This is a genomic window from Crenothrix sp., from assembly GCF_043729335.1.
Classification (GTDB): Bacteria; Pseudomonadota; Gammaproteobacteria; order Methylococcales; family Methylomonadaceae; genus Crenothrix.
This window is the reverse complement of the sequence record NZ_JAYTLQ010000001.1, coordinates 56,487-114,157: the sequence shown is the minus strand read 5'-3', so window position 1 is coordinate 114,157 and position 57,671 is coordinate 56,487. Positions and strand designations below refer to the sequence as shown.

Below are 57,671 nucleotides of genomic sequence, written 5' to 3'. Positions count from 1 at the left end.
TTGGTGAGGGCGCTGGATAGAATTTTAATTTTGCATGCTGATCACGAGCAAAATGCCTCGACATCAACAGTACGATTAGCCGGTTCCAGTGGTGCCAATCCGTTTGCCTGTATTACCGCAGGGATTGCCTGTCTTTGGGGTTCGGCGCACGGTGGTGCTAACGAAGCCGCACTTAACATGCTGAAGGAAATCGGCGATATTTCTCAAATACCCACCTATATCGCCAAGGCCAAGGATAAAAACGATAGTTTCAGGTTGATGGGTTTTGGCCATCGAGTCTATAAAAATTACGATCCCCGCGCCAAACTAATGCGTGAAACCTGTCATGAGGTACTGACTGAACTGGGCTTGCATGATGATCCGTTGTTTAAGCTGGCGCTGGAATTGGAGCGTATCGCGCTTGAAGATGATTATTTTATAGCCAAAAAGTTGTACCCGAATGTCGATTTTTATTCCGGTATCGTGCTGCATGCGTTGGGTATTCCGAGCAATATGTTTACCGCTATTTTTGCCATGGGACGTACCGTGGGCTGGATTTCACATTGGGATGAGATGATTTCTGATCCTGAACAAAAAATTGGCCGCCCAAGACAGCTTTATACTGGGCAGACACGGCGTGATGTGCCGGAGCGTTGGTAATTTAACCGCTCATTTGGCAGGAACACGTCATGAACCCTGAACCAGAAATAGCGATGACCCAAGAAGCCTATTTTCAGTTGGAGGCGGCTTCGGATGTCAGGTACGAATTCATTGGTGGCCAGATTTATGCGATGGGAGGATCGGCATTAAACCATAACCGAATTGCCATGAATGTGGCGGTTGGGTTTAGTAATCATTTAAGGGGGACATCTTGCGAAACGTTTTCGGCCGACATGAAAGTGCAGGTTGGTAATGATTATGTATATCCTGATGTAGTAGTGGATTGCCATGCTACCGGCAATCTGCTGGTTTCCCCAATCATTATTGTTGAAGTGTTGTCAAAATCCACCCGCAAAAAAGACACTACCCAAAAACTGATCCGTTATATTAACCTGCCGTCTTTGCAAGAGTATGTTTTGGTTGAGCAAGATATTGTTTCTGTACAAGTGTTCAGGCGAATAAAGGCTTGGCAACCGGACTATTACTATTTAGGCGATTCCGTCACCTTTGATGCCATCGGGGTTACCTTGACGGTAGACAGTATTTATGAGCGTGTGGACAATACTGAGCTGAATGAGTTTAGGCAATTGCAACAAGGTGTGGTCGTTAAAAGTTCTGAATAGCTATGTCTTTTGAGCTCACGTATCCCCGATAAGGCCTAAATTGCAGGGTGGCACAATAGGTGTTAATCCTATTGCGGCTTTGGCAGTGATTGTAAATAAAGTTAAGTTTCGCGTTACTGGTTATAACCATTGTAATAAGGTTGGTTTTGATTCCAGCCCCCTTGTTGCTGTTGTTGCCTTCTTTGCTGCTGATGATCCACTATAGCGCCAACGCCCGCACCGAGAGCACCACCTACCAAAGCCCCCATACCTGCATTACCCAGATCGTTGCCACCAAAAGCTGTACCCACTGCTGCACCTGCTACAGCGCCAATACCGCCGCCTATAACCGCTTTGTTCATACCATTTAGCCCAAAGTTTTGGCCATAATTGGGGGTGTTCGATGCACAAGCTGTTATCAGGGAGCTAGCAATAGCAATTAACAAGATTCTTTTTATCATTTTTATGCCTCAGGTATTACAGTTTAAGAGAGTAAAATTTATAAGCACTTTAATAATGCTTAGCATTAAGAAATTTACTTTTACGGTTAAACTGTAACAAAACAAAACTTAACCCAAGCTGAAGCAAAAAATAATTCTGACCTGTTTTTTAACATTACCCTAACGCCCCCGTTTAACACATGACCCTAAAAATCGCCCTAGCCCAAACCAATTTCTTGGTCGGCAATATTGCCGCTAATGTTGATAACATTATTGCTGTATCAAACCATGCCCGCGATACCTTGGGCGCAGACCTCATCGTCTTCCCTGAGCTTTGTATTACCGGCTATCCTGCCGAAGACTTATTGTTACGCAAAGATTTTATCGATAGCGCCAATAATGCCATCTATCAATTGGCAGAACGGATTAACGGGATTGCGGTGGTAGTGGGTTATCCAGAAAGGGCAGGGGATAAGCTTTATAACAGTGCGGCAGTGTTACAAGATGGCGTGATGTTGGCTAATTACCGCAAACAAGCCCTGCCTAATTACGGCGTGTTTGATGAGCAGCGTTATTTTGTCGCAGGTAACCAGCCGTGTGTATTTGAGTTTAATGGCCTGTTTATTGGTTTAACGCTGTGCGAAGATGTCTGGCAAAGTGGCATTATTGCTGCCAACAAGCAGGCCGGTGCCGAGCTATTGTTAACCCTGAATGCCTCGCCATTTCATTCCGGAAAAATCTACCAACGTGAAAAAATTATTGGCGAGCAAATTAAAGCCGTGGGAATTCCACTGGTCTATGTCAATCAGGTGGGTGGGCAAGATGAGCTGATATTTGATGGCGCATCGTTTGTTATGGATGAATATGGAGAAGTGGTTTTTAGAGCCGCCGAGTTTACCGAGCAAATCAGCGTGGTGGAGTTTGAAGGTAATCAGCCATTAAAAACTACGTTAGCAGCGCCGTATACCAAAATTTCCAGCGACTATAACGCCTTGGTGTTGGGAGTGAGGGATTATGTACGGAAAAACGGCTTCCAGGGCGCTATCTTAGGTTTGTCGGGTGGCGTGGATTCGGCGCTGGTATTGGCATTGGCAGTCGATGCCTTGGGTACAGACAAGGTGGAAGCCGTGTTAATGCCATCGCGTTATACCCAAGATATGAGCAACGAAGATGCGGTATTACAAGCGGATGCGCTAGGGGTTAAATACCATGTTATCCCTATAGAACCAGCGGTAACTGCGTTCACCGGCATGTTGGCAGAGGTGTTTGCGGGTAGCGGCCGTGATACCACTGAGGAAAATATTCAGGCGCGGTGTCGTGGGGTGATTTTAATGGCCATGTCCAACAAACAGGGAAAATTGTTACTAACTACAGGTAACAAAAGCGAGATGAGCGTGGGTTATGCAACTTTATACGGCGATATGGCCGGTGGTTTTGCGCCCATTAAAGACGTGCCCAAGTTGTTGGTGTATCAATTGTCACGCTACCGTAACAGCGTATCGCCGGTGATACCGGAGCGGGTGCTGGTGCGTCCGCCATCTGCCGAGTTAGCACCCGACCAAAAAGACGAGGATTCCTTGCCGCCGTATGACATGCTTGATCCGATACTGGAACGTTATGTGGAACTGGATCAATCGGCTGAAGAAATTATTGCCGCTGGCTTTAGAGCGGATCATGTTGCCAGGGCGATTAATTTGGTGGACAGGAATGAATATAAGCGCCGTCAATCACCGCCAGGGATCAGAATTACACCGAGAGCGTTTGGACGGGATCGGCGTTTTCCGATTACCTCGGGGTATCGGGGATTTGATCTTGGTTAAGTATCTTCAACGTATAGTAAGTTCAACCACCAAGTGTCGTCGTAATAAGCAAGTTTGCACCACTATTTTTTAGCTGCAACAATGGAACATGATGTTACCCAATATTGACAAAGCCATCATACCACCAGAAAAGTTACGTGATTATTTGTTATCGCCGTCGCATCCTGTAGGTAAATTTAAAGCGGCGTACTTTCGAACACTTGGATATACAAGTGACAACTGGGAGCGATTGGAAGCAGATATCAGGATTATTCTTGATAACGAGGCAACAGCAAAAGAACACACAAAATATGGCCAAAAATTTGAGGTTAGAGGCTATATATCATCACCATCTGACCGAACTGTTCTGCTCGTGACGGCATGGATGCTACTTAATGACGAGAATATTCCACGGTTTATTACGGCCTATCCAGGAGATTGAAAATGAATATAAAACTTTTTGATACAGTGATTCTGAAAGCAGATATTCCGAATAAAGGCTTATGTGTAGGTGATATGGGGGCAGTGGTAGAGCTGTACGAACCTGATGGCTTGGAAATAGAGTTTGTGACAGGTTCGGGCAAAACTCAAGCGCTTGTTACATTAAACATAGCGGATGTTCGTCTTATTACTCATACAGATATTCTTGCAGTACGGTCATTGAATGCTGCGTGAGATGTGAATAATTCATCTGCAAGCGCGTTATTGTGTAAGTAGGGGCAAAAATGATTAACTACGAAAAAGATTTTTACAGTTGGACGATTGAGCAAGCCGAATTATTACGCAATGGCCGATTTAAAGATTTGGATATCGCCAATTTAATTGAGGAAATAGAAACAATGGGACGCAGCGAAAAGCGAGAGCTTGAAAGCCGGTTGACTATTTTGCTATTGCATCTTTTAAAATGGCAATATCAAGAAGTAAGGCGCGGAAGAAGTTGGCAATTGTCGATTGATGAACAACGCATTCAATTCAGTAAGGCCTTAAAAGATAATCCAGGCTTAAAATCCGTCTTAAATGATCTGTTAATAGACGCTTATAAACTCGCCGTTATCAAAGCGGCTAAAGAAACCAAAATCAGCAAAAGTATTTTTCCTGAAAGTTGCCCGTGGGAATTAGCGCAGCTTATAGATGAAAGCTTTTATCCTGATTAAATTTTTGTATGCGTTCACCCCCCCCCTTTTTCAAAGAGGGGGACTGAATGAGCGCTCGTAGTGTAGTGCTAACAGGCAAGTTGATTTCGTGCTGTGAGTTCCCTCAAGTTTTATTTAGTCATTTTAACGGCCGTCTTGCCGTCTTGTGATTACATATTTGTCGATATGTGCCCTGTGCTGCGCCCCCAATCTTATCGACACTTAATGGTGTGATCGGTAAAAAATTGTCATAGAAACTTGACGATTTTTTGATATATTCCTGTGCGTATGTTTTTTTGCTTGTAATAACAGTGTGTTATTTATTGGCATGATTGCTGCTTTATTTATATTGTCCGAGGTTTTGAAAAGTCATTAGCTAAGCAATTTTTTAGGAAACTCTTTAGGGAACCAAAAAATAAGCCATGAAATTCAAAACCCTTAATTGGTTAATATGAATGGCAGGTACGCTATGACGACAATAACGCAAGAAAGCACTTATAAATTAAGACCCATTAGCGTGTCAGAGCTGGGTGTGACGCAATATTCGGGAGATATTAAAATTGATGCGTTGTTAGATACAGGAGCGAACTGGAATTTTGTTTTGCCTGCGCATAACACCTTATACTATAGCTTTAGTATCCAATCAGGAATATCCAGTTCCGCACCTGCGCCGTTAGGTAGTTTTAATGCAGCGCAGATGATTGCCGCCCGCAGCATAATGGATTACGCCGCCAAAATTACCGGTATCCATTTTGTTGAAACCACCAATGGCAATGCCGCTGATTTCCATTTTGCCACCAGCAATCTTCCTGGAAACTCGGTAGCCGGTTTATGCCAAGCTGCATACTCTTATTCGTATAACAATAATAATACCGTTGTTAGCTACCAAGCCGATGCGTATATTTATCTCGATAATGCAGAATTTGCCTACGAAAATAATAAACCCAATATTGGCACTGGAGGCTACGAAACCTTATTGCATGAAGTAGGGCATGGTTTGGGCTTAAAACATTCTTTTGAAGGCCTCTACACATTGCCTGCAACTCAGGACAATACTAAAAATACCCTCATGTCTTACTATGCACTGGGCGCTCCTAAAGCCACCTTTCAACCGTATGATTTAGCCGCGTTAAAATGGATGTATGGTGGCGATGGTCTGGCGGGTAAAGGTCATTATTTAGCAAATGCCGCTCCTACCGCAAATGCCCAAAAGATCAGTTTGCAAGAAGACCACGTTTACACCTTTAAGGTAGGTTCGTTTGGTTTTAGAGATAGCAATGCAGGTGATAGTTTGCAGGAAATACAAATTTCCAGTCTTCCTAAAAATGGCGTACTTAAGTTCAATAATATGCCTGTTAAAGATGGCCAAATCATTAACGCATCCACATTAAATCATGGCGATTTGACCTTTGTTCCCGCCGCAAACGCGCATGGCCATGATTACGCTAAATTTACTTTTAAAGTGAGCGATGGCATGGAATTTTCAAACGCAGCCTACAAAATGACGATTGCTGTTGCTTCGGTTAGTGATGATTTGAATCTTAAAGGCAGTGCCGCTAACGATAAACTTGTCGGCGATCTTATTGACGTTAACAGCAACGATAACTTGTCTGGCTTATCGGGTAATGATACGTTGCTGGGCTTAGGCGGTAACGATACTTTGTTGGGTGGTAAGGGTAATGACATTCTTGGTGGCGGTGAAGGCCGGGATATAGTGGTCGGCGGTTTGGGTAAAGATAGTTACGATTTGACTGAAACGGTCGCCGCTACTGATACCGTACGCATTGCCACTGGGGATAGCCCAGTTAATGGCTTTGACGAAGTGCATGCTTTCAAACTAGGTGCTGGCAGCGCATCTATTATCGGTGTTGATAAATTAGATTTGTTCAGTAAGCATATTGCAGCTGACGTGATGCAAGCAGATGGCAAAGATGCAGGTCTGATTCAAAGTCATCATGTTACTAATGGTTTGATTAGCTTTGATAACAGTGATAACTATACCGGCGCTATGGTCATTACTAAAGCTGATTTCAATAGTGTTGTTGATTACCTGCAAGCCAATATCACCAGTGCTGGGGATACCGTTGTATTTAATGCAGAAGACAACGCTTATGTTTTTCAAGAAAATGGCAGTCACGATACTTTGGTAGAATTGGTAGGTGATACTGTGAATGGATTGAGTGTTACAGGGACGGGTACTGGTGCAGTATGGTTGGTTTAGTGTGCGATTTTGCTTAATATCCTTTAGAACGCTTACAGAGACTAAATTAAAATATTGACAATATTTTTCAAAGTAATGGATAGTGTCGTCATCTACTTTTAATTTTCCAGGATATTGAGCCCGTGTTTGATGATGTTAAAAATGTTTTAAGTTCAGTTTTGCAATCTCCCGATACTATTGATCATTTGACGATGGACTCGCCATTGTTAGGCGCTATTCCTGAAATGGATTCTATGGCGGTTGTTTCTATATTGACTGCACTTGAAGAACACTACGGTTTTATTGTCGAAGATGATGAGATTGATGCCGCAGTTTTTGAGACGGTAGGCGCATTAGTGAGATTTGTTGAGCATAAGGTCGGCGCATTATCATAAATGCCGATTGATATACCAGCCGTTATGGTTTTGTAACGGCTGATCATAGGTTTTCATTAGGGTTATGGGACAATCAAGTTGCAAAATGGAGCGCAGGATGGTTTCAGCATCTCTCCATCCTGTTTATCGTATTTAGCTGGCGGGGTGTAAGGGCTATTTGATTGAAACCTGCTCCAGTTTGGCCAAGCCATCACTAGAAAATTCATTAAATTCTTCGCCTTGTTGTTCAATGAATAACGCGGCAATGCCTGCTTTATTGGCTGCTTTTATGCCTTCATCTTTGCCAAGGCACAATAAGGCTGTAGACCACGCATCTGCCAATGTTGGGTCGGTGTGCAGTACGGATACTGATACGGTGGTGTGGGTAACAGGTTTGCCGGTGCGCGCATCCAGAATGTGACTGTAACGTTTACCGTCAACATCAAAATAATGCCGATACGTGCCAGAAGTCATAATGGCTAGGGGTGTGGTGCGCTGGATGGTAATGATTTTATGCAAAGTGCGCTCACCCGATAATGGCTTTTCCAGGGCAATACGCCAAGGTTGCCCCTCCGGCTTTTGTCCGCGCGTCTGTAATTCGCCGCCTATTTCTACCATATAATCTTTAATGCCTTGTTGTTCCAATAAGCTGGTAATGCGGCTAACGCTATAACCTTGACCAATGGAAGACAAATCGACTTTTAAATCGGGATTGTGCTTGCGTAAATGATTGGCATCCAGATGTTCTAACTGCCCAAGGCCAACGTTGTTCATAGCCGCTTTAATCGTCGCCTCAGTCGGTGGAGATAATGCTTCTTTAGTGAAACCCCATAATTCGAATAACGGCTTAATGGTCAGGTCGTAACAGCCATTACTGGCAATACTCACCGCTCGAGCTTGTTCAATTAAACTGACAATTTCGGTATCTACGGTTTGGGGCTGGTCGCTGAGCATAGCGTTAAATTGCTCAATAGCGGAATCGGGCCTGTAATTGGATAATTGTTTGTCAATGCGAGCGAATTCAACTTCAATATTTTTAGCCGTCGCCTTCAGATCAATTTTTTTGGGGCTCCAAAAACTGATGTGATAAGTTGTGCCTTGAGCATTGCCACTTAATTTTTGGATGTCTTTGGACTTTACACAGCTAACGGTAGTTAGCATTAACACCACAAGGCCCAGTAAATTAAAGGAGTATTTATTAAAAATTGTCGTTTTCATGCCACTAAATCGTAGTTTAAGGGTTGCGTTAATTTTTGCGATAACGATTATCGCCTAAAAACTGCAAATAACGGTATTGTTTCAGCCGCTGTTGCGTTATGTAATTATGGATATGTCCGCGCTGTAAATGACAACGAAAGGCACCGGTTTAGGTGTCAAAAAAAACCACAAATAATGTGCTCTAGATGTTTACAGACAATCCGTAATTTTTACAGCTTGACAGATAAAACAGCGTTATGAGATGCTTAAAACATTGTGCATGTGTAAGTGATGTTGTGACTGTCATCTATTGCAATAGCAACTTTAGGTAATATTTTTTCAGGGTCAAATGCTTGTTTATTGCTACAGGTGCGGATACTTATCTGCCGGTCTGCGCTATGAGTCTGTAATGTTTGGCAATCTAAAATATCATTTCAGGGTTTTGTGATGCTAGATATGCACACGATGTGACGTTCTTCAGCCTGATAATGGTGTTAGAGCGGAGCATCCTTATACTGACAAGCCTTGAATTACCTTGTAATTGTTCTAAAAATCTAAATACGGTGTCTTACAGTGTAAGTCACTCACATCACTAAAGGTAGATATTGTTAATGATTAAAAACGATCGAATCCTGATTGTTGATGATGTGGTCGATAATATTCGTATTGCGATGAATATCCTCAAGGAAGATAACTACGATTTTTCATTTGCCAACAGTGGCACTGAAGCTCTGGAGTTGCTTAGAGACGAGCCGGAACAGTTTCAGTTGATATTGCTTGATATCATGATGCCGGGTATAGACGGTTTTGAAACGTGCCAGAAAATTAAGGCTAATTCTCATACCAAGGATATCCCAATTATTTTCTTAACAGCAAAAACCGATGTTGATTCTATATCAAAAGGTTTTATAAACGGTGCTGTTGATTATATTACCAAGCCTTTTTATGCAAATGAGTTGCTGGCGCGGGTAAAAACGCATATCGAACTTTACCAGGCTAAAGAGTTATTGAAATATCACAATATTTTGCTGAAGACTAAAGCAAAATATGAAAAACTCAGATTGTTGACCGAGTTAGAAGATAATCAGAAAGAAATGATTTATATTCTTACTGAGTTGATGGAATCAACATCCGATGAGACCGGTAAGCATATCAAACGCGTCTCGGAAATTGCAGCTTTGCTGGCAAAATACCATAAAAGCATGACCGATGATGATATTGAGATTTTGTATCATGCCGCGCCTATGCACGATATTGGCAAATTGACAGTGCCTGCTGAAATTTTGAATAAGCCGGGTCGCTATAGCGAAGAAGATTTTGAAATCATGAAAAAACATGCGGGCAATGGTTTTGAATTGCTGCGGTATTCTGATCGAAAATTAATAAAGGCGGCCGCTATTATTGCGCATGAGCATCATGAAAAATGGAACGGTAAAGGCTATCCTCGTGGTTTAAAAGGTGAAGATATTCATATTTATGGTCGTATTATTGCCTTGGCGGACGTGTTTGATGCATTAACGCATTCTCGGCGCTACAAGCAGGCTTGGCTTATGGATGATGTGGTGCAATACATTAAGGAACGTCGTGGAGCACAATTTGATCCTGATTTAGTTGATATTTTTATAGAACATCTAGATGAATTTATTACTATTGTTAATCCCTAATGAATATTTAATCAGCTATGATCAAAATATTGTTATTTTTTAGTCAGTTAATCGGTTAATTGACTACCTTGGTTTGAAGGTTACAGATATTTTGCTAAATCCGTCCTTGTCGCTGTTTTTTAAGCTTATTTTAATATTTCTTGTTGCTGCGGTGTTTGTTAGTCCGGTTTGCAGTGATGTTATAGCGTCGACTGATGGCCAAGCCCACACTGCATTACAGTGGCCTGTTAACAATGACACAAAAGAAGTTTCAGCGTTTTTCGATGATGAAAGCCAGCAACAAAATGATCCCACAAGCGATACGCCCCGTAAGCGCGCTGTAAAAATACCTGCCAAACGTAATTCTACAGAAGCGCGGATTAATCCGGATAAAAAACCGACTAAGCTCGAAGCCTATCTTAAAACGTGTAAGCCTTTATTGCGTTGTTTATTTGTGCCCCAAAGTATATTAGTCAATGCTTTAGGTAATGTAACGACTGAAATAAAGACGGCGTGGTTGCCGTATTATGAGACTAAAAAAATCCGCTATCCAGAGCTGAAAAAATTTGAAGTGACGGTTACTCACACATTAATTTCAGTGCAAAATATAGCCCAACAGTTTATTGATACGGTTATTAAAACGCATTATCTGATAAAGAAAAGCGTTTTAGCGCAGTTTATTTCTGTTAAGGAGTTGGCGGAAAAGGAGTTGCAATTACTCAGCAATGAGTTACGACATGAGCAACCCATGCTAGCCGCTATGTTTCAAAAATTGTTAAATGCCATACCTGAGACAAGAGATCTGCACAGCAAAAATGACATACTGAATAGACGCAATACCGCCGTGCCGTCTGTTATTGTGAGCAAGCGTGAAAAAAAATGGCTGGAACAGCATCCGGTCGTGCGTTTTGCAGGCGATCCTAACTGGTTGCCTTACGAGGCTTTTGATAATCAAGGTCATTATGTGGGTATCGTTGCCGAGCACCTGAAGTTGATTGGACAAATGTTAGGCATCAAAATCGTTATCGTACCGACACAATCTTGGCGGGAATCTTTAGAAAAATTGCAGAAGGGCGAAATTGATGTGTTGTCAAAAACGATTGATAACACCATGCCACAGTTGACCTTTACAGACTCTTATATTACTAGCCCTATTGTTATTGTAATGCGCTCGGATGCGGATTATGTAGACAGTATCGAGCAAATCAAACAGCTTAAATTAGCGGTTGTAAAAGATTACAGTAACGTATCGTATACTCCCGTAAAGTTTGAACGGGTTAATAATGTGCCGGATGGCTTAACTGCCGTCTCTACAGGCCAATATGATGCGTTGTTCTGTACGTTGGCCCAAGCCAGTTACGATATGGCTGAATTAGGCATTAACAATGTGCGTATTGTGGGTAAAACCGACTTTAAGACAGAGCTGGGTTTTGGCATGACCCAAGAGTTTGCGCCTTTGGTGCCTTTATTTAACCGGGCCCTGCATACCATTAGCCAAAGTGAAAAACAAAAAATCCGCGATGCCTGGGGTAAAGATAGATTTATCGAAAAAGTAAACTATGTATTAATCGCGCAAATTGTGGCGTGTTTTTTGGTGATTTTGGCACTTATTTTTTACTGGATACGCCGATTGACCAATGAAATTAGCCGCCGTAAAAAGAGCGAACAAGAAGTGGTGTTATTGAATGAACGTTTTGCTTTAGCTGCGGAAGCAATCTCTCTGGGGGTATGGGAGTTGAAGTGGGATGAACAGCCGTCCTTTATTTTTGACGATAAAATGTTTGATATTGTTGGGCTTGTTAAAAAACCCCAGGTTTTATTTGAAGAATGGTTAAGTAAAGTTCACCCGGATGATCATTCACTGGTCTATCAATCTATTGCAAAAATGCAAAAACAAGGTGGGCAAGACCATATTGAATATCGTATTGTGCAGGCAGATGGCGGCATCCGCACCATCTACAGTGGCGCCAGATTGGTAATGGACAATAACCAAGGCATTAGGATAACTGGCGTAAATTGGGATATTACCGAACGAAAAAAAATAGAGAGCGCTCTGGAAAAAGCCAAGGAGCAGGCAGAGCAAGCCAATCGGGCAAAGTCTGAATTTTTGTCCAGCATGAGCCATGAAATTCGTACGCCTATGAATGCCATTATTGGCTTTACTGAATTATTAAATGAACAAATTAAGGAGCATAAACTTAAGTCCTTTGTACAAACCATCCAATCGGCTGGGCTTAATTTATTAGCCTTGGTAAATGATATTCTCGACCTGTCCAAAATTGAAGCCGGGAAAATGAATATCGAGAAAAAACCCTGCAATCCGCATGCTTTATTTACCGATTTAGGTAATATTTTCATGATGGGCGTACGTGAAAAAAAGCTCGATTTTATTTTGGATATCGATCCTAGATTACCCGAAAATTTATTATTGGATGCTACCCGGTTACGGCAGATTTTTTTCAATCTGATTGCCAATGCCATTAAATTTACCGAGTCGGGATATGTGCGCGTTAAAGTGAGCTGTGACAATCAACGCAGTGACCAGCTTGATTTTTGCGTAACGGTGGAAGATACCGGTGTGGGTATATCAGACGATCAGCAATGCGTTATTTTTCAGGAGTTTGAGCAGTCTCAAGGCCAGGATGTGCGTAAATATGGTGGCACTGGGTTAGGTTTATCAATCAGTAAAGCCTTGACGGAAATGATGGGCGGCGAAATATCCTTGATAAGTAAGGTAGGGAAGGGTTCAACATTTACCGTTAATTTATATGACGTTGGCATTTCTTCTGAAGCGATAGTCCCGAATAATTTACCCAGTTTGCCGTACAATAAAATTCGTTTTTATCCTGCGGTTATTTTGATTGTTGATGATGTTGCCCATAATAGACGCTTGTTAAAAGAAAATTTTTCGGAAACGGGCCTGGTTACTTTAGAAGCAGACAATGGTCTTGAAGCTGTGCTGCTAGCGCGGCGCAAAAAAATCGATTTAATTTTAATGGATATTAGAATGCCGGTTATGGATGGTTATCAAGCCGCAGAGACGATCAAGTCATTTTCATCAGTGCCCATTGTGGCATTAACTGCATCAGTTATGGTGGATCAATTTGAGCGGTTAAGAAGCGAAAATTTTGATGGTTATTTGCGTAAGCCGGTGTTAAAAAGTGAATTGATGGCTGAGCTTTTACGTTTTTTATTGTTTGATAGCCAAGAAACGGTATTGGCTGTCGATAAAACAATAACGTTATCCTCGCAAGAAAAAGCCTGTTTGCCTGAGGTATTGGAAAAGCTGGAGGAATTAAGCTTGGAATGCTCCCGCTGCGCTAAAAATAACAACATTTCTGACGTAACTCGGTTTGCGGAACACATTTTTGCTATCGGGCAGCAGTATCAGTTTGCTTTAGTAGTGAATTATGCCGCGCAATTAAATTTATACATTGATTGCTTTGATATTATTTCGATTAAAGATGCACTGAATAGCTATTCAAGTTTACTGGCCAAGCTTTGGGAATGCCAAGCCTCAAGTTTAAGGTTGGTTTAGTGTGGGCGGAAACCCGCTTTGGCACTTTGATGTGCTAGCGTTTACGCGGCTCAGCCATCAAAGTACCCTGAAGATACTTTGCTGGCTTAAGGCTTCGGCTAATTAATCGAAGCCTGATAGTGGGCGCTGAAGTCATTTAAGCATGACAAAATTGCGGGTAAATCGTCTGGTTTTTGCGGAACAAAGGCATTAACACCCACGCGTGATAAATAAAATACCTGTTCGGCTACATAGCTACCGGTGGCTCTCAGTTCCCCTTGATAGCCATAGCGGCTGCGCAGCATCCAGGCTAAAGAAAACAAGCGGCCATCTGCAAGATCTGGAAAATCCAGTTCAATCAGTTGAATATTTTCCAAATCCGCTGCCAGTGTATCCAACGCATCGCCAGGCACTAAGCGTACGCCCAGTTTGCCGGTATGATTTAACAGCTGCGCCTTTTCAGCTTCCCAACGTGGCAAAGATACGGTGATGTCACCGGCACTGGGTGTGCTGTCTTCGGCAACATAGTGCCAGCTGTTATCAATAATCTTATTGTCTTTAATGAGTTGCATAAACCCGATCCTTAAAAGGTGTAATGCCTACGCGGTTGACCATGTCTAAAAACGGTTCATCTTCCAAGCGTTGCTTAACGTAAACATCCAAAATAGTGGTGATGGTGTTGGTAACCTGATCTTTTGCTACCGCAGGCCCTAAACGCTCACCAATGGCTGCTTCATTTTCAGACGAGCCACCCAAGGTAATTTGATACCATTCCACGCCTTTTTTATCCACACCCAAGATGCCGATATGGCCGACACTTTGGTGCGCACAGCCGTTCATACAGCCGGACATATTGATTTTCAATTCGCCGATGTCATGCAAATAATCCATGTCATCCAGCGCTTCATTGATTTCTTTGGCAACACCGATAGAGCCTGCATTAGCTAAAGAACAAAAATCCAGGCCTGGGCAACAGATCATGTCGGTGGCCGTGCCGATATTGGGCGTGGCCAGTTTTAAGCTGTCCAGTTGTTGCCACAGCGCAAACAAGTCGCCTTGTTTAACATCAGAAAACACCAGATTTTGCCGGTGGGTGACCCTGATTTCGCCAAAGCTGTATTGGTCGGCAAGATCAGCCACCGCATCGAGTTGTTGGTCAGTCATATCGCCCGGCGGTGTGTCCGGTGCTTTTAACGATAAATACACCGCTTGGTAGCCCGCCACTTTATGCGGCGCGCTATTGTATTTATGCCAGGTGGCAAAAGCTTTATCGTTAGCCAGTTGCTCAGCAAAGCCGGTGTTTTGGTCGGCATTGGCTTCATAAGGTGGCGGTGTAAAATGGGCTTTTACCGCGGCTACCCGTTCAGCACTCAGTTCCATGCCGTCTTTAATGCGTAGCCATTCGGCTTCCACCATGTCGTTAAACTGTTCTAGCCCAGTTTCCCTGACCAAAATTTTAATCCGCGCCTTGTACTTATTGTCCCGACGGCCAAACAGGTTGTAAATGCGCAGGATGGCTTCAAGATACGAGAGTAAATGTTCTTGTTCCAGATACGGTTTAATCACTTGGCCAATCACCGGTGTACGGCCTAAACCGCCGCCGACCAGTATTTTAAAACCAACGTCACCCGCCTCGTTTTTAACGATATGGATACCGATGTCGTGGAATTGGGTGGCGGCACGATCACGTTGTGAGCCGCTGACGGCAATCTTAAACTTGCGCGGCAAGTAGTCAAACTCTGGGTGCAAGGTCGTCCACTGGCGGATAATTTCGCAGTACGGGCGCGGGTCTTCAATTTCATCCACGCACACGCCAGCCAGATGGTCGGAGGTGGTGTTGCGCATACACGCGCCACTGGTTTGAATGGCGTGCATTTGCACACTGGCCAATTCTTCCAGTATATCCGGCACTTCTTCAAGCTTAGGCCAGTTGTATTGGATGTTTTGCCGCGTGGTGAAATGGCAGTAACCCTTATCGTATTTGCGGGCAATATGCGCCAGTTTACGTACTTGCCTGGAGTTTAATAATCCATACGGTCCTGCGACACGCAACATCGGCGCATGGATCTGTAAATAGAGGCCATTTCTAAGGCGCAATGGGCGGAATTCATCGGCGGATAGTTCGCCGCTTAAAAAACGTTGGGTCTGTTTTCTAAACTGCGCGACGCGCTCGTCTACAATTTTTTGGTCAATTTCGTTGTATTGATACATGATTAGCTTTACAGGGAGGCTGTTTAAGTTCATTTAATAACAACGAGTCATGATATACCGCACGGCATAAAATGACAAAATTTATTCTATAATGATAGAATCAGCGGTTAACGCGTGGTTTTGGGTTTATATAATTCTAAAAGTTTAAGAGGGGAAAGTGGTGCGATCGTTATTCGTTTTGTTGTTTGTTTTGTTATTGCCGGAAATTGCGATGGCCGGTGAGTTTGAGAGCCTTGGTTTGACTGGAACGCAGCGTGGTATTTATTCGGTCTTAATTTTTATCATTGCTTATGGTTTTGTTATGACCGAAGAATTTACGCATTTGCGTAAATCCAAGCCGGTTATTTTGGCGGCAGGTATTATTTGGGCGCATGCGGCAGTGTTGGCAGCGCAAGCCGGTGTTTCTGCCGAAGACATGCACAAAGCGTTTGAATACAACCTGAAAGAATATGCAGAACTGATGCTGTTCTTGCTGGTGGCGATGACGTACATCAACTCCATGTCTGAGCGTAATGTCTTTGAAGCCTTGCGTTCCTGGCTAGTTAGAAGACAGTTTGGTTACCGTAAATTATTTTTAATTACTGGTGTCATCACGTTCTTTTTATCAGCGGTTGCTGATAACCTCACAGCGGCGTTGTTAGTGGGTGCGGTGGTGTTGGCGGTGGGTTCTGATAACGCGAAGTTTGTCAGTATCGGTTTTGTTAACCTAGTGGTTGCAGCCAATGCCGGTGGTGCATTCTGTCCGTTTGGTGACATTACCACGCTGATGGTATGGCAAGCGGAATATGCTGAGTTCTTCGATTTCTTTAAATTATTTGTACCGTCTTTAGTGAACTACGCGGTGCCAGCGGCGGTGATGTATTTTGCAGTGCCTGATGAGCAACCTAAAGCCTCTAGTGAAGACGCTGTACAGTTAAAGCCCGGTGCTATTGTTATTTGTGCGTTGTTTTTAGGCACAATTGCGACTGCGGTGAGCTTTAAGCAAGTCCTGCATTTGCCGCCTTTTATGGGCATGATGGTCGGTTTGTCTATATTAATGTTCTACGGCTATTTCCTGAAAATAAAATTTCGTGTTGAAGGCGACGGCGAAGGTGGTTTCGATATCTTCAATAAAGTCCGTCATGCTGAATGGGACACTTTATTGTTCTTCTTCGGCGTTGTGTTTGCGGTAGGTGGTTTAGGTTATATCGGCTATCTGGAATTGTTGTCTGGCGCGATGTACGAAACATTAGGGCCAACAACAGCCAACATCCTGGTCGGTTTGATTTCAGCAATCGTTGATAATATTCCGGTGATGTTTGCGGTATTGAACATGAATCTGGATATGGATTTATACCAATGGTTGTTGGTGACATTGACTGCTGGTGTCGGTGGTTCATTACTTTCTGTGGGTTCTGCCGCAGGGGTTGCTTTAATGGGTCAATCTGACCACAAATACACCTTCTTTAGCCATCTGAAATGGACACCTGCGATTGCCGCAGGTTACGCTACCAGTATTCTTACGCATTATTTGATTAATGGTTAAGAGGTTTGCTTAAAAACTGACCTCGTCAGTCAAGCTGTTTGTTGGATAAAATCGGGAACTTCATGTTCCCGATTTTGTTTTATCCGTCGATTCAATGCGAACTGATTAGGGTTTAGCGTTAGTTTTTCTACTCATAAAGTTTAGTCAGTCGATTTTTCTACGCATAGCACGGTGGTTTCGTGCCATCTCCCCCGTTCTTAGAGGCATTCCATGGCAGACAAAATGAATATCAAGCAGGTGCTTTTTAACCGGCGCATGTTGATTTGTATATTCACGGGCTTTAGTTCTGGGTTGCCGCTGTATATTCTAATAAGTTTGGTGCCTGCCTGGTTACGTACCGAAGGCGTGGATTTAAAGGCGATTGGCTTATTCGCGCTCATTCAATTGCCATTCACCTGGAAGTTTCTTTGGGCGCCGCTATTCGATCGTTATATTCCACCATTAGGGCGTCGGCGCGGCTGGTTACTGATTGCTCAAATAGCGTTATTGCTGGTTATTCCGGCCTATGGTTATTTGAATCCCAAGCTGGATTTATGGGCTATTGCTTATCTGTCCTTAATTGTAGCGTTTTTCAGTGCATCGCAAGATATTGTACTGGATGCTTATCGCCGTGAGTTGTTGTTAGAAGCGGAGCTTGGTTTGGGTAATGCCATTCATGTGAATGCTTATAAAATTGCCAGCCTGATTCCGGGCGCATTGTCTTTGGTATTAGCCGATCATTTACCTTGGTCTAGTGTTTATATCATTACTGCCTTGTTTATGTTACCCGGCATTGTTATGACGCTTGTTGTCAATGAGCCGGAACTTAAGGGCGCACCTAAAACCTTAAGGGCGGCGGTGGTTGAGCCATTTGAAGAATTTCGTAGCCGTGGCTTAAAGCCTGCGTTATTGATCTTGGCCTTTATCTTTTTTTACAAGCTTGGCGATAGCATGGCCACTGCGCTTGCGACCCCGTTTTATCTGGATTTGGGCTTTACTAAAACCGAAATCGGCCTGATTGCCAAAAATGCCGGTTTGTGGCCAAGTGTGATTGGTGGCTTATTGGGTGGAATTTGGATGATTCGCTTAGGCATTAACCGTGCCTTGTGGATTTTTGGCGTAGTGCAGATGGTCGCTATACTGGGTTTTGCCTGGCTTGCTGTAGTGGGGCATGATCCGATATGGCTAGCGGTGGTGATTGGTGTTGAAGCATTAGGTGTTGGCTTAGGCACTTCGGCTTTTGTGGCATTTATAGCACGCACTACGCATCCTTTGTACACTGCCACGCAATTTGCCTTATTTACCAGTTTGGCGGCGGTGCCTCGTACTTTTGCCAATGCCGCTACTGGCTATATGGTGGAAGCGCTGGGCTGGAAAACGTTTTTCCTGATTTGTTTTGGGCTGGCAATTCCGGGCATGTTGCTGTTGTTTAAAGTTGCGCCGTGGAATGAGAAATAATCTTAATCAGTTATAAATTGTAATCAAGGATAAGCGGGGCGTGATCGGAAAAACGTTCGTCTTTGTAGATGCTGGCTCCAGTTATTTTGTCCTTAAGTGCTGCACTAACGATTTGAAAATCAATCCGCCAACCTACATTTTTTGCCCAAGCCTGTCCTCGATTTGACCACCAAGTGTACTGTTCACTTTCCTGATTGACGACCCTAAAGGCATCAACCCACTGCTCTCCTGCAAATAAAGTATCCATCCAGGCGCGTTCTTCCGGCAGAAAACCAGAGTTTTTTTGATTGCCACGCCAGTTTTTTAAATCAATGGCTTTGTGGGCAATATTCCAGTCGCCGCAGATAATATAATTTCTATCGTTCAGCCCACGTTCCTGTAACAAAAGCGCGAAATAATCCAGAAAGCTAAATTTGAAGTTTTGGCGTAATTCACCTGAAGAGCCTGAGGGTAAGTACAGTGAGATAATGCTTAAATTACCAAATTGCGCCTCAATAAAACGACCTTCTGCATCAAAATCAGAGCGGCCAATGCCATTAATGATATTGTCAGGTTGTTGTTTGCAGTATAAGGCAACGCCACTGTAGCCTTTTTTTTCGGCATCATGGTAAAAGCAATGATAGTTCTTAGGAAAAAATGGATCTTCACTCAGTTGGCTTATCTGCGCTTTAGTTTCTTGCAAACAAATGACATCGGCATTTTGTTGTTGCATCCAAGGGAAAAATCCCTTGCGTTCAGCTGAGCGAATGCCATTGGCATTTAAACTAATGATACGCATAAAAAAGGGGTTGCGATTTTATTGGGTAAGCCGTATTATACGAGGTTCTTCAATAAGTGTGTAGCCCGTTTGTGGGTAAGTAATATGAAACCAGAAATTCACCCAAACTATAAACAAATTACCGTGACTTGTGGCTGTGGTAATGTATTTGTAACTGGCTCTGCTTTAACCAAAGACTTGATGATAGAAGTTTGTTCTTCTTGCCATCCTTTCTATACTGGTAAGCAGCGCGTTGTTGATACAGCTGGCCGTGTTGATAAATTCCGCAAAAAATACGGAAAGTAATTGGATTTGGCTAGATCCAATTTCTGGCATCTTTTTTTAAGGTGCTTACGGGATTGGATCTAAGTATCTTTATGAGCATCTAATACCCATTAGATAACGCTCACTCAAAGCATAACCTCACTTTATTCAGCTCTTTTGGGCTGGAGATTCGACAAGAAATCCTGTCTTGTTAGTAATAAATTTTATTAAATATCAGTAGATTACGCAGTAATGCCACTATTCAAAGGTACGCTTTTGTTTGTGCGTATGCTCTTATATTTTGATGCTAACGACTGCTTATTGCGCTATCCTTAGCTCTTGCTGTGCTTACTTAGTAACCTGCATGGCCCACCTGCTTTAGCTGGTGGTGGTTTAGTGTACCCATAAAGCATGAATATGGATAAATCCGCACCTCCCCAAAGCTCAATCAAGTGTGTCTTATACGTTACGTAGTTAACGGCTTTTAAACAATTTCGTTTGTTAAAACAAAGATTCAACCACTGGCTTGGCAGCAGATGGCCTGCTACTATTGCTATTGGGCGATGATGATGTTGATTTTTTACGCGTGGCTGTGGTTTTCTTAACAGCTTTTACTGGTTTTGATTGTGATGCGGTTGCTATTTGTCCTGTCAATTTAGGCGAATAGTCCGATTGGTAAAATTCTCCTCCTTTTTTAATAATACCTTTAGGTGGTATAAACGGCTGGACGGGTGTGCCTTTTAGCGCCGTGCGCATAAATTCAACCCACATGGGCAATGCGGCTACGCCGCCGGTTTCCAGTTTGCCAAGTGGCGTAAAGTTATCAAAACCAACCCAGGCACTGGCAGCAATTGACGGTGTAAAACCGTTAAACCAAGCATCGCGTTGATCATTGGTCGTGCCAGTCTTTCCAGCCAAATCTGATCTGCCTAAAACTTTTGCATCCGTTGCAGTGCCTTTTTGGACGACATCTCTCAACATGGAGTTCATTAAAAAATTAATCTGTGGGGAAATAACCCGCGATGCTTGGGTAGGTTTTAATTTTTGTTTTGCAGAGCACGTTGGGCAGGGTATTTTTGGTTTAGCTTTAAAAATAATTTTGCCATCACTGGATTCGATGTGTTCTATAAAGTAAGGGACAACAAGAAAACCACCATTGGCAAAGGTGGCAAAAAACCGGGCCATTTGTAACGGCGAGGCATGGCCACTGCCTAATGCCAACGATAACCCTCTGGGTAATTGCTCTTTTGTAAAACCGAAACGCAATCCTGTTTTAATGCCTGCATCAATGCCCATTTCCTTGAGTAAGCGTATAGAAACAATATTTCTGGAATAGGTGATGGCTTTTCTGATGCTGGTCATGCCGTAAAAACGTTTGCTGTAATTTTCAGGCCGCCAATCATTTTCCTGGCTTGCATCTCTAACCACAATGGGCGCATCGTTAATTAAGCTCGCGGGAGAGTAGCCGTGTTCAAGCGCAGCCGTATAAATAACGGGTTTGAAGCCAGAGCCTGGCTGTCTCTTGGCTTGAGTCGCGCGATTATATTTATTGCGGGTAAAATCAAAGCCACCGACTAACGCTAAAATAGCGCCATTTTCGGGATCTAAAGCGACAAATGCGCCCTGTACTTTTGGAATTTGCGTTAAGGCCCAGTGGTCATTCTTGAGTTTGCGTACGCGTGTGATTTCACCTACTTTCAGATTTTTTCTCAGTGTATTAGCACTTCGGCTGTTTTTCCATGCCACATCAATAACGGAATCATTTTGTAATCTAGCGGTAGCTTTTTGATTAGTTAAGCTTACAATCGTAACGGGGTAAGTGTCACCCACTATGGGAAGATCGGCGAATTTGGTGCTTTTATCCGCAGCCGACGGTGGCGATGGTTTGTTGCCATGCCGTTCGTCATAACTATGCAAGGTATGTTGTAAGGCTTGGTTGGCGGTTTTTTGCAAAGAGGCGCTGATGGTGGTGTAGACATTCATGCCAGAGGTATAAGCACCTTCACCATATTGTTCAAACAGTTGTTGTCTTACCATTTCTGCCACAAAAGGTGCTGAAACTTCCGATGAGGTGTATTGTAATTTGGCAGTGGACGGTTGCTTAATGGCTTGTTTGTATTGATCTTCCGTAATCATCATGAGCTCAAGCATGCGGTGCAACACATAATTACGTCTTATAATCGCCCGTTTTTCGTTAGTAATGGGATTGTAGGCGGAGGGTGCTTTCGGTAGGCCGGCAATCATGGCGTGTTCGGCAAGAGACAATTTGTTGAGCGGCTTGCCATAATAAGTCTGGGTAGCTGCCACCACACCGTAAGCACTGTGCCCCATATAGATTTGGTTGAGATACAGCTCAAGGATTTTATTTTTTGAATATTCCCGCTCCAGCTTTAATGCCAGAATAATTTCTTTTAATTTTCGGGTATAGGTTTTTTCGTTGCTTAGAAAGAAGTTACGGGTAACCTGCATGGTAATGGTGCTACCGCCCTGGCTTTTTTTGCCCGTTAGTACTAGCTGGAGAACTGCGCGTACCAGCCCTTTGTAGTCTACGCCAGGATGTTGATAAAAGTTATCATCTTCAGAAGCCAGAAAGGCATTAATCAGTTGTTTTGGGACTTCTTCTATTTTCAGCGGAATACGTTTGTTGCCGCCAAACTGCGCGATGAGTAATTTTTCTTTACTGTAAATATTGAGAGGAGTTTGGTATTCAACGTTCTGTAAGGTTGCGGTGTCGGGCAACTCATGCAGTAGGCGCATGTAAAACTGGTAGCCAGCAATTCCTGCTAAAAAGATACCGACGGTTAATAATTTAGCAATTGATTTAAAAGGGCTTCCGCTGAGTAGTTTTAGTGCCACAGGTTTTTCCATTGATATTTACGTTGTCAGGAATAGGGTGCTTTTTACGCTAAGGCTTGCGGGGTAAGTTTAGACAATTAAAAACCCGTAAGCTTGCCGCGTAAATTCAGTCAATAATAAAAAATATTTATTATCAGGACAAACACTTACTTATCTGGTTTGAAAGGCAGTATAGAGCAACATGAGTAACAAACAAATAAATTGAAGATTTTTACTTTTAAAATAAAAAACGCAACTATACTTTGGATTGCTAATTTTTATTACTGTTTTGATACGAATTTAAGACTATCTTTCCACATTAGCCAATTAATTATCACGTTTTAAGGGTATCGCATGAAGTGGTTTGGACGTAAGCAGGGGGCAGTACTTGGGCTTGATATCAGTACGGTAGCTGTAAAGTTACTGGAGCTAAGTAAATCCGGCACCCGTTATAAAGTTGAAAGCTATGCAGTTGCCCCCTTGTTGCAATCGGCGATTGTTGATAAAAACATGGTGAGCACCGATGTGATTGCTGATGCTATAAAAGTGGCGGTCAAACAGTCGGGAACAAAACTGAAATACGCATCGGTTGCTGTTTCTGGTGCTGCGGTCATGACCAAAATAATCACTATGCCTAAAGCGTTGACTGATGACGAAGTGGAAGAGCAGATTATGATCGAGGCTGATCAGTATGTGCCTTACGCTTTGGATGAGGTCAGTCTGGATTTTGAGATTCAAGGCATTAATGAACAAAATCCGGATATGGTAAACGTTATCTTAGCGGCTTCTAGAAAAGACAATGTGGATGACCGTGTTGAAGCGCTGAGCAAAGCTGGACTAAAAGCCAGGGTTGTTGATGTGGAAGCTTTTGCTATGGAAAATGCGTTTAGTTTGCTGGCTGATCAATTGCGTAATTCAATGGCAGGGCAAACTATTGCCATTGCTGATATCGGTGCGACACTATCTACCTTAAATGTACTGCATGAAGGCCGTACCGTTTACACCCGTGAACAAGTATTTGGTGGCAAACAATTGACTGAAGAAATTCAGCGCCGCTATGGGCTATCTTGCGAAGAAGCCGGTTTGGCCAAAAAACATGGCGGCTTGCCGGACAATTATATTGTTGATGTTCTGGAGCCGTTTAAACGTGCGGTTGTTCAGCAAATTGCACGCTCGTTACAGTTTTTTGTTTCGTCAAGTGCCAATAAAAATATAGATAGCATTATTTTATCGGGAGGTTGTGCGGCTATACCCGGTATTGAAAAAATGGTATCGCAAAGTTTAGGGGTGAATGCGTATATCGCTAATCCGTTTATCGATATGACCTTGTCTTCTAAAGTAAAGCCGCAAACCTTGAGTAATGATGCACCGGCGATGATGCTGGCCTGTGGATTAGCATTAAGGAGTTTTGACTGATGGCAAAAATCAATTTACTGCCCTGGCGCGACGAGTTACGGAAGAAGCGAAAAAAGGATTTTTTTACTTCAATGGGTTTGGCGGCTCTACTCACATTAATTGTTATGGGAGCCGTTCATAGCTATATCGAAAGCCTAAAAGCTTACCAGATACAAAGAAATAAGTTATTGGAAAACGAAACCGTTTGGCTTGAGAAAAAAATTGTTGAAATCAGAACCATTGAAGAAAAAAAGAGCAAGTTGCTGGCAAAGATAGATTTGATCCATAAGCTCCAGGCGAGTCGTCCGGAAATTGTGCATTTATTTGATGAAATTCCTAAGGCAACTCCAGATGGTGTGTTTTTGAGCAAGTTTAGTCAAGTGGGTTCATCGTTAATTTTTGAAGGTAAGTCACAATCTAATGCCCGGGTTTCTGCGTTTATGCGGGCTATTGATGTATCGCCGTGGCTAGATGCGCCAAGGCTGGATGTTATACAAGTGCCCAAGGCCGAAAACGGCGAACAATTAAGTGATTTTGTATTGCATGCGATTTTAGGCGCAAACAAGACTAAAACTGAGGGTGGCAAATGAACCTATCGGAAATAAATTGGGATATCAATGCGGCTGGAACATGGCCATTTCCAGTTAAGGTCGCAGCCACATTAATTCTGTGTGCCGTGGTGGCGCTGGGAGGTATCTATTGGGATACCCTGGATCAGTTAGACAGCCTTGATGTCGTCAAGAAAAAAGAGCAAGAATTAAAGGCTACTTTTGAATTAAAACAGAAAAAAGCCGTTAATCTCAAGGATTATCAAAAACAGCTTAGCGATATTGAATCCTCTTTGGAGGTTATGGTTAGGCAAATGCCGACCGAAGAAGAGGTGGCCAGTTTGTTAATCGACATTTCACAAACCGGCTTGGCCAGTGGCTTGGAATTTAAATTATTTAAGCCAAGCGGGCCGGTGAGGCAAGAGTTTTATTCAGAGTTGCCCATTAATATTCAAGTGACTGGAAAATATGAAGAGCTGGGTTTATTTGTCAGTGGCTTGGCATCGTTACCGCGTATTGTCACGGTTCATGATGTCAATATGATGCCTCAAGGTAAAGGCGGTAAAGAGGGCAAAGACAATATTATCCTGATGAACGCTACGGTAAAAACCTATAACGAAGGCAGTAATGATATGAGTGTTAAGCCCGGTGCCAAGACTGTCAACAGGAAGCGAGGATAGCCGATGTTAGAGAATATTACCGCGCCGTCACTGCGACTGGGTTGGATTGTGTGCCTCATTTTATTAACAGGTTGTGGCGATGACGATTTTTCTGACTTAGATCGTTATATAGCAGAAGTGAAAGCCAGACCTAAAGGCCCTATTGAACAATTGCCAGAAATTAAAGTTGTTGAACCTTTTATTTTTAAACCCGAAGGTTTGCGAGACCCTTTTCAGCCGTTGCAACAGCCTGAAGAAGAAGAGGTTGAAGTTTATAAAAGTAACGGCATAAAGCCCGATACCACGCGCCGTAAAGAAGAACTGGAAGCCTATCCTTTAGACGGTTTAAAAATGGTGGGCACTGTGGTTAAAAATGCAAATTTATGGGGCTTGATTAAAGCCAGCGATAACACGATTCATCGGGTTCAAGTCGGTAATTATCTAGGCAAAAACTTTGGAAAAATTATCCGTATTGTCAACGACAAAATTGAAGTTATGGAAATAGTATCTGATAAGCCTGGAACTTGGCGTGAACAGCAGGCTTCATTAGCCTTAGCTGAGTAATTTTGAGGATTGAAAATGGAGAATAAACAAGGTGGCACAATGGTAAACATGACGTGGCGTTTTTTAAGAGTACATTGCTGTATTGCCTTTCTATTGTTGTTCCAGATGGCATCGGTTGCTGCGAATGAGCTTGCTATTTCCAATATTGATGTGGCAACGGTGTCAGGAGGCAAGTTACAAATACAGCTGGAGTTAAATGGTCCCGCGGTTACGCCCAAGGTATTTCATACCGATAATCCGGCCAGAATAGCGATAGATTTGATCGGTGTTAAAAGTGCGCTGGCAAAAAAAATGTACCCGATAAACCAGGGATCGGTAACCAATGTCTATGTCGCAGAGGCAGCGGATAGAATTCGTATTGTTGTTAATATGATGGAAGCAACCCCGTTTGAGACCACCGTTGAAGGCAATAAGATTTTAGTCACCTTGAATGGTTCTGGTGCTGTTTCATCGAGTTTATCCGGCTCGCATTCTTCTGGAAGAAATAGCACATCTTCGATTAATGCTTTAATGCCCGAACAGGCGATTAATGGTTTTGATTTTAAACGCGGTGATAACGGTGAAGGCAGAATTCTGGTGTCGCTGGCAAACCCTAATACTATTGTGAATAGCCGGGAAGAAGGCGGCAAAGTGGTAGTGAGTTTTGTTAACACCCGTTTGCCTGAAAATTTGGCTAAACGTCTGGATGTTTCCGAATTTGCTACACCGGTTAAATATATTGATGCCAATATGTCCAGTCGTGAAACGACAGTGACGGTGTCCTTGCAAAATAATTTATATGATTATTCGTTGTTCCAGTCTGATGGTTTGCTGACCATTGAGTTTAGGCCGTTAACCAATGCTGAAAAAGAAGTATTGGATAGCAAGCGGGTAAAATATACCGGTGACCGGTTATCATTAAATTTTCAGGATATTGATATCCGCAGCGTGATTGCCATTTTGGCGGAATTTACCGGACAAAATGTAGTGGCCGGTGATGAAGTTGTCGGTACTATTACCTTAAAACTGGATGATGTGCCTTGGGATGAAGCTTTGGACTTTATTATGATGACCAAAGCCCTGGAAAAGTTTGAAACCGGTAATGTAACTTTAATAGCGCCTATCGGAAAAATTAAGGAATACAAAGAAAAACAAAAAGAGACTGAGCAAATTGTTGAGCAGTTAGACCCTTTAATTACCGAGTACATTAAAATCAATTATGCCAGAGCCGAGAATTTTCGTAATTTGTTAAATGGAATGGATACCGGTGCGTTCGGCAGCTGTGGCGCGGGCAAGTCATCCGGCGGTGGCGGCGGCTCCAGTTCTAGCTCAATTAGCCCTCCTGCTATTGGGATGCTGGGGATGCAAAATCAACAAGGGAGTGGTAATTCTGGGCAAGGACAAAATCCTCAGAGCGCCCAGAATGAGCAGTTTAGAATTTTGTCATCGCGTGGCTCTGCGGTAGTGGATGCCAGAACTAACACTTTAATTATAAGAGAAACTTCAAAACGTCTGGAAGATGCCAAAAAGTTAATACGTAAGCTGGATGTGCCAGTGCGTCAAGTTATGATTGAATCTAGGATTGTAATTGCAAGCAATAGTTTTGCCAAAGAGTTGGGCGTTAAGTTTGGTACTGTAGCACTAGGTAATGACGGTTCTACTGGCTTTGGCGTTGGTGGCAGAGGCACAAGAGGCACGCCGGAAAACACGACTGGAACCTTAGATATTGATGAAAACGGCAAGAGAACTGAAACGAGATCAGGTGAGCCTGCAAAAATTGACTATCAGGATATGTTGGTGGATTTGGGCGCGGCAGTAGGCGCAGGCAGTGGCGGTGCTTTGGCATTAACTTTGGTTAAAGGGGCAGACTACGTGTTAAACCTGGAGTTATCTGCTTTACAAGACCAAGGTTTAGGCGAATTGGTATCTAATCCTCGTGTTATGACTTCTGACCGCTGTCAGGCGACTATTAAACAGGGTGTGCAGATTCCTTATCAAACTGTCAGTCAAAATGGTACCCAAACGCAGTTGGTTGATGCGGCTTTGCAATTGGATGTATTGCCACAGATTACGCCTAGTGGCAGTGTAGTGATGCAATTAAAGATCACTAAGGATTCGCCAGGGCAATCTACACCCGATGGGATCGGTATTGATACGCGGCAAATTACCACTAATGTTCATGTAATGGATGGAGAAACGGTAGTTTTGGGTGGAGTTTTTGAAGGTACCCAGCTTAACACTACTAACAAAGTGCCATTTTTTGCTGATTTACCAGGCGTTGGCTTTTTGTTTAAGAAAACAAAAAAGATAGATAATAAAACCGAACTATTAATTTTTATAACCCCAAAAATTATCACGGATAATACAATAAAGGATTGAACGCTTCTACTTGCGACAAAAAGGGGGCATAATGCCCCCTTTTTTAATGCTAAATTTTCGAGAAAATACCTATAGTGCGACGAGAAAATATATATTTAATAGGGCTTATGGGAACAGGGAAAACGACCATAGGTCGCCAGTTAGCGAAATCTGTTAAATTGCCTTTTTACGATACCGATAAAGCCATTGAAGAAAGTACCGGCGTGGATATTCCGACTATTTTTGAATTTGAAGGCGAAGAAGGTTTTCGTGAGCGCGAACAAAAAATGGTGCAGCAACTGACGCAACTGAACGGTATTATACTGGCGACAGGCGGCGGTACTGTGTTGCGCGAGCAAAATCGCAATATGCTGAAGCAAAATGGCTTTGTGGTGTATTTGCAGTGTCCGATAGATCGTATTTTAGAGCGCACCCGTCGGGATACCCAAAGACCGTTATTGCAAACCGAAAACCCCAGAGATCGACTGGAAGGGTTGCACAAGCAACGCGAACCGCATTATTTATCCTGTGCTGATTTTACAATTGATACGGGAACCTTGCCTAGCAAGGCGGTAGTGATTCGCATTTTGGAAGAATATCGCGCCGCTGTTGGTTAAACTATGAAAAAATTAACAGTAGAGCTGGGCGAGCGTAGCTACCCTATTTATATTGGTTCTGGTGTATTAAATCAACCTGATGTTTATCGCCAACATATTAAATCCACGCAAGTCCTTGTGGTTAGCAACAAAACTGTCGCTGATTTGTATTTGAATAAAGTATTAAATCAATTACAAGACTACCGTGTTGAAACGGTTATCTTGCCTGATGGCGAAGCCTTTAAAACACTGGAACACGTCGCCAAAATTTTTGATAGCCTGCTTGCCGCCAAATTTAGCCGTAATGCTACTTTAATTGCTTTGGGTGGCGGTGTTGTCGGTGATATGGGCGGCTTTGCAGCGGCTTGTTATCAGCGTGGCATTGCTTTCTTGCAAATTCCTACTACGTTGTTGGCGCAAGTGGATTCTTCCGTAGGTGGCAAAACCGGCGTAAACCATCCTTTAGGCAAAAACATGATCGGCGCTTTTTATCAGCCGCAATGTGTGATTGCCGATGCCGATGTCCTGGATACCTTGGATGACCGTCAGTTATCGGCAGGACTTGCCGAAGTTATTAAATACGGTCTGATAAGAGATGTCGAATTTTTTGTCTGGCTGGAAAATAACATGGATGCGTTATTAGCCAGAGATAAATCTGCTTTGGCTTACGCTATCGAGCAATCCTGTCTTAATAAAGCCCAAATAGTTGCTGAAGATGAAACAGAAACCGGGGTGCGCGCCACGCTTAATCTGGGTCATACCTTTGGCCATGCCATTGAAACCGGAACCGGTTACAACGAATATTTACATGGCGAAGCTGTAGCTATTGGTACGTGTCAAGCGGCAGATTTATCCAGAAGAAAAGGCTGGTTGAACGATGCGGATGTAGAACGGATTATTACCTTGTTCAAACGGGCAAAATTGCCGGTGCTTCCGCCTGCACAAATGGACTGCGAACAGTTTTTGGCACTGATGGCAGTTGATAAAAAAAATGTCGATGGCTTGATCCGTCTAATCCTGTTAGAAAAAATTGGTGTGGCCACATTGCCGACAGGTGTTGAGCGCGCACTGTTGGAACAAACACTTAAACAATACGGCAGACAGTAAAGGATTTGCAAAAAATGACCGAATTAAAAAACGATACCTTTATTAGAGCGCTATTAAAACAACCTGTTGAACAAACGCCAGTGTGGATGATGCGTCAGGCAGGGCGGTATTTGCCCGAATACAGAAAAGCCAGGGAACAGGCCGGTAGTTTTTTGAATTTATGTACCAATCCTGAGCTCGCCTGTGAAGTCACCATGCAGCCATTACGGCGCTTTGATTTTGATGCCGCCATTCTGTTTTCCGATATTTTGACCATTCCCGATGCAATGGGGCTTGAGTTATGTTTTACCGAAGGCGAAGGCCCCAAGTTTGGCAAGCCAGTCAGAACTGTCGCTGACGTGCATAGATTGCCCATTCCCGATCCTGAAGTTGAGCTGCGTTATGTGATGGATGCCGTGCGCTTAATCAGAAAGACTTTAAACGGTAGTGTGCCGTTAATTGGTTTTTCTGGCAGTCCCTGGACGTTGGCGACTTACATGGTGGAAGGTGGCAGTAGCAAAACTTTTCGTTTGGTTAAAGGTTTAATCTACGAACAACCCGCTGTCGCTCATATTATGCTCGATAAGCTGGCACAATCGGTAGCTGCCTATCTTAACGCACAGATTGAAGCAGGCGCTCAGGTGGTTATGTTGTTCGATACCTGGGGCGGTGTATTGACTTCGGAAGACTACGCGCAGTTCTCTTTATATTACGCCAAACAAGTGCGTTCCTTGCTGAAAACATCGCATGATGGCCAACAGATACCGACTATATTGTTTACCAAAGGTGGGGGCTTATGGTTGGAAGATATGGCAGATGCGGGTTATGATGCACTGGGTCTGGATTGGCAAACCGATATCCACAAAGCCAGAGCACGCGTAGGCAATCGCGTGGCCTTGCAAGGCAATATGGATCCGGTCTTCCTGTATGCGCAACCAGATGATATTATTGAAAAGGTTAAAACCATTTTGCAGGGTTACGGTTCTGGAAGCGGCCATGTGTTTAATTTAGGACATGGCATTTTGCCGGACATGAACCCTGAGCATGTCAAAGTGATGGTCGATGCTGTGCATGAGTACAGCAGGGTATATCATCAGTCGTAACGTTGATTAAAAGAGGATTTTACGATGCACAAATTACAGTTGTTAATGATGTCAAGCCTATCCCTGATTAATGCAGGCGTATGGGCAGAAAATACCGTTAAACCCACTGATATTGTTGTTTACAGAAGTCCGAGTTGCTCTTGTTGTGGTAAATGGGTGGAGCACATGAAACAAAATAATTTCAATGTTCAGGATATTGTCACCGAAGACGTACAGGCCATAAAAAATAAGCACGGTGTTACACCAGAGCTGGCTTCTTGTCACACGGCTATTGTTGATGGCCATGTGATTGAAGGCCATGTGCCCGCAGAAGATATCATCGCTTTACTGAAAACCAAACCAAAGGATGTGGGTTTAGCTGTGCCGGGCATGCCTGTAGGCACTCCGGGTATGGAAATGGGCGACAAAAAAGATGCTTATGATGTGATCAGCTTTGACAGTAAAAAACACACTGAAGTTTTTAAACACTATACCAGCAATTGATGATACTGGCGGGCGATGTCGGCGGTACAAAAACCATTTTAGCGTTATTTAGCGCTGGAGAAAATGGCTATGTGTGCGTTAAAAAACAACGTTACGCCAGTGCAGATTTTGCAACCTTCAATGAATTGCTAGGCTTATTTTTAGCTAACGCCAATCATCCGCAAGTCAGTGTTGTTTCTATCGGTGTAGCAGGCCCGATTGTCAATGGCGATTGCCATGCTACTAATCTGCCGTGGCTACTAAATCGATCCGAAATTGGCCAATGCACCCGAGCGCAAAAGGTGCTTTTGATCAATGATTTGGAAGCCAGTGCTTGGGGTTTACTGGCGTTGCCCGAACATCAGTTTGTTGAATTAAATCCAAATGCCGAAGTATTGCACGGTAATCATGCGGTTATTGCTGCTGGTACAGGTTTGGGCGAAGCCATTATGGCTTGGGGCGGCACTAAACATCACATTATTGCAAGTGAAGGTGGCCATAGCGATTTTGCGCCGCGTAATGCACAGGAAATTGCCCTGCTGACCTTCATGTTGGCAAAATACCCCGATCACGTCAGTTATGAACGACTGGTTTCTGGTGAAGGTTTAGTCAATATTTACCGCTTTCTTGAGCAATCAGGTTATGCGGTCGCCGATGTGGACATCGAAACACAATTGCTGGAACAGGATGCTGCCGCAGTTATCGGTAAAATCGGCGTAGCAGGTAGTGATGCCCTGTGCGTAGAAGCGTTGCGTTTATTTTGTCGGCTTTATGGCGCAGAAGCTGGAAATTTGGCACTTAAATGCTTGCCTTATGCTGGGGTGTATTTGGCGGGCGGCATTGCCGCAAAGATACTGCCTGTGTTAAAAGCGGGGTATTTTATGGATAGCTTTCTTGCCAAAGGCCGTTGTAGGCAAATATTACAACGCCTGTCGGTTAAAGTGTGCATGGAAGCGGACGTTGCTTTGCTGGGTGCGCTGGATTATGCCTTGAGTAGAGCAGTTACGCTTTAAATCCCCTATCAACTTAAGACGGGATATCCGTTCGCCCTTGTCGAAGGGTTTGTTATTCATGGTTCGACAAGGTTCTTATGAGCTTGTCGAATGGCTCACCACGAACGGCTTTTTTTAACTGCCCCGTTTTAAGTGGGTAGCCCAACTTTGTCATACATTTTCCTTTCCTTCCTCAGGCAATTATCAAGGCTGAACGAGAACTTTACAGCACTTATAAAGTAAATCTGTTAGAGTCTCAATTGCATTTTTTTCAGTTATCCAATAGACTGGATTTTTATGTAACTCATTGCATTTGTATAACTCTTCATGGGTTTTATACCGATGTGTCGCTAAAAATTATAACAACATTGCAACGATGGAAACTAATAGCGATCTAAAAAATAGCAGTAAGGGGCTGGGTAGTTTAATTAACCGTGCCCAAACACTTTTTGTCGGCATGTTAAGAATATGGTCTATTCCCATTGTATTGATGCTCAGCGTCGCGTCGGGATTTACGACTTTTTATGGTATGTCGTATTTTATTACTCCCTGGATTGCCTTAATTATTACGATTGCAATCCAATCCATTATCGTCATTTGCTCACTTGAAATTGCCGGCATACACTGGAAAGCCAATCGGGTGCGTTTTTTAAGTGTGCTTCTATCCTTGTTGGTAGCAATCACGGCCTCTATTACCTTTTCGTATTTTAAGTTTTACGAAGTATCAGAAAGCGAAAGCATACATATTACCCGGCTAAAAGGCGTTCAAAAAGACGTTAATGATTACCTGGTTTCTGTTTTAGCCGCTAAAAGTGGTTTATTAAAACAAGAGCAACTCGAGTTAAATAAAGCAGCAGAGCAGGAGTCTCAAGCTTATTTTGGCACCCATCCACAGGTTTCACCTGAATATCGAAATGTAGTAGGCACCGGGAAATTTTGGCGGCATTACAACCAAATTCACAAAGCAAAACAAGAGCATGTCAAACAGATGGAGCAAGGTTTCCAGTCAATGGATGAAGAGATCCGTAAACTGCAAAACAATCTTAACCAACTGGATGGTGACGCGCAAAATAGCTATAAAGATGTCGTTATAGGGCTACAAGAAATTCAGCTGAAGTCCAATCAACTTGCCGCTAATAGCGGATATACTGTGCCCCAAGCGCCCATGCTGATGCCTTATGCACAGTTTATTCAGGGGATGACACCTTCGTTTGCTATGTGGAATAACTTTTCATTGTTTGCCTTCTTATGTGCAGGCATGGTTGATTTTTTCACTTTCTTGTTATCGTACCGGATGGAGTTTACCGCACCTGGGCCTCTTAATGAAGACGAACAGGAATTGGTTTTTGAGTGCATCAAGCAGTTTACCGAATTTAGAATCAATGAAAACGATGAGCTGGAAATGGTGATTGAAAAATCTGATATTGAACGTGCGAGGCGCTACTCGGATTTGTCACGCATGTTTGCTGTTGGTTTTCTATTAAGCCGTGGTTTTTTACGTAAAATTGACTCGCGCTCAGTGGAGTTTGCGCCTAATCTTTATCCGTTAATCGCCGAAAAAATGAGTACCAAATTAAAGGCGTTAAAGTTGGCGTCAAAAAATGAAGAGCTGCACTCCAAAGCTACGTCTGAATATACCCAACCTTCTAATAATGAGGTAGTTTATGAGCAGCGATAATTCATTGCTGGATGCTTGGTTAACCGAGGCAAAATTTGATCTGTTTACTAGCGCAGAGCCAGAAATTTGGGATCCAGGTTTTGATGGCGAGCGCCGCATAGTACTGTCTAAATTTGGCGCTTATACCCGACTTTATGTGCGGCCGCAAAAGTTTGTCCCGCGTTTTTTTCACACGGTATATCCTTTACAGGTTGAGGAATGGCCATTAACCATGGAAACATCGTTATACAGTGGTTTTTGTACACTGCAAACGTATCTGAATATCCATTTTCAGGCTACGTTTAACTATGCCCAGCGCAACATGGAATCGCTGGCACAGATCAATCAACAAATTAAAAGCAGTTATGAAGGTTTAATACGCGATATTGTCGACGGTGAATTGCGTAGCACTAAAGACGGTGACTGGGTGCTAACGGGGTTGGCCGCTCTTGAAAAAAAAATTGAAAATCTCATCAATGAAACCTTACTGCTAAGGCATATTCAATGCCGAACTACGTGTGCTTTAAAGCCGTTGTTTGAAGAGTTGTCGGACGATGAAGCGCTGGATGGTAAATTTGCCCAGGAAACCGTTTATTTTAATGTGTTAAAAAAGAATTTTGAATTTCGCGAGAAGCACAATCAAGAATTGTTTAGGCAAAGTGAAGAGCTGGAATCGCAACGTTTGCAACACAAGCAAAAACAACTGGAAAAAATGCAGCAAGAAGACGACATACAGCGTCAACAGCTGGCATTGCAAGCTGAAAATGCTCGACGTTTATTAGAAGAGCAGGAAAAACAGCTGGTTGAAGAATTTGAAATAAAATCACGGTTACATACCCAAAAACTAACGCACGAAAAGCAATTACGCGAGTTGGAGCAAAGTACAGAAATTCAATCATTGTTGGCGCAGCAGCCAAAACGACAAGAGCTGGAATTGCAATTACTCACTAATAAAATACAGCACGATACGCTGTTAAAAGAGCAAGAGCTGGATGCGGAAATCAAAATGTTTGAAATTCAGCAGACCAAATGGCATCAGGCGAAGGAGCAACTGCAAGCCGATAAAATTAAGCAGGAAGAGCGCTTAAAAAGCCAGGAATTGGCAGCAGAAATTCGCGAGCAAGAAACCTATCAGCGCGAAAAACAAAAAATTCAGGAACGTCTGGAAGCTGAAAAAATACAGCATCAAACCAAGCTTAAAGAAATGCAGCTGGAAGCTGAGCGCAAGGAATTAGAATTGCTCGCCGAAGCTTCAAAATATAAAGAAAATTATTTGCACCGCGAAATCGAGTGGCTGGTTTTAGATAAACAGCGGGCTGAATTAACCCGCGCCATACGCGAAACGAAAATCAGCGATTTGTAAGGTATTGTTATGATTCATTTAATGTGGTTTGGCAGCTATCACGGTAGAGGGTGGACAGGTTTTTTTGCCCACCCTTTATTATTCCGCATTTGTTGTTACTTTGCTCTTTTTTAGCGCATTTTAAGTGCGGAGATAACTGCGCTACGGTTGAGTTCTGGTACCAGAATATGGATGAAATCGTAAACGTAATCGCGTAAAAAAGCATCTTTGCGCAAACCAAGATAGGTCGTGCTGGCAGGAAATAAATGACTGGCATCCAGCATAGCCAAATTTGCATCGCGCTCAGGATTGTATGCCATAGCTGCCAGCAAACCGATACCTAAACCGAGGTTCACGTAAGTTTTAATCACATCCGCATCAATAGCGGTTAACACGACATTGGGCTCAAGACCGGCCTGATTGAATACCTGTTTAACAAGCGAACCCCCAGTAAAGGCAAAATCGTAGGTTATCAGCGGATAACGCACCAGCTTTTCCAAAGTGAGCGGGGCATCATCCAGCAAAGGATGGCCTTGCTGCGTAACGATACAACGGTTCCATTGATAACAAGGCAGGCACAGCAAGTTTTCATAAGTGCTGATGGATTCGGTAGCGATACCTATATCCGCCTCACCATTTAACACCTGTTCAGCGACTTGCGTTGGGTTGCCCTGATGTATGGTTAACGCAACATCAGGGTAAGCGTGCATAAATTTTTTAACGGCAACCGGCAGAAAATACCGCGCCTGGGTATGGGTTGTCGCAATCGTCAACGCGCCTTTGTCTTTTTGGGTGAATTCTTCCCCTACCCGTTTAATATTCTCAAGCTCATTTAACGTTCGTTTGCACAACGCCACAATAAGTTGGCCAGGCTCGGTAATAGCGACCAGTCGCTTGCCTTTTCGCTGAAATATCTGCAATTTAAGCTCTTCTTCCAATAATTGAATTTGTCTGCTTATACCCGATTGCGAGGTGTGCAATGCTTCAGAAGCCTGGGATATGCTCAAGTTTTGCCGCACTATTTCACAGATATAACGCAATTGGATTAAATTCATTTTTCAGCCGGGCAAGGGTTTAATTGTTTCTTTATGACTAAATAGCATAAAGTTAGCATAACATATTATTAAATAACAAATGCGTTGCTGGTTATACTAATGCCTGATTTTGAACTTTAGGGATTTATGTAATGAATTTAATATATTCGCTTTCAGGTTTTGGAGTAGGGCTAATAGTGGGCGTCACCGGCGTCGGCGGGGGTTCATTGATGACACCTTTGCTGGTATTTTTATTCGGTTTTAAGCCTACTGTTGCCGTTGGTACCGACCTTTTATATGCAGCGATTACCAAAACAGCTGGCGTTTGGGTGCATCATGGCAAGCATCGATCAGTGGACTGGCCGATTGTCGCGTGGTTATCTTTAGGCAGTCTGCCTTTGGCGATCTTAACTTTGCTAGTTATTAAACATTTTATGGAAATCGGCAAGGAAACCACCGGAATAATTACCTTCTCTTTGGGTATTGCGCTGTTATTAACAGCAACTTCATTGTTGATTCGTTCCGTGTTATTGCGTAAATCCAAAGCGCTAGGGCAACTTGACGATGATTACAGCAACATGATGAATGCCGGACGTTTTTCACCGCGTTGGCAAATCCCCATCACCATATTGACCGGTGCTGTTTTAGGAATACTGGTTACCTTATCGTCGGTAGGGGCGGGCGCACTGGGTACCGTTGCCTTATTGTTTCTTTTTCCACGCGAAAGCACCTTGAAAATTATCGGTACTGATCTCGCCCATGCTATTCCCTTAACAGCTATCGCCGGCTGGGGTCATTTCATGTTGGGTAATGTTGATCTTAATTTATTGGGCAGCTTATTGGTTGGATCTCTACCTGGCATCTGGATAGGCAGCCATTTAAGCGCAAAAATTCCCGAGCATTATTTACGCCCTGTTTTAGCGTCGGTATTGTTGTTGATTGGTTTGAAGTTTGTCACGCAATGACGGGTTAATTTTAGCCATAGATTTCGTCCTGGCATTGAGCTAGGATTTTTAACAAATTTTTAGGTTCATTATGACAACTTTTAAACGAGCATTAATGATCGTCATTAAGATAAATGCTTTTTTAATCTACTCAGCAAATATAGTCGCCGCGCCAGAGTTTTTGAATGAGGCGGGTACGCGGGTAAATAAAGCCTATCATTCTAAACAATGGAAAGAACTACCGGATGAGGCGCTCATTCCAGCGTCTAAAATCAAATGGAACCGGCTGGCTAAAGCAGCGTTAAATTTGCCCGAATGGATGGAATTTAGCCTAAGCCAACGCACTCGTTTTGAGTCAGTATCGCATCCTTGGCGTAATGGCCAGTCCAGCGATACCGATGTGCAATTACCCTTGCAGTCACGGATTCATGTCGGGGTTAATCATGGGCCGTTTTGGGTGATGTTTGAAGGACAGGATTCACGAACCCATTTTGCGGGTGCGCGTGATTTCAATACCAATACCGTGACTAACCAGTTTGATGTTTTACAGTTATTTGGCTCAGCTACGTTGCGTAATATCAATAATATCGGCTTACGGACTGATTTTCACATAGGCCGCATAACCATGCACGTCGGCTCTGGGCGTTTGGTAGGCCGTAATGGTTATCGTAATACGACTAACAGCTTTGATGGCGCACACTTTGTCATGGGTAACGATAAGGATTGGCGCGTGCGGACATTTTTAACGTCGCCGGTACAAATAGATCCCACGCATCTGGATGAAAGCAGTAATAGCCGATTGTTTTGGGGCGCTGTTTTTGAAACCAGCCAATTGTCGTGGCTGAATGGCGAAGCTTATTATTACGGTATCAACGATAAAAAAGATCCGGCTAAAACCCGCACCTTTTCAACGTTTGGCATAAGAGGTTATCAAAGCCCTGCTAAAGCCAGCACATTTACACAACAGGATTTTGGTAAGGTTGATTACGAATTTGAAGGCGCTGCCCAAACAGGTAAAACCAATAGCAAAGACTTGTTCGCCTATATGGGGCACGCGGAACTGGGTTACACCTTTAATACGACCTGGTTTCCAAGATTTAATGCCGAATACGATTATGCCAGCGGCACTAACAATCCTAATGGCAATAATAACCATACCTTTGACCGTCTTTTTGGCGTACGCCGCTCCGATATGATGGAAACCGGTATTTTCGGGCCATTTTTCCGCTCCAATATTGAATCTGTCGGCACACGATTTACGCTACAACCACGGGATGATCTGAAACTATTTGCCAAGCATCATGTTTGGTATCTTGCCCAAGCTAAAGATGCGTTTGTTGGATCAAATCTAAACAATGACTTTAAGCCATTAAGCGATAAAACCGGCAGTGCAGGGCGTTTTTTAGGACACGATATCGAGTTGGTAGGCTCGTGGAAACTAAAAAGCAACGTAGTTGTCGAAGCAGGTTATATACACTGGTTTAAAGGTGATTATTTTGATCGTCTGCCAGCATCAGCCGGATTGCCTGCAAATGGACAAAAAGATTCCGATTACTTTTTTGTGAGCACAGAGTTACGTTTTTAACGGCTTACTGGGTGTTGCTTTGCCACAAACGCAAACGTCCGTATGCTCCAAAACACAGCCGCGCCAAGGATGACACCGGAAAAATTGGCGAGGGCATCAAACAGGGAAAATTGCCTTGTTTCGGTAAGCCAATATTGGCAGTATTCCAATAAAACTCCGCTTAACCCACATGCCAAAATAACCAGTGCGGTTATTGTCAATGCTTTGCCTTTGCGAATAAACGTTAACATCAACATAACTGACAAGCCACAGTAAGCGCCAGCATGGGCAAACAAATCCCAAGTTAAAGAACCTATTGCCACATCCGAGTTAGGCAATATCCAGGGGTTGAGTGTCAAAAAAATAACAATGGCAATATAGAGTATAAGTAATCGTAGCATGGTATGGGAGAATAAATTAGCCAGTGAAGCAAAGAGGGATTGAGTCTTATTAAATATAATATCAATCGGTTATATCAAAGGTAACCAGCATTTCATCTAGGGTTAACGACACTACTTCAATACAGTCCACGCGCGCTGTTATCGGCCCTTTATGGCTCCAGTCTATCAAGTTTTGTAACACGTCACTTTTAGCTTGCCCAATAATTTCTACACTGCCGTCCGGTAGGTTTCTAACCGAACCCACCACACCCAATTGCCTGGCTTTTTTTTGAGTGAAATATCTAAAATACACGCCCTGAACGCGACCAGTAACCAAAATTTTAGCCCGTTGAGTCATTTTTTTATGCTCCAACAATAATGAACCCTGGCATTACGAGAAAAATCAGCAGGAATAGTTCCTGCACTGATATCACTTACTGTGTACTCGGAAAACGCTGCCTGATCAAACTTAAAGCGCCGAAAATTGGTGGAGAAATATAACACGCCGTCAGCCGCTAGTAAGGCCAGTGCTTTGTTAATTAGTTCCACATGATTTTCTTGTATATCAAAGGCATCTTCCATACGTTTGGAATTGGAAAATGTTGGCGGATCCAGAAAAATCAGGTCAAAACGTTTTTTGTAAACTTGCCGCGCTTCCGTTTCCAGCCATTCCAGACAGTCAGCTTGAATATAGTGATGCTGGTCTTCATCCAGTTGATTATTCAAGGCCATATTGGCTTTGGCCCAATTGACATAAGTATTGGACATATCTACTGTCGTGGTTTGCTTAGCGCCACCCATAGCCGCATGGACCGTGGCACTGCCGGTGTAAGCAAATAAATTTAGAAAGCGTTTGTCTTTGGCCTGCTGCTGAATCAGCATCCGAATGGGTCGGTGATCCAAAAATAAGCCGGTATCCAGATAATCTTCAAAATTGACCCGTAGCTTACAGCCGCCTTCTTCAACAATATGAAAGCGGCCTAGCTCACTGAATTTTTCGTACTGATCGGTTTTGCGTTGCCGACGACGAATCTTAAGGAAAACATTGTCCCGACTCACGCCAAACACACCCGGAATTTCGGCCATCACCCCCGCTAAACGCTGATCGGCTTTATGTTGATCGATAGTTTTTGGCGGTTCGTATTCTTGCACGTTAATCCAGGTTTGTTCGCCTTGATAGACATCGACTGCCACGGCATATTCCGGTAAATCAGCATCGTACACACGATAACATTGGATATTATTCTGTTTGGCCCACTGCCGCCATTTTTTGAGATTTTTTTTCAGCCGGTTGGCAAACATCTCAGCGCCAATGCCCGCGCCTTCTTGATGCGGTAATGGCCCACCTGCCGTTGCCAGCTCAATCCGCTCTTCCTGGGTTTGCGCCTTGGGTATAAAAAATGATTTTTCTTCAATGTTCAAGCGCAGCAACCGACATTCCAGCGCACCGTTGTACAGAGTAATGGGTTTTTGCGAACGAATGCCTAAACGGAAACCCAACTCAGGATTGCTGATGATCAATGCTGCTTTCCAGCCCACAAATTGGGTTTTTAACACCTCACCAAATTGCGTGTACAGTTGGGCGGTTTCCTGCTCATCGCCCAAACGCTCGCCGTAAGGCGGGTTACAGATTACTAGACCGGGTTGCCAGGCTTCAGCCGGTTTGGCATCGTTAATATCGCGGCGCTCAACATGGATTTTGTTGTGTAATCGGGCATTGTCAATATGGCCTAACGCGGCATGCACTGTTTGGCGATCCTGGTCAAAACCGACAATCACCGGCATCTTTTTGGCCATGCCTAACCATTTACGTTTCTCGGCTTCGGCGATTAAGCTTTGCCAACAGTCGGCATCGTGTTTTTTCCAGCCCAGAAAACCAAAATAATCGCGCAGCAGGCCAGGAGCAAAATCGGCGGCCATCATTGCGCCTTCCAGCAATAATGTACCTGAGCCACACATCGGGTCTAATAACGTGCCGCCTTGTCTGGCAATATCTGGCCAGCCACTGCGCAGCAACATGGCGGCGGCCAGATTCTCTTTAATTGGTGCGCTGATGCTGATATCGCGATAACCACGACGGTGCAAGCTTTCACCGGATAAGTCCAGGCTGAGCTGGGCTTTTTCGCCGTGTAAATGTACGTTAATACGGATGCTGGGACGTTCGGTATCAATACTGGGGCGTATTTCAAACTTTTTACGCATTTGGTCAACAACAGCGTCCTTGACTTTTAACGCACCAAAGTGGCTGTTGTTGATCACTTCCGAATTTTTAACATTAAAGGTAACAGCAAAAGTGCCGGTGGGTTCCAGATGCTCAGACCAGTTAATCTTGTAGATGCCGTTATACAGGTCATCCTGGCTGGTGACCGAGAACGAGCTGAGAATTAATAAGATGCGGTTGGCGGTGCGTGACCATAAACAGGCACGATAAGCCATTTCAAGGTCACCTTGAAAAGCAACCCCAGCTATCGTAGCCTTGGTATGGGTTACGCCAAGTGATTTAAGTTCATCGGCAAGGATGTCTTCCATGGCTTTGGGCGTGCTGGCGAACAATTCGTAGGTGGACATGGTGGTAGTTTTGACGCTTAGCGCATAAAGGAATGGTCACAAAAGCCAGTCAGCTTTCGAGAAAAATGAAAGTTTTGTTGATTTCCAGCCAGAAAAAATAGAGCGCGAATGTAAATTAAGCGCGAGAAAAAAAGATAGAATACTTTTAACCCGTCTGATTTATGCACAACGTAGAGACGCAAAATCTGCGTCTCTACCAAAAAGCAATTTAATTGATTTTGATCAGTTCCACATCAAAAATCAACGTTTCATTTGCACCGATAGCACCGCCAGCACCGGCTTCGCCATAAGCCAGCTCAGAGGGGATATAAAAACGGTATTTCGCGCCTTCGGTCATTAGCTGTACGCCTTCAGTCCAACCTGGAATCACTTGGTTTAAACCGAAAGTAATCGGCTCACCACGGCCATAAGAGCTATCAAACTCTTTACCGTTAATGGTTGTGCCTTTGTAATGCACAGTGACCTTATCGGTTGCTGCTGGATTTTTAGTGCCGATACCTTTGGTGACTACTTCATATTGCAAACCACTGCTGGTAGTCGCGATACCCGCTTTTTTAGCATTGGTTACCAGATAAGCTGCGCCCGCCGCTTTATTTTCTTCGGGAGAGCCAGCATTAGCCATTGAAAACATAGAAAGTCCTATAACAATAACGGTGATAACTGAAAGAAGTCTAACTTGAATTTTTCTCACGATTTTCGCCTTTGTGTGAATTAAAACATCTAGTTTATCAAAAAAAACGGCTGTTTCGGCTAATTCATTTCACAACCTGTTAATTGTCCCTGGAATAAGCTTGCCCGTTTAGAGACCTTATTGGCAACCTGCATTAGCCACAACTTACGTAAATAGCTTTTACGTTGAAATCCACCGTGGCCTTCGTGATAAGCCAGATATAAGTTTTTGGCATCCCATTTGGAGAGACCCAGTCGGTTGGCGCTTATATCACAATACCAGCCAATAAAATCGCTGGCATCGGCAAACTCATCGCGATCGGCACCTGAGTTTGCGGTGCTTTTAAGATATTGATCCCAAGTGCCATCCAGTGCTTGAGCATAGCCATACGCGCTGCTTGGTCTAAACCAAGGAATAAAGCCTAATAACCAAGGGCGCGGTGGCTGTGCATCAGCAACAAAGTGTGACTCTTGGTGCATGATGGCCATTTGTACCGGAATCGGCACGCCCCAGCGTTGAAAAACATGCTGTGCTTGATCATACCAGCCGTCTTTTTCTTTAAAAACAGAACAAATATTATCGGTATTTTTAGGCGGCAACGTAGCGCAAGCCGTTAGAAGCAGCACTGAACACGCTATGACAATCTTTTTCATTGTACAAATTACCAGTAAAGGTTTAAGTGTTAAAGGTTATAAAGGCCAGTTAATCGTAAAAATCCCAAATAAAAAATAATTAACCTACTATACTTCCAACGTACATTACTACAGTAATAGCGCCACTGCAAAAGCGAAAAAAGAGGATCAGTATGAGCGTACATGTAAAACGACCTTACCGAAAAAATTTAGCATCTTATGGCTTAATTTATATGGGCGGTGAGGAATACAGCATCACAGTTAGGAATATTTCGTTAACAGGCGTGCTCGTAAAAATTAACCAAAAGCAAAACCAGAATGACTTAAACAAAATATACAGGGAAGTATTGGCTGCAAGCCTTATTGATATGTATATTCCTACGCTACGGTTGGCGGGAGAAACCGAAGCCGTTAGGGTGGATATAGAGGATGATTATCTACTGCTGGCGCTGGAGTTTAAAAATGTTTCCTACGATATAGACCGTGTGCTTTATAAAAGAAAAGCCTACCGGAAGACTATTGTTGCGCCAGGTCTTATTCTGTTAGATGGTATTTACCGGGAGTTTTATTCGGTGAATGCGTCAGTGGAGGGATTAATGATTCGTCTGCCTGAAAAGATAATAATAGAAAAAGGTTTGGTCACGGTTTTTGAATTTAAAGAACTGGAAGTGGAGGGGGAAATTAGCGTTGTCTGGATTGAATATATATCCGATATTGAAACGCTGGTAGGCCTACAGTATCTGCATATAGGCAAAGCTCCGATTAAGGGTGTGCCACGTTTTTATATGCCAGCTGAGGATCCTAATCCTGCACAGCATAACGTTTCGAATTAGACCTGCTGCTAGCGCCTTTGCTGTAGTGGATGGCTTCTTCTATAGAGCCGGTCTTGTTGATAAAAACATCTGCTAAACAATGTTTGCTCACAAAAAAAATCCGTAAGGATGTAGAAATGGCATATCCTATGTATTCATTTTATAAATAATAAGAGGATTTCTAATGCCCTACACACAAGACATCTTAGAAGAATTGGATCTTTTGTCACGCTACAACTTGTCGACGACATTGGAAGGCATTAAGGTGCATCAACACACTGCCTCAGAAGCGACAATTGCAGCTACACAGCGTCTACACAAAAAAGGCTTGGTATCACAAGAAGACGGTGGTTATTTAACCAGCCTTGGTCGTGAGGCCGCAGAACATGCACAGGCGTTTCTGCGTATACTTAAACCGGACTAAATCATCGCTTGGTTTTATAGCCTATCCCAGCGGCCATACAAATCTGCATAAAAACTAAGTCTTCTCTCGTATATGCTAGGCATAAAGGAGAAGACGGTTTGTTTATGTTACCGACCTTGCCCTACCAAGTGCTGCACAATATCAGATGGGGTCATGATTTGATGACCTGTAGAGACATAAAATATTACGTCTCTACTTACTCGGTGTGATGGTCGGGGGGAGGTATGAGTGATTAAGCTTCCAGTACAACACTACTGCGCAGCTTTTTCATGGCATTTTGTTCCAACTGTCTAATTCTTTCTGCAGAAACATTGTAACGTGCGGCAAGCTCATGCAAAGTGGCTTTTTCATCAGCTAACCAGCGGCTGGAAAGAATATCCAGGCTACGCTCATCAAGTTTCGCCAACGCCTTGGATAATAGGGATTGCTCGTGGCCTTCCCAGTCAACGGCCTCCACCAATTCCGCAGGATCGGCATTATGCTGCTGAAGAAAAGTTACCGGTGCGCTATAGTTTTCATCTGCGCTATCATCAGCGGGTAAATCGAAGGATATATCCGTACTGCCTAAACGTTTTTCCATTTCGTAAACGATACCGACATCCACATCCAAATCTTTGGCGATAGCTGTGGCTTCATTATGTGATAGCCAGCCAATGTCACTTTTGAATTTACGCAGATTAAAAAACAACTTACGCTGCGCCTTGGTGGTCGCCACTTTGACGATGCCCCAGTTTTTAATGACGTATTCATGAATTTCGGCTTTAATCCAATGTACTGCAAACGATACTAAGCGCACGCCCATAGTAGGATCAAAGCGTTTAACCGCTTTCATTAAGCCAACATTCCCTTCCTGAATAATATCGTGCATGGGCAAGCCGTAGCCGCTATAACCTCTGGCAACATGAACAACAAAACGCAAATTGGTCATAACAAGCTCACGTGCCGCTTCCAAATCACCATGGTCTTTGAATTTTACTGTTAAATCACGCTCTTGTTCGGCGGTTAATTTTGGCATTTGTCTCACAAGGTTCAAATACGCATCAAACGTTCCAACAGACAAGTTAATAGGTAAAGCTAATGCACTAGTCATGATATCCTCACTGTAAATGACTTTAATATAATATTAGCACTCCTTGGATCAGAGTGCTGAATTTTTTAAAAGTTCATCTTCAAGTATTTCATTAACAGAAGATTTTGACGCTGGGATGGCTTGCCTCATCCACATCTGAGTATTATTCTAGCGCTGACAAATTTAAAGTGTTATGAACACGCTGAATCAAACAAATTGCCCAAGGTTATTGAAATGATTGTTTTATGGACGGATGCGCTGATATTTATGTTGGTTTTTGCTCTGCTGGCGCTGGCGTTTTCTGTGCGCAATAAAGAGCATATTAAGCAAGGATTAAAAAAAATAGCCGATAGCAATATTGGCATGATATCGCTAGTGGTCTTGTTGTTTTTTGTTACCGTGGGTTTGCTGGATTCGGTGCATTTTAAGTCTGCTGCCAAAGGTGGTGAAATTATCAGTTTGCTTGATCAGTTTGCAGCGCCCCTTAAAGAGCACGTTGAAAAAACTTACTCGTCGCCGTTTTCGACAACATTGTATAGCAAAGAAATTATAAGCGTGGCAGATGACATACCGCAATGGGGCTATCCGCGCTTAATTTTTGGTGGGCAACATTTACAGGATCCTGTAACACAACATATTCCTGATATTCTTAAAAAATTATCCATAGCCTTTATGAAAGGTTGCTTATTTTCCAGTCTTTTAGTGCTCTTGATTTTGCTGGCACGCTTCAAGATTCAAGCAACAGCAGCCCCATTTTTTACCTTATCACCTGCATTATGCACGGTGTTTATTATTATTTTATTAAGTTACATAGTGGTTTATTTGTCGGGCTATTACCACGTTTTTGGTACCGATAAGGTAGGCGAAGATGTATTGTATCAAGCCGTAAAAAGCATTCGTACTGGCTTGGTTATTGGCACGTTGACTACCTTGGTTATGTTACCCATGGCGATTATCTTTGGTATTTTGGCAGGTTTTTTTCGAGGTTGGGTAGATGATGTTATTCAATATATCTACACCACATTAAATTCCATACCCAGCGTATTGCTTATAGCGGCTTCTGTATTGATGGTGCAAGTGTATATGGCTAATCATGAGTCTTCGTTTACCAGCGTGGTGGTGCGTTCAGATATGCGGCTTTTATTCCTTTGCCTGATTTTGGGTGTGACCAGCTGGACAGGCTTGTGTCGATTGCTCAGGGCAGAAACTTTAAAGCTTAGAGAAATGGAATATGTGCAGGCTGCCTACGCGCTGGGCGTGAAGCAACGTACGATATTAGTACGTCATATTCTGCCGAATGTTATGCACCTTGTCATCATTACTGTGGTGCTTGATTTTAGCTCGCTGGTATTGGCAGAAGCTGTGCTGTCATATATTAATATCGGTGTTGATCCTACTACCTATAGTTGGGGAAATATGATTAATGGCGCACGACTAGAAATGGCGAGAGAGCCTATTGTATGGTGGTCGTTATCTGCCGCCTTTGTATTTATGTTCGCGTTGGTATTGGCGGCTAATTTATTTGCTGATGTGGTGCAAAATGCGTTAGACCCACGAGCTGTACGTAACGATTAATAATATCCCTGGCGCACCCGGAGGATAACATTGACAGGTTTTCAGTGTGGTTAATGCCACGCACGTGCTCTTTATCGCTCTTAACGTTTTAACCTAAAACACTCAGAAAATTGCATCCAAATATTTCCTTTCGTCCCCCGCTTTTGTAGCTATTTGTCATCACCTAAGTAGACAATTCAATTAGTGCGTAATAAACCAAAAACTAAAAATTTTAGAAAACAATCAAACTAATTGAGTTTTGGCTTGTCGTAACACCTGAGGGCAATAAAAACGCATGTGTGCTTTAAGCGCAGCGGTTCTGTGCAATTTAAAGTATTGAATAAGCGTTTTAATTGTGAAGAACCGACTATGTGAGAGGATCGAGAATTGTGGCTTATTTAGATAGACAGTTATCAGAGTATAAAACATCGGCATCAACCATTAACACTGTTGGTATGGGACAAAATACCAACCCCAGTCAGGGCAAGTTAGTAGATGAGATTAAAAACGGTAATTATCAGTTAGCTAAAAATTTAGCGGATGCCAAGGCAGATTTAATTAAATCACTGGCTCTATTTCCAATAAGTGCCTTGTGGCTTATTAATAAATATGAGCAACCTATTATAGATACCGCTGAGCGTGATGAACCTGACACTACGGGTACTGATTTAGAAACGTCCATTTCTCAAATAAAAAAAGACTTTGTGCAACTGCATCAACACGCGCAGCGTGAGGAGACCAATCATGCGTTTTATATCAGCTGTAAGCAGCGTTTAATGACGCATTTACAGCTGTTTCCTTATTTATTTGAAGATCTAGTGGAGCTTGCAGAGCTTATTGCTTATAGATTTAAGGTTGACGTTGGGCTGAGTGAGTTTTTAAATTGGTCTTCAACCCATAAAACCTTTGTGGTGGATAAGCGTCTAAAAGCGATGCCAACACCTAATAAAACCAAAGTTTTGGAGAAATTCACAACGACTTACCATGAGCAATACAGCACGTTGTTTCTTTTGTTACCCACTAATGACATCTATAATGATTTATCAGCCGTATTTGTTGCGGAGCAGTGCTGGCTAAAAGGTAGGCAAGATTTGGTGATGGCTAACAATAAACTGGTGTCATTCATTGTTAATCAATACAAAGGCAGTTTTCTGGATTTTAATGATCTGGTTCAAGAAGGCCAAACCGGCTTATTGAAAGCGGTAGATCGCTTTGATTATCGCTTGGGGTTTCAGTTTTCAACCTACGCGGGGTATTGGATCAGACAGGCCATTTCACGGTCTTTATCACGTAGCGAACGTTCTGTGCGCATTCCGTGTGAGCAAATTGCTAACATTAACCGGGTGTACCGCGCAAAAGATCAAATTACAACACGAGTCGGTAGGGACGCAAGCATTCAGGAAATTGCTGAGCAGACCCAGTTATCTTGCGAGGATATCAATACTATTTTGGCCATTGCTCAAAGCGCCATATCCTTAGACGGTTCAGATGATGATGACAGTGAGAAAGCCTTTGCCCCCGTTGATTTTTTAGAGCAGCAGACCTTTACCCATGCCATTGAGGATATCGCTGAGTCAGAACTTGAAGCCTTGATTGCCGAGGCGATAAAAACTCTTAATCCACGCGAGGCCCAAGTGGTTTGTTGTCATTTTGGTGTGCATTCGAGTAGCGAAATGACGTTGCAGGAAATAGGCGCAGAATTTAATTTGACTCGAGAGCGCATTCGGCAAATCCAGGTTATTGCGCTTAATAAAATTAAATTGAATTATGGTCAACAACTTATAAATTTTTTGTAGTGGAGTGCGCTACACTTTCAGATCAAGATAACTGAAAAAACCTGATTTTCTGGTTATAACCTACGCTTAAAGGCGTAAAAAAGCCTTTTAGCGGCTGAGAAATGGTATTGTAATGCAGCCCAGATAACGGATTTGAAATTATTATGGGAAATATGAAAATAATTTGAATCTTTTTCGAGTTCGAGAGACAAATATGCACTGTTTAGTGATGAGTACTGTAAAACCCTATAAATTATCGTTAATGACTAACGAGATTCGGAGATAACGTAATGAAGAAACATTTATTTAATATATTCATAATCTCGGTTGTGATATCAGTGGCTATGCTGATATTCAACAGATTGAATACTACGCCTCCTATACAGGACTCTATTGCTTATTCAGAATTTATCGATAAAGTTAAAACAGGACAAATTGAACGCGTAGAAATGATCGCTAACCTTATTAAGATTCGTACTACGGAAGGGGAAAACTTCGAGACGATCAATCCAGGCGATACCCATTTAATTGATGATTTGCTGGCTGCCAAAATTCAGATAAGAACCTCTGAAGTGCCTAAGCAGTCCATGGCGATGTCAATCTTCATTGCCTGGTTCCCTATGTTGCTGATGATAACCGTATGGATTATCTACATGCGTAGGCAAGCTGGTGCGGGCAGTGGCGGTTTTGGCAAAAGTAAAGCCAAAATGCTTGAAGAAAATAAAATGACCGTTAAATTTGCTGATGTGGCAGGTTGTGAAGAAGCTAAAGAAGAAGTCTCTGAATTGGTTGATTTTTTGAAAGACCCACAGAAATTTCAAAAACTGGGCGGCAAAATTCCACGCGGTATTTTAATGGTAGGCCCTCCAGGAACAGGTAAAACGTTGATCGCCAGAGCGATTGCCGGTGAAGCAGGCGTAAAGTTTTTCACCATCTCAGGTTCTGATTTTGTTGAAATGTACGTGGGTGTCGGTGCGTCCAGGGTTAGGGACATGTTTGTGCAAGCTAAAGAACATGCGCCCTGCATTATTTTCATCGACGAAATCGATGCGGTAGGTCGCCAAAGAGGCGGTGCCGGCATGGGTGGCGGTAATGATGAACGTGAACAAACGCTCAACCAGTTATTAGTTGAAATGGATGGTTTTACCGGTAATGAAGGCGTTATCGTTATTGCTGCAACCAACCGCGCTGATGTATTGGATAAAGCCTTATTAAGACCAGGCCGTTTTGACCGTCAAGTAACCGTCGGTTTACCCGATGTGAGAGGACGTGAACAAATTCTGAATGTACATATCAAAAAGGTACCGGCTGCTGCGGATGTTGAATTGAAATTTATTGCTAGAGGAACACCGGGATTCTCAGGTGCTGACCTTGCCAATATTATTAATGAAGCGGCGTTATTGGCGGCAAGAACCAACAAAACTGAAGTCAGTATGTTTGAGCTGGAAAAAGCCAAAGACAAAATTTTGATGGGTGCTGAAAGGCATACTGCGGTCATGACCGAAGAAGACAAGTTGTTAACGGCTTATCATGAAGCAGGACATTGTATCGTTGGCCAATTGTCTCCAGAGCATGATCCTGTATACAAAGTCAGTATCATGCCTAGAGGTAGAGCATTAGGTATTACTATGTTCTTACCTGAAAGAGACCAGTATGGTGCTAATAAACGCAAGTTAGAAAGTCAACTGGCCAGTTTATTAGGTGGAAGAATTGCGGAACTTATTATCTATGGTGGTGATCTAGTCACTACAGGTGCTTCTAATGATATTGAAAGAGCATCAGAGTTGGCGCGTAACATGGTGACACGCTGGGGCTTTTCCGACAAACTGGGTCCTTTGGTATACGGTGAGCAAGGTGGACAGCCTTTTATGGGTTACTCATCTTCAGGTTCTAAGGTATCTATTAACGTTTCCCATCAGATTGATGAGGAAGTGCGAGCATTGATAGATCGTAACTACCAACGTGCTGAAACGCTGCTAAATGACAATATTGAAGTGTTGCACAAAATGGCCCAGGCCTTAATGGAATGGGAAACTATCGATAAAGCGCAAATTGACGCTTTGATGGCTGGAGTAGCGCCTAAGCCACCTAAAGACGACAATAATAATACGCCAAATCACAATGATTATACTAAGCAGGATAAATCGGATACTACCGGTATAAAAATGAATAAACCTGCTGGACAAGTTTGAGGTGCGCTCATAGGATGGGGGGTCGTAAGACTCCCCCTTTTTTTGCCTACTATTTAGGGCTACCTAATTTGTTATTCATGGTTCGACAAGCTCACCACGAATGGTTTTTTTAAATAGGTAACGTGTTTTATTTGCGGATAACCACGGGACGATCAGGCAGCTCGTTAACTCTACTTGTATTTGCAGGGAATTTATCCGCTAACAGCCGTGTAATTTGTTCAATACCTTCAATAGATCCACTTTGGAAATCACCCTTAAGAAAATGCCTGCGCATCACTTCTGCGATAGCATTCCACTCTGCTTGGGGCACTTGCTTACTGAGTCCGCGGTCGGCAACAATGTGTACTTCTTTGTCCGCTAGCATTAAGTAAATTAATACACCGCAATTTTCTTCAGTGTCCCATACCCCTAGGTTTGAGAACACTTGCGTTGCACGTTGTCTGGCAGAGAGCCCTTGCCACACAGAACCCGGTGCCAGTGCATTTTCAATAGCAAAACGGATTTCACCACGATGCTGAGACTCAGACTGTCTAACCGCAACTTCTATGGCGTTAAGCACAGACTTTGGGAAAATGACGCGCCAACGCCAAGGCGGCATGAAAGCATGACGTAACCAACGTTTAAACGCTACCATGAGCCAGATGCCCCGCCGCCGCCAAAACCACCGCCGCCACCTCCCCATGAGCCACCAGAAGAGCCGCCGCCCCAGCCACCACCGCCACCAAATCCACCGCCATTTGACCAGCCGCCGCCGTTTCTACCCACACCTATCATAAAGAAAACCATAATTCCGACAATGACTGCCGCTATGCCTAAGCCAAATAATAGTGCTACCAGCGCAGCACTGCCTAATCCTGCAATCGTGCCGCCCATGACGCGTCCAAAAATAGCGGACAACACTGAGCCTGCAAATAATCCAGCGATTAATATGAAAAGATAACCGCCTTCACCGCCTTGTTGGCCATTGGCTTGCGCCTTAGGGGCAGGGAGTTCTTCACCTTCAATGAGTTTTATGAGTTGAGAAACACCGGCATCAATACCGCCAACAAAATCACCGGCTTTAAAATAAGGCGTAATGACATCAGAAATGATGCGTTTGGCAATTACATCAGGAATCACACCTTCTAAACCGCGTCCCACTTCAATGCGTAATTTGCGATCATCTTTGGCGACAATAAGAATCAGGCCGTCGTCAATGTTTTTACGGCCGATACGCCACAAATCTGCTACTTGTATACCGTACTCGGCAATGTCTTGAGGTTGGGTAGTGGGAATAATGAGTACCGCAATCTGGCTGCCTTTCTGGGTTTCTAAAGCCGCTAATTTTTCGTCTAGACCTGCAATTTGAGCGGTACTTAACGTGCCAGTAAGATCAGTAACGCGCTGCGATAATTTGGGAACAGCAATCTCAGCCCAAACTGTGCTAATAAATAGCAGCAGTAATAGGCTGAGTCCGTAGCGGATGTAAGAAGGTGTCACCAGAAACCTTGCTTAATGCGTTGTTGCGGGTTGTTGCACCGGTGCTGATATTTGCGGTGCTGGCGCTGGAATCGTGCTAACAGGTGGTTGTGCCGCCGGTGTTGAAAAATCAACTTTAGGTGGCTCGGTAATGGCTTGCTCGTTTTGCACTTGCAGGCTGGGTTTAGTTTTGTAACCAAATATCATGGAGGTTATATTGCTCGGGAAAGAACGTACCGTCAGGTTATACGCTCTAACCGCATCAATGTAACGATGACGTGCTACCGAAATGCGGTTTTCCGTACCTTCCAGTTGCGCTTGTAAATCACGGAAACCGGCATCGGCTTTCAGTTGTGGGTAGTTTTCAGCGATTACCATTAAGCGAGAAAGCGCACTGGTCATATCTTTTTGCGCCGCCATAAATTTCTTGAAGGCTTCTTCATCATTAACCAGTTCAGGTGTGGCTTTAATAGACCCTACTTTAGCACGGGCTTCAGTCACTTGGGTTAACACATCTTTTTCGTGAGTGGCGTAGCCCTTAACCACATTCACCAAATTAGGGACTAAATCAGCACGGCGCTGATATTGATTAAGCACTTCTGCCCATGACGCCTTAATATCTTCATCGGTCATTTGCAAAGTGTTGTAACCGCAGCCAGATAGCATGATGACCATAAATAAAGTAAGCAGGTATTTAAGCATATCAATTTCTCGGGTTAACAATGTAAAAAAAGTAACAAACTACGCCTAGAATGGGGCGATATGTTTGGAAAGATACACCTAATTAACCCAGTTGACAATCCCGTGCCTGCTTACAATTACCCATTAAGGCACATATCTTACCCGCGCAGACAGCCAATCTAATGAGAAATCCCGCGTTGTGGCGCTGGAAACATTGGTGAGTCGTATTTTAAAATTACTGTCACCTAATTCGCTGGCAGACCAAACATGTCCCCAGTTATCGATAGCGCCACCCAGTGTGTAAGTTTTGGCCGCTGTTTCTAAAAGTGGCGTTGATTTGGGGGTGGTCCAGGTTAAACCTCCATTCCAGGACAGTTCCGCACAAATTTTTGGTGTACCACTCGCGTTGTCTGCTTTAGCATTTATCTTTACTTCAATGCTTTTAATGGTTACACCTGTTGGAACAGGAATAGCGAAATTGCTAAATTGATGCTTATCTTTACCGGTATTAGTGCAGGTCGTGTTGGTGTTGTTTCCGCTGTCGGTATCCACTGAATAAAGCTTGTTATAGCTGTAAGCATTGGCAGGGCTAGCTTGATAACCATTGTTATCACCTGCAGCACTGATGACAGGGGAATTGCTTTTAGGGTTATAAAAACCTGTGGTTACCACATTGCCGGTAACGGCATCGCCGCAATATTGGCTTTGTTTGCCAATAGCTTGGTAAGGACACGCCGCCTGCGCCAGTAAATACAGAATAGGGTTGCGGTTACGGGCGGTTTCTTGCGGGATCACTTGGTCAGACGGGTAAAACCCCCCGTTGCTGGCCGTTTTGGGGTACATTTCAAAGGTATAGTTAAGAATGCCATGTACACCGTATAACCAATCATTGATTGTGCCGTCGGTTATGTATAAATCACTGGCTTGCTGGGGAATATAGTTGTTCATTGCCGCCATCGCTTTGCCCATAGTAGCCATGGTATTGTAATCATCCGCTACCATATCACTGGGTATGTCCGTATAGGTATAACCGTACGGCCATAAAATCAGTTCGGAATAGCTGTGAAAATCAACGGCCAAACTAATTTGCTGTTTGCCATTTAATACCCGGCTGTTAACAAAATTGCGCACCACGGCAGTTTCGGGTGCAGAAAAAGCAGCTTTCCCATGATAGGTTTCACTGCTAGTTGTACCACTGCTGCCGCCACAACAGTTCCATAAATAATCCCAGTTCCGATTTAAATCGGTTCCGGCAAAGGGAGTACCGGTATTGGGTTGGCGATTTTTACGCCAGGATTGGTATGTTCCAGTAGCGATGTCATATTCACCACCATCCGGATTCATATCAAACACTATCCATATTTCCCGGTTATTGACCAGATTAGCAATTTGGGGATTGGTGTCATACTCATCTGTCAATATTTTTAAAGTGTACAACGCCTGCTCTACGGTTAAATGCTCACGCGCGTGCTGATGGTGGGTGAACAATACCTCCGGTTCATCTTCATCGCTAGCTACGTTATCGGATATTTTACCCGCCCAAATAGTGCGCCCTTCATAAGAGCTTCCCAGATTAATCATCTGAAAAATGGCCGGATGATCGATGGCGGCTTGTTGAATTTCTGCCAGCATTTCAGTGTAATCATGATAAGCCGAATCCCCGGCCGGAAAACTGAGCTGTGCCGCTTTTGCTTGTGTGGGTACTGCAATCGATAAACCCAGCTTTTTGATGGCGCGTTTTTCATTCGCAGTGGCTTCAACAAGAATATACGAATGGCCGACTTCCAGAATAAGTGCGCCGGTTCGGGCTATTTTTGTCCGTGTCGCTACGTTGAAAACCTTGTCAATAATGTAAACGCTAGACGGTTTTTTAACGGGTGCTGCTGCATGGTTAAAAGGTGACCAGGTCAAAATAGCCAAGCTGATAAGAATGGTTTTATTGTTAAATTTATACAAGGGTAATTTAAATGCTTTCATGAGGGTGTGGCTCCTGCCGTATTGCTAACAACCATTAACTATGATTAGTATCTGTTTGAAAAATATTGACAATTTAAGTCTTCGTGAATTAAACATATAAAAAAATCGGTTGAATAAAAGGAAATATATTTTATTCAAAGCTTATTTAAATGCAAGATTAACTGAGTTTTGTAGGCTGATTTCAGTAGCACAATAAGACACAAACCTAACACTAAATATTAGTTGACAATGTTTATAAAGCAAGGGAGCAGGGAGATTAACAAAAGAAAGACTTGCAAGATGTGCAAGTCTTTCTTGAGAGGGTAGAAGAATTTAATTTTCGTTCAGCACACTATCACACAGTGGAGGTAGGCGAGGTGCCTTAGGTTTTGGGGAAGGTACTTTAGGTTTTTTAGCTTCAGCCGAAAACCAGTAATCAAGGCTGGCATCACAGCCATCGTCTTCGGGAAGTGGCGCCTGGCTTGTACAGTGGTCACTACCACCGGGACATTTAAGGCGCACATGAAAATGATCGTCATGTTTCCACCAGGGGCGAATTTTTCTTAGCCAATCATGAGGGGTTTTACGCATACACAACAGGCGTTTAATGCTGGGGTTAACGAAAATACGATCTACTTCAGGCATACGTGATGCTGCTTCCAGGACTTTTTCATGCTGCGCAGTCCATTGCTTTTCATCTATGGCATCAGATTGACTAATAAGCATGGAATTTGCGCTTAAAGTTTCGCGCTCGTTTATATCCAGTTTGCGTGTTGCCGCGATTGCAGGCAGTGAAAACCAGATATCGACATCCAGGCCAGTTTGGTGGCTGCGATGACCTGATAAAGTCGGCCCGCCGCGTGGTTGACCTAAATCACCGATCAATAATGTACCTAATTTTTGATCAGACACAGCATGGCCAAAATTTTCAATAAAATGGATCAAATCCGGATGGCCAAAATAGCGTTTTCTGGATAAACGCATTACTTGATAGCCCGTGCCATCCATTGGTAGCGTCACCGCGCCACTGACACAGCCGCCATCGTATTTGCCAATACTTTGTGCCATATCGCCTGATTTTGAAGGCTGCATTATGTTTGACCAGTCACTGGCAGAAGAGGCTAGGGCCGCTGTCGAAAATGCGCCCAGCAATAATGTCGATATAAAAAATTTCATTGTGTAGTCAATAGTTAAGAGATTTTGCCAATAAGAATTATAATCTAAAATCAAAGATATTTTAGAATGATGCACTTTAAATTGGATATTAAAAGATGAAAATTATTAGGGTATTGGCGCTGGCATTATTGCTGGCCAGTTGTACGCAAGATCAGCAAAACCAAATGTTTAGAAAAGGCATTGAGCTATTGGATGGCGATTATTTAGTTACTTTTGCCAACGGGCCGACCACAAAAACTTGGTTGATAAAAAATGGTAAAGTGACTTCAACAGATAAGGGCTATTACTATTTTTGGGACGTTAAAAAGCACTATGTGCAAGTACCGATGGAACATACGGTGATTGAAGAAGTTGATTAATGAGTTTTTAATATTGCAGGTAGAGACGCAAAAGCTTGCGTCTCTATAATTAGGCGTTATTTCTTTCTTTTAACGATGCGATAGAGCAAATAAATTAATCCTAAAATAACAAAACCAACACCGCTGGCCACACCTATTAACGTTTCTCTTGGCCAACCGTACGGATTATAAGGATTGCTGCCTACATGAAATGGTATTTTCAACCGATCATCTTCTGAAACAGCATTTTCGCCGCCCACAATTAAGATCATGGCGTAATCGCCTTCTTTATCAATGTCAGCTTGGGCTTCCACCACGCCTTTCGCGTAAATTTTGGCGGGAATTTCTATAAGCGTGCGAAGCTCTTTAAATTCTTCAGGTTTTTTAGTGCCATCAGCCAGCTCCACCACACGAATCCCAATGGGTGTTCCGCGAATGTCCTCATCAATTAAATCCGCACTAAAAAAAGCCTTGCCCACACCGGGTAACTCTTTGCAATAAGGTTTTAGTAACGCAGCCCTATCCATGTTTTTCAAGTCGCCGGAGGGTTTTAAATACACGCTAAAATGAACGGCATAAAAATCGTTGGTCGCAAGGCAACCAACGCTATTTTTATCGGCAATTTGTGGAGATTGGCTATTGTCATTGTCTTTATTACAGCCGTTAACGACCAATGTAATCGCTAACAACAGTACACGAACACAGATATAGTAGGGCGTATTTTTTTTCATGATGTTTTTTCTCGCGTAGTCAAAGAGCGCTGCTGCTAGCGGTTACCACATTAAGGCGCTTTAACCGAAAATTGAAATTTTCCAGTGACGATGTGAGTATCAATTGAAACAACACGGTAGCGTACGGTATAGGTGCCTGGCGCTAAAGGCTGCACAGTAGCAAACATATGCGATGGATCAAATGTTTCTTGAGCCACATCTTTGTTATCGACACGATTGCCATTACTATCAATTACGGCAAGGGCTTTGTGCTCACCGCCTACTTTGTCATTAAACCAAACATCAATTTGTTTGGGTGCTTCTGTAACCGTAGCATCTTTGGCAGGTTGCGACTTTACCAGAATGGCATGAGCAAACGCCGAGCAAGGCAAAGCTAAGCACGCTATAACAGCAATCTGG

At 43.2% G+C, this 57,671-nt stretch carries 53 protein-coding genes (2 of these 53 cut by a window edge); 33 read left to right on the top strand and 20 right to left on the bottom strand.

The genetic code is table 11. The features are described from left to right. Both gltA and ACHZC4_RS00555 read left to right on the top strand, forming a co-directional pair. Nucleotides 1-639, top strand: the final stretch of a protein-coding gene (gltA, locus tag ACHZC4_RS00560; protein ID WP_394751792.1) for a citrate synthase. 654 nt of this gene lie to the left of the window's left edge; the window shows 639 of its 1,293 coding nt (coding positions 655-1,293); its start codon lies beyond the left edge, outside the window; its stop codon occupies nucleotides 637-639. A gap of 29 nt (nucleotides 640-668) precedes the next feature. Then, nucleotides 669-1,262, top strand: a complete 594-nt coding sequence (locus ACHZC4_RS00555) for a Uma2 family endonuclease (protein WP_394751790.1) — start codon at nucleotides 669-671, stop codon at nucleotides 1,260-1,262. Between the two features lie 113 nt (nucleotides 1,263-1,375). Here ACHZC4_RS00555 and ACHZC4_RS00550 read toward each other — a convergent pair whose 3' ends face one another. After that, complete coding sequence (locus ACHZC4_RS00550) at nucleotides 1,376-1,702, bottom strand: YMGG-like glycine zipper-containing protein (protein WP_394751789.1); 327 nt, start codon at nucleotides 1,700-1,702, stop codon at nucleotides 1,376-1,378. A gap of 179 nt (nucleotides 1,703-1,881) precedes the next feature. Between ACHZC4_RS00550 and ACHZC4_RS00545 the strand changes: the two genes are divergently transcribed. From ACHZC4_RS00545 to ACHZC4_RS00520, 6 genes are all read left to right on the top strand, one after another. Continuing rightward, nucleotides 1,882-3,501 carry an NAD+ synthase gene (locus ACHZC4_RS00545; RefSeq protein ID WP_394751788.1) on the top strand — a complete coding sequence of 540 codons (1,620 nt, stop codon included), beginning with the start codon at nucleotides 1,882-1,884 and terminating at the stop codon, nucleotides 3,499-3,501. A gap of 88 nt (nucleotides 3,502-3,589) precedes the next feature. Beyond that, a complete protein-coding gene (locus ACHZC4_RS00540; protein WP_394751787.1) occupies nucleotides 3,590-3,922 on the top strand; it encodes a DUF6883 domain-containing protein in 333 nt (110 codons plus the stop codon). 2 nt (nucleotides 3,923-3,924) lie between these two features. Then, nucleotides 3,925-4,155, top strand: coding sequence for a DUF4926 domain-containing protein (locus tag ACHZC4_RS00535; RefSeq protein ID WP_394751786.1), 231 nt, complete (start codon nucleotides 3,925-3,927; stop codon nucleotides 4,153-4,155). 50 nt (nucleotides 4,156-4,205) lie between these two features. Further along, a complete protein-coding gene (locus tag ACHZC4_RS00530; protein WP_394751785.1) occupies nucleotides 4,206-4,634 on the top strand; it encodes a DUF29 domain-containing protein in 429 nt (142 codons plus the stop codon). Between the two features lie 448 nt (nucleotides 4,635-5,082). Beyond that, complete coding sequence (locus tag ACHZC4_RS00525) at nucleotides 5,083-6,834, top strand: M10 family metallopeptidase (protein WP_394751784.1); 1,752 nt, start codon at nucleotides 5,083-5,085, stop codon at nucleotides 6,832-6,834. Between the two features lie 122 nt (nucleotides 6,835-6,956). Further along, on the top strand, nucleotides 6,957-7,208 hold the full coding sequence (locus ACHZC4_RS00520) for an acyl carrier protein (protein WP_394751783.1): 252 nt from the start codon (nucleotides 6,957-6,959) through the stop codon (nucleotides 7,206-7,208). Between the two features lie 153 nt (nucleotides 7,209-7,361). Here the strand turns inward: ACHZC4_RS00520 and ACHZC4_RS00515 are convergent, their stop codons facing one another. Continuing rightward, nucleotides 7,362-8,405 carry an FAD:protein FMN transferase gene (locus ACHZC4_RS00515; protein WP_394751782.1) on the bottom strand — a complete coding sequence of 348 codons (1,044 nt, stop codon included), beginning with the start codon at nucleotides 8,403-8,405 and terminating at the stop codon, nucleotides 7,362-7,364. Between the two features lie 590 nt (nucleotides 8,406-8,995). Here ACHZC4_RS00515 and ACHZC4_RS00510 point away from each other — a divergent pair. Both ACHZC4_RS00510 and ACHZC4_RS00505 read left to right on the top strand, forming a co-directional pair. Next, complete coding sequence (locus ACHZC4_RS00510; RefSeq protein ID WP_394751781.1) at nucleotides 8,996-10,048, top strand: HD domain-containing phosphohydrolase; 1,053 nt, start codon at nucleotides 8,996-8,998, stop codon at nucleotides 10,046-10,048. Between the two features lie 91 nt (nucleotides 10,049-10,139). Next, entirely contained in the window at nucleotides 10,140-13,565 is a 3,426-nt protein-coding gene (locus ACHZC4_RS00505; protein WP_394751779.1) for an ATP-binding protein, read from the top strand. A gap of 98 nt (nucleotides 13,566-13,663) precedes the next feature. Here the strand turns inward: ACHZC4_RS00505 and ACHZC4_RS00500 are convergent, their stop codons facing one another. Then, nucleotides 13,664-14,116: a DUF934 domain-containing protein gene (locus ACHZC4_RS00500; protein WP_394751778.1), complete on the bottom strand. Its 453-nt coding sequence runs from the start codon at nucleotides 14,114-14,116 to the stop codon at nucleotides 13,664-13,666. Then, the gene (locus ACHZC4_RS00495; RefSeq protein WP_394751777.1) at nucleotides 14,103-15,755 is read right to left on the bottom strand and encodes a nitrite/sulfite reductase; all 1,653 of its coding nucleotides are present in this window, start codon (nucleotides 15,753-15,755) and stop codon (nucleotides 14,103-14,105) included. Before ACHZC4_RS00495 ends, ACHZC4_RS00500 begins: the two co-directional genes overlap by 14 nt. Before the next feature lie 211 nt (nucleotides 15,756-15,966). Between ACHZC4_RS00495 and nhaD the strand changes: the two genes are divergently transcribed. Further along, complete coding sequence (gene nhaD / locus ACHZC4_RS00490) at nucleotides 15,967-17,280, top strand: sodium:proton antiporter NhaD (RefSeq protein WP_394751806.1); 1,314 nt, start codon at nucleotides 15,967-15,969, stop codon at nucleotides 17,278-17,280. Between the two features lie 210 nt (nucleotides 17,281-17,490). Further along, entirely contained in the window at nucleotides 17,491-18,717 is a 1,227-nt protein-coding gene (locus ACHZC4_RS00485; RefSeq protein WP_394751776.1) for an AmpG family muropeptide MFS transporter, read from the top strand. A 10-nt stretch (nucleotides 18,718-18,727) separates the two neighbouring features. Here the strand turns inward: ACHZC4_RS00485 and ACHZC4_RS00480 are convergent, their stop codons facing one another. Continuing rightward, a complete protein-coding gene (locus tag ACHZC4_RS00480) occupies nucleotides 18,728-19,495 on the bottom strand; it encodes an exodeoxyribonuclease III (RefSeq protein ID WP_394751774.1) in 768 nt (255 codons plus the stop codon). 84 nt (nucleotides 19,496-19,579) lie between these two features. On the opposite strand from ACHZC4_RS00480, the gene rpmE reads away from it, so the two are divergent. Further along, nucleotides 19,580-19,780: a 50S ribosomal protein L31 gene (rpmE, locus tag ACHZC4_RS00475; RefSeq protein WP_394751772.1), complete on the top strand. Its 201-nt coding sequence runs from the start codon at nucleotides 19,580-19,582 to the stop codon at nucleotides 19,778-19,780. A gap of 459 nt (nucleotides 19,781-20,239) precedes the next feature. On the opposite strand, the gene ACHZC4_RS00470 is transcribed toward rpmE, so the two are convergent. Beyond that, on the bottom strand, nucleotides 20,240-22,594 hold the full coding sequence (locus tag ACHZC4_RS00470) for a penicillin-binding protein 1A (RefSeq protein ID WP_394751770.1): 2,355 nt from the start codon (nucleotides 22,592-22,594) through the stop codon (nucleotides 20,240-20,242). Between the two features lie 333 nt (nucleotides 22,595-22,927). On the opposite strand from ACHZC4_RS00470, the gene ACHZC4_RS00465 reads away from it, so the two are divergent. The 12 genes from ACHZC4_RS00465 to ACHZC4_RS00410 all read left to right on the top strand — a co-directional run bounded on the left by ACHZC4_RS00465 (nucleotide 22,928) and on the right by ACHZC4_RS00410 (nucleotide 35,335). Beyond that, a complete protein-coding gene (locus ACHZC4_RS00465) occupies nucleotides 22,928-23,989 on the top strand; it encodes a pilus assembly protein PilM (protein WP_394751768.1) in 1,062 nt (353 codons plus the stop codon). Further along, nucleotides 23,989-24,558 carry a PilN domain-containing protein gene (locus ACHZC4_RS00460; RefSeq protein ID WP_394751767.1) on the top strand — a complete coding sequence of 190 codons (570 nt, stop codon included), beginning with the start codon at nucleotides 23,989-23,991 and terminating at the stop codon, nucleotides 24,556-24,558. Before ACHZC4_RS00465 ends, ACHZC4_RS00460 begins: the two co-directional genes overlap by 1 nt. Continuing rightward, entirely contained in the window at nucleotides 24,555-25,196 is a 642-nt protein-coding gene (locus tag ACHZC4_RS00455) for a type 4a pilus biogenesis protein PilO (RefSeq protein ID WP_394751765.1), read from the top strand. The genes ACHZC4_RS00460 and ACHZC4_RS00455 overlap by 4 nt, the downstream gene beginning before the upstream one ends. Nucleotides 25,197-25,199: 3 nt before the next feature. Then, nucleotides 25,200-25,739 carry a pilus assembly protein PilP gene (locus ACHZC4_RS00450; RefSeq protein ID WP_394751763.1) on the top strand — a complete coding sequence of 180 codons (540 nt, stop codon included), beginning with the start codon at nucleotides 25,200-25,202 and terminating at the stop codon, nucleotides 25,737-25,739. A 15-nt stretch (nucleotides 25,740-25,754) separates the two neighbouring features. Next, nucleotides 25,755-28,097, top strand: a complete 2,343-nt coding sequence (gene pilQ, locus ACHZC4_RS00445) for a type IV pilus secretin PilQ (RefSeq protein ID WP_394751761.1) — start codon at nucleotides 25,755-25,757, stop codon at nucleotides 28,095-28,097. Between the two features lie 71 nt (nucleotides 28,098-28,168). After that, nucleotides 28,169-28,693 carry a shikimate kinase AroK gene (gene aroK / locus ACHZC4_RS00440; protein WP_394751804.1) on the top strand — a complete coding sequence of 175 codons (525 nt, stop codon included), beginning with the start codon at nucleotides 28,169-28,171 and terminating at the stop codon, nucleotides 28,691-28,693. Nucleotides 28,694-28,696: 3 nt separating this feature from the next. Beyond that, entirely contained in the window at nucleotides 28,697-29,779 is a 1,083-nt protein-coding gene (gene aroB, locus ACHZC4_RS00435; RefSeq protein WP_394751760.1) for a 3-dehydroquinate synthase, read from the top strand. A gap of 14 nt (nucleotides 29,780-29,793) precedes the next feature. Continuing rightward, complete coding sequence (hemE, locus tag ACHZC4_RS00430; protein WP_394751759.1) at nucleotides 29,794-30,861, top strand: uroporphyrinogen decarboxylase; 1,068 nt, start codon at nucleotides 29,794-29,796, stop codon at nucleotides 30,859-30,861. Between the two features lie 24 nt (nucleotides 30,862-30,885). Then, nucleotides 30,886-31,344 (top strand): DUF411 domain-containing protein, encoded by a 459-nt coding sequence (locus ACHZC4_RS00425; protein ID WP_394751758.1) that lies wholly within the window; start codon nucleotides 30,886-30,888, stop codon nucleotides 31,342-31,344. After that, nucleotides 31,344-32,336 (top strand): glucokinase, encoded by a 993-nt coding sequence (glk, locus tag ACHZC4_RS00420; protein WP_394751757.1) that lies wholly within the window; start codon nucleotides 31,344-31,346, stop codon nucleotides 32,334-32,336. The genes ACHZC4_RS00425 and glk overlap by 1 nt, the downstream gene beginning before the upstream one ends. Before the next feature lie 355 nt (nucleotides 32,337-32,691). Continuing rightward, a complete protein-coding gene (locus ACHZC4_RS00415) occupies nucleotides 32,692-33,993 on the top strand; it encodes a hypothetical protein (protein WP_394751755.1) in 1,302 nt (433 codons plus the stop codon). Continuing rightward, nucleotides 33,980-35,335: a hypothetical protein gene (locus ACHZC4_RS00410; RefSeq protein WP_394751754.1), complete on the top strand. Its 1,356-nt coding sequence runs from the start codon at nucleotides 33,980-33,982 to the stop codon at nucleotides 35,333-35,335. Before ACHZC4_RS00415 ends, ACHZC4_RS00410 begins: the two co-directional genes overlap by 14 nt. 110 nt (nucleotides 35,336-35,445) lie before the next feature. Here ACHZC4_RS00410 and ACHZC4_RS00405 read toward each other — a convergent pair whose 3' ends face one another. Then, nucleotides 35,446-36,369 (bottom strand): CysB family HTH-type transcriptional regulator, encoded by a 924-nt coding sequence (locus ACHZC4_RS00405; protein WP_394751753.1) that lies wholly within the window; start codon nucleotides 36,367-36,369, stop codon nucleotides 35,446-35,448. Between the two features lie 131 nt (nucleotides 36,370-36,500). Between ACHZC4_RS00405 and ACHZC4_RS00400 the strand changes: the two genes are divergently transcribed. Further along, a complete protein-coding gene (locus ACHZC4_RS00400) occupies nucleotides 36,501-37,313 on the top strand; it encodes a sulfite exporter TauE/SafE family protein (RefSeq protein WP_394751752.1) in 813 nt (270 codons plus the stop codon). A gap of 70 nt (nucleotides 37,314-37,383) precedes the next feature. Then, on the top strand, nucleotides 37,384-38,877 hold the full coding sequence (locus ACHZC4_RS00395; RefSeq protein ID WP_394751751.1) for an alginate export family protein: 1,494 nt from the start codon (nucleotides 37,384-37,386) through the stop codon (nucleotides 38,875-38,877). On the opposite strand, the gene ACHZC4_RS00390 is transcribed toward ACHZC4_RS00395, so the two are convergent. The 5 genes from ACHZC4_RS00390 to ACHZC4_RS00370 form a co-directional block, all read right to left on the bottom strand. Then, on the bottom strand, nucleotides 38,874-39,257 hold the full coding sequence (locus tag ACHZC4_RS00390; protein WP_394751750.1) for a VanZ family protein: 384 nt from the start codon (nucleotides 39,255-39,257) through the stop codon (nucleotides 38,874-38,876). The two genes, ACHZC4_RS00395 and ACHZC4_RS00390, sit on opposite strands and share 4 nt — an antisense overlap. Before the next feature lie 61 nt (nucleotides 39,258-39,318). Further along, a complete protein-coding gene (locus ACHZC4_RS00385; protein WP_394751749.1) occupies nucleotides 39,319-39,594 on the bottom strand; it encodes an acylphosphatase in 276 nt (91 codons plus the stop codon). Then, a complete protein-coding gene (gene rlmKL, locus ACHZC4_RS00380; RefSeq protein WP_394751748.1) occupies nucleotides 39,591-41,804 on the bottom strand; it encodes a bifunctional 23S rRNA (guanine(2069)-N(7))-methyltransferase RlmK/23S rRNA (guanine(2445)-N(2))-methyltransferase RlmL in 2,214 nt (737 codons plus the stop codon). The genes ACHZC4_RS00385 and rlmKL overlap by 4 nt, the downstream gene beginning before the upstream one ends. A gap of 208 nt (nucleotides 41,805-42,012) precedes the next feature. Beyond that, nucleotides 42,013-42,495 (bottom strand): FKBP-type peptidyl-prolyl cis-trans isomerase, encoded by a 483-nt coding sequence (locus ACHZC4_RS00375; RefSeq protein ID WP_394751747.1) that lies wholly within the window; start codon nucleotides 42,493-42,495, stop codon nucleotides 42,013-42,015. 59 nt (nucleotides 42,496-42,554) lie between these two features. After that, complete coding sequence (locus ACHZC4_RS00370) at nucleotides 42,555-43,127, bottom strand: hypothetical protein (RefSeq protein WP_394751746.1); 573 nt, start codon at nucleotides 43,125-43,127, stop codon at nucleotides 42,555-42,557. Between the two features lie 152 nt (nucleotides 43,128-43,279). Between ACHZC4_RS00370 and ACHZC4_RS00365 the strand changes: the two genes are divergently transcribed. After that, entirely contained in the window at nucleotides 43,280-43,939 is a 660-nt protein-coding gene (locus tag ACHZC4_RS00365; RefSeq protein WP_394751745.1) for a PilZ domain-containing protein, read from the top strand. Nucleotides 43,940-44,102: 163 nt separating this feature from the next. Beyond that, nucleotides 44,103-44,342, top strand: coding sequence for a TIGR02647 family protein (locus tag ACHZC4_RS00360; RefSeq protein ID WP_394751743.1), 240 nt, complete (start codon nucleotides 44,103-44,105; stop codon nucleotides 44,340-44,342). A gap of 232 nt (nucleotides 44,343-44,574) precedes the next feature. Here the strand turns inward: ACHZC4_RS00360 and rpoH are convergent, their stop codons facing one another. Then, complete coding sequence (gene rpoH / locus ACHZC4_RS00355) at nucleotides 44,575-45,432, bottom strand: RNA polymerase sigma factor RpoH (RefSeq protein ID WP_394751742.1); 858 nt, start codon at nucleotides 45,430-45,432, stop codon at nucleotides 44,575-44,577. Nucleotides 45,433-45,645: 213 nt separating this feature from the next. On the opposite strand from rpoH, the gene ACHZC4_RS00350 reads away from it, so the two are divergent. The 3 genes from ACHZC4_RS00350 (at nucleotide 45,646) to ftsH (ending at nucleotide 50,932) form a co-directional block, all read left to right on the top strand. Continuing rightward, on the top strand, nucleotides 45,646-46,986 hold the full coding sequence (locus tag ACHZC4_RS00350; RefSeq protein ID WP_394751741.1) for an ABC transporter permease: 1,341 nt from the start codon (nucleotides 45,646-45,648) through the stop codon (nucleotides 46,984-46,986). A 368-nt stretch (nucleotides 46,987-47,354) separates the two neighbouring features. Beyond that, on the top strand, nucleotides 47,355-48,761 hold the full coding sequence (locus ACHZC4_RS00345; RefSeq protein ID WP_394751740.1) for a sigma-70 family RNA polymerase sigma factor: 1,407 nt from the start codon (nucleotides 47,355-47,357) through the stop codon (nucleotides 48,759-48,761). A gap of 269 nt (nucleotides 48,762-49,030) precedes the next feature. Continuing rightward, entirely contained in the window at nucleotides 49,031-50,932 is a 1,902-nt protein-coding gene (gene ftsH / locus ACHZC4_RS00340; protein WP_394751739.1) for an ATP-dependent zinc metalloprotease FtsH, read from the top strand. A 127-nt stretch (nucleotides 50,933-51,059) separates the two neighbouring features. Here the strand turns inward: ftsH and ACHZC4_RS00335 are convergent, their stop codons facing one another. The 5 genes from ACHZC4_RS00335 to mepA form a co-directional block, all read right to left on the bottom strand. Next, nucleotides 51,060-51,566: a TPM domain-containing protein gene (locus tag ACHZC4_RS00335; RefSeq protein ID WP_394751738.1), complete on the bottom strand. Its 507-nt coding sequence runs from the start codon at nucleotides 51,564-51,566 to the stop codon at nucleotides 51,060-51,062. After that, complete coding sequence (locus tag ACHZC4_RS00330; protein WP_394751737.1) at nucleotides 51,560-52,411, bottom strand: TPM domain-containing protein; 852 nt, start codon at nucleotides 52,409-52,411, stop codon at nucleotides 51,560-51,562. The genes ACHZC4_RS00335 and ACHZC4_RS00330 overlap by 7 nt, the downstream gene beginning before the upstream one ends. Before the next feature lie 12 nt (nucleotides 52,412-52,423). Then, a complete protein-coding gene (locus tag ACHZC4_RS00325) occupies nucleotides 52,424-53,092 on the bottom strand; it encodes a LemA family protein (RefSeq protein WP_394751736.1) in 669 nt (222 codons plus the stop codon). 123 nt (nucleotides 53,093-53,215) lie between these two features. Beyond that, the gene (locus ACHZC4_RS00320) at nucleotides 53,216-55,048 is read right to left on the bottom strand and encodes a M14 family metallopeptidase (RefSeq protein WP_394751735.1); all 1,833 of its coding nucleotides are present in this window, start codon (nucleotides 55,046-55,048) and stop codon (nucleotides 53,216-53,218) included. A gap of 312 nt (nucleotides 55,049-55,360) precedes the next feature. Further along, the gene (gene mepA, locus ACHZC4_RS00315; protein WP_394751734.1) at nucleotides 55,361-56,203 is read right to left on the bottom strand and encodes a penicillin-insensitive murein endopeptidase; all 843 of its coding nucleotides are present in this window, start codon (nucleotides 56,201-56,203) and stop codon (nucleotides 55,361-55,363) included. A gap of 95 nt (nucleotides 56,204-56,298) precedes the next feature. On the opposite strand from mepA, the gene ACHZC4_RS00310 reads away from it, so the two are divergent. Continuing rightward, nucleotides 56,299-56,562 carry a hypothetical protein gene (locus tag ACHZC4_RS00310; protein ID WP_394751733.1) on the top strand — a complete coding sequence of 88 codons (264 nt, stop codon included), beginning with the start codon at nucleotides 56,299-56,301 and terminating at the stop codon, nucleotides 56,560-56,562. A 56-nt stretch (nucleotides 56,563-56,618) separates the two neighbouring features. On the opposite strand, the gene ACHZC4_RS00305 is transcribed toward ACHZC4_RS00310, so the two are convergent. Together ACHZC4_RS00305 and ACHZC4_RS00300 are read right to left on the bottom strand one after the other, a co-directional pair. Beyond that, nucleotides 56,619-57,272 (bottom strand): hypothetical protein, encoded by a 654-nt coding sequence (locus tag ACHZC4_RS00305; RefSeq protein ID WP_394751732.1) that lies wholly within the window; start codon nucleotides 57,270-57,272, stop codon nucleotides 56,619-56,621. A 50-nt stretch (nucleotides 57,273-57,322) separates the two neighbouring features. Further along, on the bottom strand, nucleotides 57,323-57,671 hold the 3' portion of the coding sequence (locus ACHZC4_RS00300) for a copper resistance protein CopC (protein ID WP_394751731.1). 50 nt of this gene lie beyond the right edge of the window; only the last 349 of its 399 coding nucleotides appear in the window; its start codon lies off the right edge, out of view — the gene reads right to left on this strand; its stop codon occupies nucleotides 57,323-57,325.

Coding starts and splice junctions, on each gene's coding strand:
- ACHZC4_RS00555 (WP_394751790.1), top strand. CDS start 669: ATGAACCCTGAACCAGAAATAGCGATGACCCAAGAAGCCTATTTTCAG.
- ACHZC4_RS00550 (WP_394751789.1), bottom strand. CDS start 1,702: ATGATAAAAAGAATCTTGTTAATTGCTATTGCTAGCTCCCTGATAACA.
- ACHZC4_RS00545 (WP_394751788.1), top strand. CDS start 1,882: ATGACCCTAAAAATCGCCCTAGCCCAAACCAATTTCTTGGTCGGCAAT.
- ACHZC4_RS00540 (WP_394751787.1), top strand. CDS start 3,590: ATGATGTTACCCAATATTGACAAAGCCATCATACCACCAGAAAAGTTA.
- ACHZC4_RS00535 (WP_394751786.1), top strand. CDS start 3,925: ATGAATATAAAACTTTTTGATACAGTGATTCTGAAAGCAGATATTCCG.
- ACHZC4_RS00530 (WP_394751785.1), top strand. CDS start 4,206: ATGATTAACTACGAAAAAGATTTTTACAGTTGGACGATTGAGCAAGCC.
- ACHZC4_RS00525 (WP_394751784.1), top strand. CDS start 5,083: ATGACGACAATAACGCAAGAAAGCACTTATAAATTAAGACCCATTAGC.
- ACHZC4_RS00515 (WP_394751782.1), bottom strand. CDS start 8,405: ATGAAAACGACAATTTTTAATAAATACTCCTTTAATTTACTGGGCCTT.
- ACHZC4_RS00510 (WP_394751781.1), top strand. CDS start 8,996: ATGATTAAAAACGATCGAATCCTGATTGTTGATGATGTGGTCGATAAT.
- ACHZC4_RS00500 (WP_394751778.1), bottom strand. CDS start 14,116: ATGCAACTCATTAAAGACAATAAGATTATTGATAACAGCTGGCACTAT.
- ACHZC4_RS00495 (WP_394751777.1), bottom strand. CDS start 15,755: ATGTATCAATACAACGAAATTGACCAAAAAATTGTAGACGAGCGCGTC.
- nhaD (WP_394751806.1), top strand. CDS start 15,967: ATGGCCGGTGAGTTTGAGAGCCTTGGTTTGACTGGAACGCAGCGTGGT.
- ACHZC4_RS00485 (WP_394751776.1), top strand. CDS start 17,491: ATGGCAGACAAAATGAATATCAAGCAGGTGCTTTTTAACCGGCGCATG.
- ACHZC4_RS00480 (WP_394751774.1), bottom strand. CDS start 19,495: ATGCGTATCATTAGTTTAAATGCCAATGGCATTCGCTCAGCTGAACGC.
- rpmE (WP_394751772.1), top strand. CDS start 19,580: ATGAAACCAGAAATTCACCCAAACTATAAACAAATTACCGTGACTTGT.
- ACHZC4_RS00465 (WP_394751768.1), top strand. CDS start 22,928: ATGAAGTGGTTTGGACGTAAGCAGGGGGCAGTACTTGGGCTTGATATC.
- ACHZC4_RS00460 (WP_394751767.1), top strand. CDS start 23,989: ATGGCAAAAATCAATTTACTGCCCTGGCGCGACGAGTTACGGAAGAAG.
- ACHZC4_RS00455 (WP_394751765.1), top strand. CDS start 24,555: ATGAACCTATCGGAAATAAATTGGGATATCAATGCGGCTGGAACATGG.
- ACHZC4_RS00450 (WP_394751763.1), top strand. CDS start 25,200: ATGTTAGAGAATATTACCGCGCCGTCACTGCGACTGGGTTGGATTGTG.
- pilQ (WP_394751761.1), top strand. CDS start 25,755: ATGGAGAATAAACAAGGTGGCACAATGGTAAACATGACGTGGCGTTTT.
- aroB (WP_394751760.1), top strand. CDS start 28,697: ATGAAAAAATTAACAGTAGAGCTGGGCGAGCGTAGCTACCCTATTTAT.
- hemE (WP_394751759.1), top strand. CDS start 29,794: ATGACCGAATTAAAAAACGATACCTTTATTAGAGCGCTATTAAAACAA.
- ACHZC4_RS00425 (WP_394751758.1), top strand. CDS start 30,886: ATGCACAAATTACAGTTGTTAATGATGTCAAGCCTATCCCTGATTAAT.
- glk (WP_394751757.1), top strand. CDS start 31,344: ATGATACTGGCGGGCGATGTCGGCGGTACAAAAACCATTTTAGCGTTA.
- ACHZC4_RS00415 (WP_394751755.1), top strand. CDS start 32,692: ATGGAAACTAATAGCGATCTAAAAAATAGCAGTAAGGGGCTGGGTAGT.
- ACHZC4_RS00410 (WP_394751754.1), top strand. CDS start 33,980: ATGAGCAGCGATAATTCATTGCTGGATGCTTGGTTAACCGAGGCAAAA.
- ACHZC4_RS00405 (WP_394751753.1), bottom strand. CDS start 36,369: ATGAATTTAATCCAATTGCGTTATATCTGTGAAATAGTGCGGCAAAAC.
- ACHZC4_RS00400 (WP_394751752.1), top strand. CDS start 36,501: ATGAATTTAATATATTCGCTTTCAGGTTTTGGAGTAGGGCTAATAGTG.
- ACHZC4_RS00395 (WP_394751751.1), top strand. CDS start 37,384: ATGACAACTTTTAAACGAGCATTAATGATCGTCATTAAGATAAATGCT.
- ACHZC4_RS00390 (WP_394751750.1), bottom strand. CDS start 39,257: ATGCTACGATTACTTATACTCTATATTGCCATTGTTATTTTTTTGACA.
- ACHZC4_RS00385 (WP_394751749.1), bottom strand. CDS start 39,594: ATGACTCAACGGGCTAAAATTTTGGTTACTGGTCGCGTTCAGGGCGTG.
- rlmKL (WP_394751748.1), bottom strand. CDS start 41,804: ATGTCCACCTACGAATTGTTCGCCAGCACGCCCAAAGCCATGGAAGAC.
- ACHZC4_RS00370 (WP_394751746.1), bottom strand. CDS start 43,127: ATGAAAAAGATTGTCATAGCGTGTTCAGTGCTGCTTCTAACGGCTTGC.
- ACHZC4_RS00365 (WP_394751745.1), top strand. CDS start 43,280: ATGAGCGTACATGTAAAACGACCTTACCGAAAAAATTTAGCATCTTAT.
- ACHZC4_RS00360 (WP_394751743.1), top strand. CDS start 44,103: ATGCCCTACACACAAGACATCTTAGAAGAATTGGATCTTTTGTCACGC.
- rpoH (WP_394751742.1), bottom strand. CDS start 45,432: ATGACTAGTGCATTAGCTTTACCTATTAACTTGTCTGTTGGAACGTTT.
- ACHZC4_RS00350 (WP_394751741.1), top strand. CDS start 45,646: ATGATTGTTTTATGGACGGATGCGCTGATATTTATGTTGGTTTTTGCT.
- ftsH (WP_394751739.1), top strand. CDS start 49,031: ATGAAGAAACATTTATTTAATATATTCATAATCTCGGTTGTGATATCA.
- ACHZC4_RS00335 (WP_394751738.1), bottom strand. CDS start 51,566: ATGGTAGCGTTTAAACGTTGGTTACGTCATGCTTTCATGCCGCCTTGG.
- ACHZC4_RS00325 (WP_394751736.1), bottom strand. CDS start 53,092: ATGCTTAAATACCTGCTTACTTTATTTATGGTCATCATGCTATCTGGC.
- ACHZC4_RS00320 (WP_394751735.1), bottom strand. CDS start 55,048: ATGAAAGCATTTAAATTACCCTTGTATAAATTTAACAATAAAACCATT.
- mepA (WP_394751734.1), bottom strand. CDS start 56,203: ATGAAATTTTTTATATCGACATTATTGCTGGGCGCATTTTCGACAGCG.
- ACHZC4_RS00310 (WP_394751733.1), top strand. CDS start 56,299: ATGAAAATTATTAGGGTATTGGCGCTGGCATTATTGCTGGCCAGTTGT.
- ACHZC4_RS00305 (WP_394751732.1), bottom strand. CDS start 57,272: ATGAAAAAAAATACGCCCTACTATATCTGTGTTCGTGTACTGTTGTTA.